61 protein-coding genes (1 of these 61 running past the window's edge) are annotated in these 54460 nt (G+C 62.6%); 32 read left to right on the top strand and 29 right to left on the bottom strand.

Annotated elements, in window-relative coordinates:
- Positions 1 to 561: the 5' end (the start) of an MFS transporter gene (locus CK218_RS10415; RefSeq protein ID WP_095827640.1), read on the bottom strand. Its footprint begins 753 nt before the window's first position; 561 of the gene's 1314 nt are visible here — the first part of the coding sequence; it begins with the start codon at positions 559 to 561; the stop codon falls past the left edge of the window.
- Positions 562 to 780: 219 nt separating this feature from the next.
- Here CK218_RS10415 and CK218_RS10410 point away from each other — a divergent pair, with 219 nt between their 5' ends.
- From CK218_RS10410 to CK218_RS10400, 3 genes are all read left to right on the top strand, one after another.
- A complete protein-coding gene (locus CK218_RS10410) occupies positions 781 to 1794 on the top strand; it encodes a LacI family DNA-binding transcriptional regulator (RefSeq protein ID WP_245434973.1) in 1014 nt (337 codons plus the stop codon).
- On the top strand, positions 1791 to 2456 hold the full coding sequence (locus CK218_RS10405; RefSeq protein WP_095827638.1) for an aldolase: 666 nt from the start codon (positions 1791 to 1793) through the stop codon (positions 2454 to 2456). The genes CK218_RS10410 and CK218_RS10405 overlap by 4 nt, the downstream gene beginning before the upstream one ends.
- 355 nt (positions 2457 to 2811) lie before the next feature.
- On the top strand, positions 2812 to 3006 hold the full coding sequence (locus CK218_RS10400; protein ID WP_066994701.1) for a hypothetical protein: 195 nt from the start codon (positions 2812 to 2814) through the stop codon (positions 3004 to 3006).
- 233 nt (positions 3007 to 3239) lie between these two features.
- Here the strand turns inward: CK218_RS10400 and CK218_RS10395 are convergent, their stop codons facing one another.
- From CK218_RS10395 to CK218_RS10380, 4 genes are read right to left on the bottom strand one after another with little or no spacing between them, the layout of a single operon-like run.
- Positions 3240 to 4061 carry an ABC transporter permease gene (locus CK218_RS10395; RefSeq protein WP_095827637.1) on the bottom strand — a complete coding sequence of 274 codons (822 nt, stop codon included), beginning with the start codon at positions 4059 to 4061 and terminating at the stop codon, positions 3240 to 3242.
- A gap of 2 nt (positions 4062 to 4063) precedes the next feature.
- Positions 4064 to 5344, bottom strand: coding sequence for an ABC transporter permease (locus CK218_RS10390; RefSeq protein ID WP_082980452.1), 1281 nt, complete (start codon positions 5342 to 5344; stop codon positions 4064 to 4066).
- Between the two features lie 9 nt (positions 5345 to 5353).
- Positions 5354 to 6406 (bottom strand): ABC transporter substrate-binding protein, encoded by a 1053-nt coding sequence (locus tag CK218_RS10385; RefSeq protein ID WP_095827636.1) that lies wholly within the window; start codon positions 6404 to 6406, stop codon positions 5354 to 5356.
- Entirely contained in the window at positions 6403 to 7581 is a 1179-nt protein-coding gene (locus CK218_RS10380) for an ABC transporter ATP-binding protein (RefSeq protein ID WP_095827635.1), read from the bottom strand. The genes CK218_RS10385 and CK218_RS10380 overlap by 4 nt, the downstream gene beginning before the upstream one ends.
- A 284-nt stretch (positions 7582 to 7865) precedes the next feature.
- Here CK218_RS10380 and CK218_RS10375 point away from each other — a divergent pair, with 284 nt between their 5' ends.
- Positions 7866 to 9254, top strand: coding sequence for a PLP-dependent aminotransferase family protein (locus CK218_RS10375; protein ID WP_095779533.1), 1389 nt, complete (start codon positions 7866 to 7868; stop codon positions 9252 to 9254).
- A 4-nt stretch (positions 9255 to 9258) separates the two neighbouring features.
- Complete coding sequence (locus CK218_RS10370; protein ID WP_095827634.1) at positions 9259 to 10503, top strand: FAD-dependent oxidoreductase; 1245 nt, start codon at positions 9259 to 9261, stop codon at positions 10501 to 10503.
- A 27-nt stretch (positions 10504 to 10530) separates the two neighbouring features.
- On the opposite strand, the gene CK218_RS10365 is transcribed toward CK218_RS10370, so the two are convergent.
- Positions 10531 to 11049: a MarR family transcriptional regulator gene (locus CK218_RS10365; protein WP_095827633.1), complete on the bottom strand. Its 519-nt coding sequence runs from the start codon at positions 11047 to 11049 to the stop codon at positions 10531 to 10533.
- A gap of 92 nt (positions 11050 to 11141) precedes the next feature.
- On the opposite strand from CK218_RS10365, the gene CK218_RS10360 reads away from it, so the two are divergent.
- Positions 11142 to 12611 carry an MFS transporter gene (locus tag CK218_RS10360; RefSeq protein WP_245434970.1) on the top strand — a complete coding sequence of 490 codons (1470 nt, stop codon included), beginning with the start codon at positions 11142 to 11144 and terminating at the stop codon, positions 12609 to 12611.
- 259 nt (positions 12612 to 12870) lie between these two features.
- Complete coding sequence (locus CK218_RS10355; RefSeq protein ID WP_095827631.1) at positions 12871 to 13902, top strand: MBL fold metallo-hydrolase; 1032 nt, start codon at positions 12871 to 12873, stop codon at positions 13900 to 13902.
- A 69-nt stretch (positions 13903 to 13971) separates the two neighbouring features.
- Here CK218_RS10355 and CK218_RS10350 read toward each other — a convergent pair whose 3' ends face one another.
- Positions 13972 to 14919, bottom strand: coding sequence for a LysR family transcriptional regulator (locus tag CK218_RS10350; RefSeq protein ID WP_245434967.1), 948 nt, complete (start codon positions 14917 to 14919; stop codon positions 13972 to 13974).
- Between the two features lie 94 nt (positions 14920 to 15013).
- Between CK218_RS10350 and CK218_RS10345 the strand changes: the two genes are divergently transcribed.
- The 5 genes from CK218_RS10345 (at position 15014) to CK218_RS10325 (ending at position 19369) form a co-directional block, all read left to right on the top strand.
- Positions 15014 to 15760 carry an RraA family protein gene (locus tag CK218_RS10345; protein WP_095783892.1) on the top strand — a complete coding sequence of 249 codons (747 nt, stop codon included), beginning with the start codon at positions 15014 to 15016 and terminating at the stop codon, positions 15758 to 15760.
- A 16-nt stretch (positions 15761 to 15776) separates the two neighbouring features.
- Positions 15777 to 16763: a D-2-hydroxyacid dehydrogenase family protein gene (locus CK218_RS10340; RefSeq protein ID WP_348628719.1), complete on the top strand. Its 987-nt coding sequence runs from the start codon at positions 15777 to 15779 to the stop codon at positions 16761 to 16763.
- A 1-nt stretch (position 16764) separates the two neighbouring features.
- A complete protein-coding gene (locus CK218_RS10335; protein WP_095779527.1) occupies positions 16765 to 17553 on the top strand; it encodes an SDR family oxidoreductase in 789 nt (262 codons plus the stop codon).
- A gap of 32 nt (positions 17554 to 17585) precedes the next feature.
- A complete protein-coding gene (locus CK218_RS10330) occupies positions 17586 to 18902 on the top strand; it encodes an MFS transporter (protein ID WP_095827629.1) in 1317 nt (438 codons plus the stop codon).
- Positions 18903 to 18988: 86 nt separating this feature from the next.
- Entirely contained in the window at positions 18989 to 19369 is a 381-nt protein-coding gene (locus CK218_RS10325) for a RidA family protein (RefSeq protein WP_095827628.1), read from the top strand.
- A gap of 113 nt (positions 19370 to 19482) precedes the next feature.
- On the opposite strand, the gene nanR is transcribed toward CK218_RS10325, so the two are convergent.
- Positions 19483 to 20196 (bottom strand): transcriptional regulator NanR, encoded by a 714-nt coding sequence (nanR, locus tag CK218_RS10320; protein ID WP_095827627.1) that lies wholly within the window; start codon positions 20194 to 20196, stop codon positions 19483 to 19485.
- A 181-nt stretch (positions 20197 to 20377) separates the two neighbouring features.
- Here nanR and CK218_RS10315 point away from each other — a divergent pair, with 181 nt between their 5' ends.
- From CK218_RS10315 to CK218_RS10265, 11 genes are all read left to right on the top strand, one after another.
- Positions 20378 to 21313, top strand: coding sequence for a 2-dehydropantoate 2-reductase (locus CK218_RS10315; RefSeq protein ID WP_095827626.1), 936 nt, complete (start codon positions 20378 to 20380; stop codon positions 21311 to 21313).
- Positions 21314 to 21349: 36 nt separating this feature from the next.
- Entirely contained in the window at positions 21350 to 22876 is a 1527-nt protein-coding gene (locus CK218_RS10310; protein WP_095827625.1) for a sugar ABC transporter ATP-binding protein, read from the top strand.
- A 2-nt stretch (positions 22877 to 22878) separates the two neighbouring features.
- Positions 22879 to 23892: an ABC transporter permease gene (locus tag CK218_RS10305; protein WP_245418707.1), complete on the top strand. Its 1014-nt coding sequence runs from the start codon at positions 22879 to 22881 to the stop codon at positions 23890 to 23892.
- Positions 23893 to 23974: 82 nt separating this feature from the next.
- Complete coding sequence (locus CK218_RS10300) at positions 23975 to 24994, top strand: substrate-binding domain-containing protein (RefSeq protein ID WP_095779522.1); 1020 nt, start codon at positions 23975 to 23977, stop codon at positions 24992 to 24994.
- A 99-nt stretch (positions 24995 to 25093) separates the two neighbouring features.
- Positions 25094 to 26314 carry a cytochrome P450 gene (locus tag CK218_RS10295; RefSeq protein ID WP_095827624.1) on the top strand — a complete coding sequence of 407 codons (1221 nt, stop codon included), beginning with the start codon at positions 25094 to 25096 and terminating at the stop codon, positions 26312 to 26314.
- The gene (locus CK218_RS10290; protein WP_095827623.1) at positions 26311 to 27126 is read left to right on the top strand and encodes an MBL fold metallo-hydrolase; all 816 of its coding nucleotides are present in this window, start codon (positions 26311 to 26313) and stop codon (positions 27124 to 27126) included. Before CK218_RS10295 ends, CK218_RS10290 begins: the two co-directional genes overlap by 4 nt.
- Positions 27126 to 28145, top strand: a complete 1020-nt coding sequence (locus CK218_RS10285; protein WP_095827967.1) for a zinc-binding alcohol dehydrogenase family protein — start codon at positions 27126 to 27128, stop codon at positions 28143 to 28145. The genes CK218_RS10290 and CK218_RS10285 overlap by 1 nt, the downstream gene beginning before the upstream one ends.
- Positions 28142 to 28996, top strand: a complete 855-nt coding sequence (locus tag CK218_RS10280; protein WP_095783900.1) for a fumarylacetoacetate hydrolase family protein — start codon at positions 28142 to 28144, stop codon at positions 28994 to 28996. Before CK218_RS10285 ends, CK218_RS10280 begins: the two co-directional genes overlap by 4 nt.
- A gap of 5 nt (positions 28997 to 29001) precedes the next feature.
- Complete coding sequence (locus CK218_RS10275; RefSeq protein WP_095827622.1) at positions 29002 to 30069, top strand: Gfo/Idh/MocA family oxidoreductase; 1068 nt, start codon at positions 29002 to 29004, stop codon at positions 30067 to 30069.
- Positions 30066 to 30404 carry an antibiotic biosynthesis monooxygenase gene (locus tag CK218_RS10270; RefSeq protein ID WP_066994764.1) on the top strand — a complete coding sequence of 113 codons (339 nt, stop codon included), beginning with the start codon at positions 30066 to 30068 and terminating at the stop codon, positions 30402 to 30404. The genes CK218_RS10275 and CK218_RS10270 overlap by 4 nt, the downstream gene beginning before the upstream one ends.
- Positions 30401 to 32293, top strand: a complete 1893-nt coding sequence (locus CK218_RS10265; protein WP_179294467.1) for a hypothetical protein — start codon at positions 30401 to 30403, stop codon at positions 32291 to 32293. Before CK218_RS10270 ends, CK218_RS10265 begins: the two co-directional genes overlap by 4 nt.
- Positions 32294 to 32487: 194 nt before the next feature.
- Here CK218_RS10265 and CK218_RS10260 read toward each other — a convergent pair whose 3' ends face one another.
- The 5 genes from CK218_RS10260 to CK218_RS10240 form a co-directional block, all read right to left on the bottom strand.
- Positions 32488 to 33819 carry a TRAP transporter large permease subunit gene (locus CK218_RS10260; protein ID WP_245434964.1) on the bottom strand — a complete coding sequence of 444 codons (1332 nt, stop codon included), beginning with the start codon at positions 33817 to 33819 and terminating at the stop codon, positions 32488 to 32490.
- Positions 33820 to 33861: 42 nt separating this feature from the next.
- Complete coding sequence (locus tag CK218_RS10255; RefSeq protein ID WP_095827620.1) at positions 33862 to 34962, bottom strand: TRAP transporter small permease subunit; 1101 nt, start codon at positions 34960 to 34962, stop codon at positions 33862 to 33864.
- Positions 34963 to 35022: 60 nt separating this feature from the next.
- Entirely contained in the window at positions 35023 to 36141 is a 1119-nt protein-coding gene (gene dctP, locus CK218_RS10250; RefSeq protein WP_067320507.1) for a TRAP transporter substrate-binding protein DctP, read from the bottom strand.
- Positions 36142 to 36192: 51 nt separating this feature from the next.
- The gene (locus CK218_RS30535; protein WP_095827619.1) at positions 36193 to 36567 is read right to left on the bottom strand and encodes a hypothetical protein; all 375 of its coding nucleotides are present in this window, start codon (positions 36565 to 36567) and stop codon (positions 36193 to 36195) included.
- A gap of 213 nt (positions 36568 to 36780) precedes the next feature.
- Positions 36781 to 37353, bottom strand: coding sequence for a DUF1003 domain-containing protein (locus tag CK218_RS10240; RefSeq protein WP_095827618.1), 573 nt, complete (start codon positions 37351 to 37353; stop codon positions 36781 to 36783).
- Positions 37354 to 37535: 182 nt separating this feature from the next.
- Between CK218_RS10240 and CK218_RS10235 the strand changes: the two genes are divergently transcribed.
- Both CK218_RS10235 and CK218_RS10230 read left to right on the top strand, forming a co-directional pair.
- Positions 37536 to 38168 (top strand): hypothetical protein, encoded by a 633-nt coding sequence (locus tag CK218_RS10235; protein WP_095826171.1) that lies wholly within the window; start codon positions 37536 to 37538, stop codon positions 38166 to 38168.
- 256 nt (positions 38169 to 38424) lie between these two features.
- Entirely contained in the window at positions 38425 to 39399 is a 975-nt protein-coding gene (locus tag CK218_RS10230) for a nucleoside hydrolase (protein WP_095827617.1), read from the top strand.
- 160 nt (positions 39400 to 39559) lie between these two features.
- Here CK218_RS10230 and CK218_RS10225 read toward each other — a convergent pair whose 3' ends face one another.
- From CK218_RS10225 to CK218_RS10180, 10 genes are all read right to left on the bottom strand, one after another.
- On the bottom strand, positions 39560 to 40459 hold the full coding sequence (locus tag CK218_RS10225; RefSeq protein ID WP_095827616.1) for a hypothetical protein: 900 nt from the start codon (positions 40457 to 40459) through the stop codon (positions 39560 to 39562).
- A complete protein-coding gene (locus tag CK218_RS10220) occupies positions 40456 to 40848 on the bottom strand; it encodes a phage holin family protein (RefSeq protein ID WP_066994794.1) in 393 nt (130 codons plus the stop codon). The genes CK218_RS10225 and CK218_RS10220 overlap by 4 nt, the downstream gene beginning before the upstream one ends.
- The gene (locus tag CK218_RS10215) at positions 40845 to 41672 is read right to left on the bottom strand and encodes a hypothetical protein (RefSeq protein ID WP_245322510.1); all 828 of its coding nucleotides are present in this window, start codon (positions 41670 to 41672) and stop codon (positions 40845 to 40847) included. Before CK218_RS10215 ends, CK218_RS10220 begins: the two co-directional genes overlap by 4 nt.
- The gene (locus CK218_RS10210; RefSeq protein WP_095827615.1) at positions 41638 to 41967 is read right to left on the bottom strand and encodes a hypothetical protein; all 330 of its coding nucleotides are present in this window, start codon (positions 41965 to 41967) and stop codon (positions 41638 to 41640) included. The genes CK218_RS10215 and CK218_RS10210 overlap by 35 nt, the downstream gene beginning before the upstream one ends.
- A gap of 2 nt (positions 41968 to 41969) precedes the next feature.
- Positions 41970 to 42329, bottom strand: coding sequence for a hypothetical protein (locus CK218_RS10205; RefSeq protein ID WP_067320534.1), 360 nt, complete (start codon positions 42327 to 42329; stop codon positions 41970 to 41972).
- Positions 42329 to 43549, bottom strand: a complete 1221-nt coding sequence (locus tag CK218_RS10200) for a divalent metal cation transporter (protein ID WP_095827614.1) — start codon at positions 43547 to 43549, stop codon at positions 42329 to 42331. Before CK218_RS10200 ends, CK218_RS10205 begins: the two co-directional genes overlap by 1 nt.
- Entirely contained in the window at positions 43546 to 43977 is a 432-nt protein-coding gene (locus CK218_RS10195) for a hypothetical protein (protein WP_143749615.1), read from the bottom strand. Before CK218_RS10195 ends, CK218_RS10200 begins: the two co-directional genes overlap by 4 nt.
- A 93-nt stretch (positions 43978 to 44070) precedes the next feature.
- A complete protein-coding gene (locus CK218_RS10190; RefSeq protein WP_095827612.1) occupies positions 44071 to 45045 on the bottom strand; it encodes an alpha/beta hydrolase in 975 nt (324 codons plus the stop codon).
- Positions 45046 to 45134: 89 nt separating this feature from the next.
- Positions 45135 to 45389 (bottom strand): hypothetical protein, encoded by a 255-nt coding sequence (locus CK218_RS10185; protein ID WP_095827611.1) that lies wholly within the window; start codon positions 45387 to 45389, stop codon positions 45135 to 45137.
- 113 nt (positions 45390 to 45502) lie between these two features.
- Positions 45503 to 45820 (bottom strand): hypothetical protein, encoded by a 318-nt coding sequence (locus CK218_RS10180; protein WP_095827610.1) that lies wholly within the window; start codon positions 45818 to 45820, stop codon positions 45503 to 45505.
- Positions 45821 to 46186: 366 nt separating this feature from the next.
- On the opposite strand from CK218_RS10180, the gene CK218_RS10175 reads away from it, so the two are divergent.
- A complete protein-coding gene (locus CK218_RS10175) occupies positions 46187 to 46429 on the top strand; it encodes a hypothetical protein (protein ID WP_095802614.1) in 243 nt (80 codons plus the stop codon).
- Positions 46430 to 46485: 56 nt separating this feature from the next.
- On the opposite strand, the gene CK218_RS10170 is transcribed toward CK218_RS10175, so the two are convergent.
- Positions 46486 to 46878, bottom strand: a complete 393-nt coding sequence (locus tag CK218_RS10170; protein ID WP_095802613.1) for a low affinity iron permease family protein — start codon at positions 46876 to 46878, stop codon at positions 46486 to 46488.
- 66 nt (positions 46879 to 46944) lie between these two features.
- Between CK218_RS10170 and CK218_RS10165 the strand changes: the two genes are divergently transcribed.
- Positions 46945 to 47151 (top strand): hypothetical protein, encoded by a 207-nt coding sequence (locus CK218_RS10165; protein ID WP_095827609.1) that lies wholly within the window; start codon positions 46945 to 46947, stop codon positions 47149 to 47151.
- 16 nt (positions 47152 to 47167) lie between these two features.
- Here CK218_RS10165 and CK218_RS10160 read toward each other — a convergent pair whose 3' ends face one another.
- Both CK218_RS10160 and CK218_RS10155 read right to left on the bottom strand, forming a co-directional pair.
- The gene (locus CK218_RS10160; RefSeq protein ID WP_066994822.1) at positions 47168 to 47689 is read right to left on the bottom strand and encodes a ferritin-like domain-containing protein; all 522 of its coding nucleotides are present in this window, start codon (positions 47687 to 47689) and stop codon (positions 47168 to 47170) included.
- 109 nt (positions 47690 to 47798) lie between these two features.
- Complete coding sequence (locus CK218_RS10155) at positions 47799 to 48101, bottom strand: DUF982 domain-containing protein (RefSeq protein WP_066994825.1); 303 nt, start codon at positions 48099 to 48101, stop codon at positions 47799 to 47801.
- Positions 48102 to 48503: 402 nt separating this feature from the next.
- Between CK218_RS10155 and CK218_RS10150 the strand changes: the two genes are divergently transcribed.
- The 3 genes from CK218_RS10150 (at position 48504) to CK218_RS10135 (ending at position 50115) form a co-directional block, all read left to right on the top strand.
- Complete coding sequence (locus tag CK218_RS10150) at positions 48504 to 49493, top strand: SDR family oxidoreductase (RefSeq protein ID WP_095827966.1); 990 nt, start codon at positions 48504 to 48506, stop codon at positions 49491 to 49493.
- A gap of 215 nt (positions 49494 to 49708) precedes the next feature.
- On the top strand, positions 49709 to 49891 hold the full coding sequence (locus CK218_RS10140) for a hypothetical protein (RefSeq protein WP_066994838.1): 183 nt from the start codon (positions 49709 to 49711) through the stop codon (positions 49889 to 49891).
- Positions 49888 to 50115 (top strand): DUF768 domain-containing protein, encoded by a 228-nt coding sequence (locus CK218_RS10135; RefSeq protein WP_066994842.1) that lies wholly within the window; start codon positions 49888 to 49890, stop codon positions 50113 to 50115. The genes CK218_RS10140 and CK218_RS10135 overlap by 4 nt, the downstream gene beginning before the upstream one ends.
- Before the next feature lie 40 nt (positions 50116 to 50155).
- Here CK218_RS10135 and CK218_RS30030 read toward each other — a convergent pair whose 3' ends face one another.
- Positions 50156 to 50464 carry a hypothetical protein gene (locus CK218_RS30030; RefSeq protein ID WP_143749614.1) on the bottom strand — a complete coding sequence of 103 codons (309 nt, stop codon included), beginning with the start codon at positions 50462 to 50464 and terminating at the stop codon, positions 50156 to 50158.
- Between the two features lie 632 nt (positions 50465 to 51096).
- Here CK218_RS30030 and CK218_RS10125 point away from each other — a divergent pair.
- Positions 51097 to 51255, top strand: a complete 159-nt coding sequence (locus CK218_RS10125) for a KTSC domain-containing protein (protein WP_348628718.1) — start codon at positions 51097 to 51099, stop codon at positions 51253 to 51255.
- A 93-nt stretch (positions 51256 to 51348) separates the two neighbouring features.
- On the opposite strand, the gene CK218_RS10120 is transcribed toward CK218_RS10125, so the two are convergent.
- A complete protein-coding gene (locus tag CK218_RS10120) occupies positions 51349 to 51534 on the bottom strand; it encodes a DUF3606 domain-containing protein (protein ID WP_095827608.1) in 186 nt (61 codons plus the stop codon).
- Between the two features lie 970 nt (positions 51535 to 52504).
- On the opposite strand from CK218_RS10120, the gene CK218_RS10115 reads away from it, so the two are divergent.
- Entirely contained in the window at positions 52505 to 52732 is a 228-nt protein-coding gene (locus CK218_RS10115; protein ID WP_066994854.1) for a hypothetical protein, read from the top strand.
- A 331-nt stretch (positions 52733 to 53063) separates the two neighbouring features.
- On the opposite strand, the gene CK218_RS10110 is transcribed toward CK218_RS10115, so the two are convergent.
- Positions 53064 to 53387, bottom strand: a complete 324-nt coding sequence (locus tag CK218_RS10110; protein WP_245418710.1) for a hypothetical protein — start codon at positions 53385 to 53387, stop codon at positions 53064 to 53066.
- Positions 53388 to 54460: the final 1073 nt, after the last annotated feature.

The following is a 54460-nucleotide window of genomic DNA, read 5'->3' as shown; positions in this document are numbered from 1 at the left end:
GGCGAGGCCGTGGGCGCCATCGAACGAATCCATGATCCAGCCGGAAAGAGGATTGCCCAATATGCCCGAGACCGGGATCGCGGACATGAACACCGCGATGATCTTGGCCCGGCGATGCGAGGGATACCAGTAGGTGAGGAAAAGGATGATCCCCGGGTAGAACCCGGCTTCGGCGACGCCCAGCAGAAAGCGCAACAGGTAGAATGTCGGCGCGGACGTGACGAACATGAAGCCAGCTGAGATCAAACCCCAGGTGATCATGATGCGCGCGATCCACATGCGCGCGCCGACCTTGTGAAGAATGACGTTGCTTGGCACCTCAAACAGGAAATAGCCGATGAAGAAGATGCCGGCGCCGAGGCCGTAGACGGTCTCGCTGAAGCCGAGGTCGGCCGACATCTGCAGCTTGGCGAAGCCGATATTGACGCGGTCGAGATAGGCAACGACGTAGCACAGCATCAGGAACGGCACGATGCGCCAGAAGACCTTGCTGTAGGCGGTCCTCCTCGTTTCGATTTCGGCTACGGCTTGCGCCGGTAGCGCAGGTGTAAGCACGGTCATTGGTTCCTCCCTTGACTGTGAATGGGGTGTCAGCGCGCCCCGCCGGTGGGTTTTGGCAGCGCTTGCGTAACCGGGTAACATGGATTGGCAGCGCTGCCAACGAAAAAATGGCAGCGCTGCCAACAATTGTTTGAAAAGGTTGCCGCGACATGGCAAAAGAGGATGGACGGAGGCGAGGACGGTCGAGTGCGACGTCGCGCTCCAGCGGGGAGATCGAAAGTGGCCGACGAGCTGGCCGACGGCACGCCGACGGGGACGACGACCCTTACCGATGTCGCACGCGCGGCCGGCGTCGGCGAGAGCACCGCCTCGCGCGTGTTGCGCGGGCACGGTTCATTTTCGGCCAAGACACGCGAGAGCGTCCTCAATGCCGCGAGAAGCCTCGGCTATGTGCCCAATCGCATCGCCGGCACGCTGGCCTCGACCGGCTCCAAGCTGGTCGGGATCGTGATCCCGTCGCTCAGCAACATCGTCTTTCCGGACATGCTGCGCGGCGCCAACACCGTGCTGGTGGCCGCCGGGTTCCAGCCTGTCGTCGCGGTGACGGACTACGAACAGGGCCGCGAGGAAACCCTCATCGAGTCGCTGCTTAGCTGGCGTCCGGCGGGCATGATGGTGGCCGGGCTCGAACACACCGAGCGTACCGTGGCCATGCTCAGGCACGCCCGCATCAGGGTCGCCGAACTGCTCGATTCCGATGGCGATGGCATCGACATCGTCGTCGGCTATTCCAACCGCGAGGCGGGAGGCGCGAGCGCGCGTCACCTGGTCTCGCGCGGCTATCGGCGCATCGGCTATGTGGGCCACGATCTCAGCCGCGATCTGCGCGCCGCCAAACGCTTCGCCGGATTTCGCTCGGCGCTCGCAGAGGCGGGCCTTGAAGTCGCCGCGGAAGAAATCATTCCCTCATCTTCGTCGATCGAGGCCGGGCGCGACGGTCTCGGCCGGCTGCTCGGGCGCGCCCCCGATCTCGATGCCGTCTATTTCTCTAACGACGACATGGCGATTGGCGGTTATTTCCATTGCCTTGCCCGCGGCATCGCCATCCCCGGCCGGTTGGCGATTTTCGGCTATAACGGCCTGGACGTCGCACGCGCGGCGCCACAACCGCTTTCCACCATCCGGACGCCACGCGTCGCGGTCGGAGAGACCGGTGCTCGGCTGGTCTGCTCCGACGGGCCGCCGACGAAGATCGATCTCGGGTTCGAACTGATCGAGGGAGCCACAACATGAGCGAGGCAAAACTTCGCGAAGACATATGCCGCTTTGGCCGTTCCCTATTCGAGCGCGGGCTGACACCGGGATCATCGGGCAATATCAGTCTGCGGCTCGATGACGGCGGCTGGCTTGTGACGCCGACAAACGCATCGCTGGGCTTTCTCGATCCGGCTCGCCTTGCCAGGCTCGACGCGCAAGGGCAACTCGTCGCGGGCGATGCGCCGACCAAGGAAATCCCCCTGCACACCGCCCTTTACGAGACGCGGGCAGCAGCGCGTGCGATTGTGCACCTGCACTCCACCCATGCGGTGGCCGTCACCATGCTTCCCGAGATCGATCCCAAGTCGGTGCTGCCGCCAATGACGCCATACTATCTCATGCGCGCCGGACAGACGGCTTTGGTGCCATATTTCCGTCCCGGAGACCCTGCGGTAGCCGATGCAATAAAAGGGCTCGCCGGACGCTACTCTTCGGTGCTGCTCGCCAACCATGGTCCCGTCGTCGCGGGCGAGACGCTTGAGGCGGCGGTATTCGCTACCGAAGAGCTGGAGGAAACGGCGAAGCTCTATCTGCTTCTGCGCGGCCTCAACCCCCGCTATCTGTCACCGGAGCAGGTCAGCGACCTGGTGCGGACTTTTGGGCTTTCGCTGCAGGAGCATGGTGCGCACGACCACTGAGACCCGATTTCGACCTTCGTGAGGCGCTCCTGGATTGCATAGGTTGGGGGTATTACCTGAGCATGTTGCTAAATTTCAAAAGCTGCAGCTCAGCAGAATTCCTGCCGTCGAGATAGAAATCGGCAGCGTTCCCAAATGGGTCACCACGACGATGCCCACGCCAGCCTGAATGCCCGCTCTTAAGCATTCGCAGCCCGAAGATCTCCCACTTCCCAAGTCCAAAGCATCCCTTACCAGTGCGACAAGGTCGCGGCGGGCGCCTCGCCGTGTCTGCGGCTAGGCCAGCTCAACCCAAGCGCGCTTGAATCCTTAGCCGGACTGCGCGATTGTTGCCCCAGGAAAAGGGGGATGCGCAATGGAAAAGGCATCGCCTTTTGTGCCAGCCGAAATCCATGTCCACACGGTTGCCGATGAGGGGGGCAATCTTGGCATCCTTTCGATCCGCACGACGGAAGGCATCCTGGATATTGCCTTGGACTGCCACGCCGCCGATGCCATCGTAAGCGCAATCAGCTCCATACGACCGAAGCTGGATGCAAGCGAAAAATAAAGCCTGGCGGGAACCGGGCCAGGAGGCCTTCTGGGGGACGATCGGATCAACGTGTTCGGTTGTCCTAACGTGAAGCATGAGCATGACGGCTCGATGAAGCCACGGCAGATCATGTCTGCCATGCGCTGAGCATCAGCAGTAGCGTTGGCCAATAGCGCGTCAGCTCTGTTGAAGATCGCTATTGGTCCAGTCGCATCCGTTCACCCTCATTGCGCTGCGACAGCAACCACGCTTCATGCAATGCGGGCCGTTCGACCGCGCCGCGCCAGGAGATTGGCGATCACCAGAAGCACGATTGACAGTGCCATCATCAGCGTCGCTGCGGCGGTGATCGCCGGGCTCAATTTTTCTCGCAAGCCGATGAACATTTCGAGCGGCATAGTGCGCTGGCTGGCGCTGGCCAGGAACTGCACGACGACAACTTCGTCGAAAGAAGTGACGAAGGCGAAGGCCGCACCCGAAAGCACCCCGGGCAGGATCAGCGGCAGCATGACGCGGAAGAACGATGTCAGGGGTTTTGCGCCGGAGATCGCCGCGGCCCGCATTAGATTGCGGTCGAAACCGGTGAGGCTGGCGCCCACCGTCACCACCACGAAGGGGCTGGCCAGAGCGGTGTGCGCCAGGATGATGCCGGCATAGGTGCTGGCCAGACCGACGCGCGCGTAAAACAGGTATGAGCCGACGGCAGTGATCACAACCGGCACGATCAGCGGCGACAGCAGCAGCGGCATGATAACGCGCCGGCCGGGGAACTTCTCGTCGGACAGCGCAATCGCCGTCAGCGTGCCGAGCGTCGTCGCGATCACTGTCGTGCCCAAGGCGACGATCAGGCTGTTGCCGATTGCCGCCTGCCAGCGCTGCGTGCCAAGCACCACCTCGTACCAGCGCGTCGAAAGGCCTTCGAGCGGGAAGATGAAGAAGGAGCCGCTGTTGAAGGAAAGCGGCACCGGGATCAGGATCGGCACCAGCAGGAAAAGGATTACAAGCCCGCACCACAGCCAGAGCAGGACGATGCGGATGCGTTCGCCGGTCGTGGGGTAGGGGGACAAAAGCATGGCTACACCAGCTTAAGGCGGTCGAGGCCGAGGATACGGGCAAAGATGCCGAACAGCGCCAGCGTGAAGACGAGAAGGATGAAGGACAGCGCCGCCGCCATCTCCCAGTTCAGTTCGACATTGACGTAGTTGGCTATGAAATTGCTGATCAGCTGATCGCTCGCCCCGCCGATCAGCGCCGGAGTTATGTAATAGCCGAGGCACAGGATGAAGGTGAGCATGCATCCGGCCATCACGCCCGGGAACACCTGCGGAATGTAGATGCGGCGGAAGGCGGTGAACGGCCTGGCGCCCAGCGAATAGGCGGCCTTCATCTGCGACGGCGGGATGGTGCGCATGACGCTGTAGATCGGCAGCAACGTGAACGGCAGCTGGATATGGGTCATGGCGATGATCAGGCCGATGCGGCTGTACATCAGGTCGAGCCGGTCGCTGGTGACGCCGATAAAAAGCAGGAAATCATTGACGAGCCCGAATTTCTGCAACAGCACCGTCCAGGCTGCGGTGCGCACCAGGATCGAGGTCCAGAAAGGCAGAAGCACGGCGACGATCAGGATGGCCGCCAATCCCTTCGGCACGTTGGCGATGAGATAGGCGAGCGGAAAGCCGAGGATCAGCGTTGCCAGCGTCACCGACGCCGCGACGAAGAAGGTGCGCAGGAACACCTGGATGAAGATCGCCTGCTCCGGCGGCACCCGTTCGATGCCGCCAGCGGCGTTCCAGCGCAGGTCGAGCGCGCTGAGCAGATAGAACGAAGTGAGGCTGTTTGTGCCGCTCCGGATCGTCGGCCATGTCGACGGCGCCGACCAGAACGGCACCGATTTCATGGCCTCGAGCGCGGCTTGGCCGTCGGCGCTTTCGAGCTTGCGCACCGTCTTCAGCACCTGGCTGCGCGCGCCAGGCAAGCGGGCGTTCAGGCTCTTGGCAAGCTCATAGGCCGTGCCCTTGGCCTGGTTGTCCTTGAGGTCCGCCGCGAGCGCCGCGAACGCATCGTCGCCCGGAAGGCCCTGGCCGCTCCAGCCGGCCAGGGCCACCGTCGTCTTGGGCAAGGCATCCGCGATTGTCGGATCATAGACGGCGCGTGACAGCAGCAGCAGGATCGGGATGCCGAAGCTCAGCGCCAGAAGGACGAGCAGCGGCGTGGCCAGCAGCAGCGAACGCATCCGGTCGCCGAATTCGGCGCGCCGGAGCGCCGCCGACACTGATTTGAGATCCGCGTCGGCGGCTGACCGGTCGCGGGCCAGCGTCGGCCGGTCGAGTTCGCTGGGCTGGAGCGCCGACATCTCGCCTTCCTACTGGGCCAGCCAGGCGTTGAAGCGCTTGACGAGGTCCTCGCCATAGTCGCCCCAGAACTCGGTGTCGGCGACCAGATAGGCGCCTGCTAGATGGTCGGGAGCGTTGGGCAGTTTGGGCAAGGCGTCAGCCGCTACGAAGGATGCCGCGTCGGTGCGCACCGGCCCGTAGGTGATGTAGCTGGCGAGCTTGGCGTTGTTCTCGGGCTGGCTGATGTAGGCGAGATATTTATAAGCGAGCTCCGGATTGCGCGCGCCCTTCGGAATGGCGATCATGTCATATTCGAGGATCTGGTTGTTCCAGACGATCTTGAATGGCTTCTTGTCGGTGTCGATGGCGTTCTGGATGCGGCCGTTCCAGGCGGTGGTCATCACCACTTCCTTGGAGGCGAGAAGCTGCGCCGGCTGCGCGCCGGCATCCCACCAGACGATGTCCTTCTTGATCGTGTCGAGCTTCTTGAAGGCGCGGTCGACGCCTTCCGGCGTTGCCAGCACCTTGTAGACGTCTGCCGGCGCCACGCCGTCGGCCATCAGCGCCCATTCGAGGTTCTGCGCCGGGAACTTGCGCATGGCGCGCTTGCCCGGGAATTTCTTCGTGTCAAAGAGGTCGAGAACCGAGGTCGGCGCTTCCTTGAGCACGGTCGGGTCATAGGCGAGGATGTCGCCGTAAGCGTCGAGACCGACACCGCAATCCAGCGCCGAGCCCTCGATGAACTTGTCGCGCGGCCCGATCTTGGCATAGTCGAGCCGTTCGAGGATGCCGGCGTCGCAACCCTGCAGCACGGTCGCCGTTTCCACCGTCACCAGGTCGATCGGCACGTTGCCCGTCTCGACCATGGCTTTGACCTTGCCGAGATCGCCGAGATATTCCTGCTCGAGGACCTTGGCGCCCGTTTCCTTGGCGAAGGGCTCGAACCAGGCCTTGCGTTGAGCGTCCTGCCAGGCGCCGCCGCTCGCCATGATCGAGAGCTCCTCGGCGAAGGCGGCGCCGGCGATGGTCATGCAGGCCGTGGCGGCCGCGAGGGCGAATAGGCGTGTTCTCAGATGTTTCATGTCGTTTTCCCCTGTTTTGGAATGGCACCACCCGTTCCGGCATCGGCCGGAAAGGCGCGGCAATCGTTGGGCGCGCAGGAGACCGTCACGGTCTCACCATTCGCCATCGTTGCTTCGGGGCCGAGCTTGACGGTCAGCACCTGGTCATTGGCGAGCCTAGCCAGAAGCCGCAGGTGGTCGCCGAGATAGATGCGCCCATCGATAGTTGCCGCCAGTGCGTTGCCGCCATCGGCGGCGGCCGACAGGTTGAGCCGCTCGGGCCGGACGGCGACATGGCAGGGACTGCCTTGCGTCACGCCGACCGCCAGCGCGGTGACCTCGCCGCCGCCGTTCAACTGGACGCGGCATTGCTCCCCCGAAACGCGGTCGACCACGCCTTCCAGCGTGTTGTTCTCGCCAATGAAGCTCGCCACAAATGAGCTTTGCGGGGTGTTGTAGAGATCGTCAGGCGAGCCGAGCTGGGCGATGCCGCCCTGATTGAAGACCGCGACGCGATCGGACATCGTCAGCGCCTCGCTCTGGTCATGCGTAACATAGACGATGGTGACACCGAGCATCGTATGGATCTGCTTGATCTCGAGCTGCATGTGCTCGCGCAACTTCTTGTCGAGCGCGCCGAGCGGCTCGTCCATCAGCACCAAGCTCGGCTGGAACACCAGCGCCCGGGCCAGCGCCACGCGCTGCTGCTGGCCGCCGGAAAGCTGCGCCGGGCGGCGGTCGCCGAATTGCTTCAGCCGCACCATGTCGAGCACGCGGCCGACGCGGGCCGCGATGTCCGCCTTGCTCACCTGGCGGACGGACAGCGGAAAGCCGACATTCTCCTCGACCGTCATATGCGGGAACAATGCATAGTTCTGGAACACCATGCCGATGTTGCGCTGATAGGGCGGCAATCGGTCCACCGGCTGGCCCTCCAGCGTGATCGTGCCATGCGTCGGCCGCTCGAAGCCGGCGAGCATGTTGAGCGTAGTCGTCTTGCCGGAACCGGACGGCCCGAGCAGCGTCAAGAACTCGCCGCGCGCGACGCTGAGGTTCATCCGCGTCACCGCGAAGGTCCGCCCGTCATAGGATTTCTCGACCTCGGCGAATTCGACGAAGCCTGGCCCGGCGCTCGCCAGCACGGGACGCGCAGTGGCAACTCCGTGGGCCGGCGCAACGGCTTGGCTGGCGCTCATCGCCTTCAACCCCGGCTGCCAGCGGGCGATTGATTAAATGGCTTGCGGTCCATGCCTCGTCTCCCGGTACCGGCCCGCCGAACTACGCGCGCCGTCCGACTTGTATGGTCACACAATTAGGCTGGAACTGACCATAGATGCGGACAAGTTTGCCCGTCAAGCCGTAAAATGCTGCATTGTGTGATAATTTTCCGAAGTTGAGTGTAGGACAACTTCTATTGTCGGGATCGTTGTCTTATGCTAAATGCCCGACAACTCAGTATCAGCCGCAGTTCGAAATCCGCATGCTCGAAAATCTTCGCCTCACCGAGGATGAAAGCCCTGTCTATCGCCGCCTTGCCGACGCGATCGCCGAACGCATCGCAACCGGCACGCTTGCCGTCGGCGACCGGCTGCCGCCGCAACGCGAGATCGCGCGCGCCCTGGGCATCAATGTCACGACCGTGACACGGGCGTTGTCCACCCTGCAGGAGCAAGGCCTTCTTGAGGCGCGTCCCGGACGCGGCACAACGGTTGCCGCCCGCGACATCGCCGAGCGGCCGGGCTTCGTGTCAGCGCCGAGCGACCAGAGCGGCGTCATCGACCTCTCGGTCAACCGGCCGCCTACGTCAGCCTATCTCGACGCCGTTGCGGCGCTGATGCCGCGTCTTTCCAAGGATCGCCACTACGCCTCGTTGCAGGATTATCATCCGCCGGAGGGACCGCTTTGGGGCCGTGTCGCGGTCGCCGATTGGTTCAAAACCGTCGCCGGTGAAGGGGACCCGGGCCGCGTCGTGCTCGCCGCCGGCGCCCAGCATGGCCTGGACTGCGTTCTTGGCGCCGTCACCCGGCAGGGCGAGGTGGTGCTGGCCGACGAGGTGACCTACCAGGGCATCAATGCGCTCTGCCGCGTGCACGGGCTTGATCTCAGGGGCGTTGCCATGGATCGCGGTGGGATGCGGCCGGACGCCTTCGAGGCAGCTTGCGCGCAGCTTCGCCCGCGCGCGGTATTCCTCGTGCCGACGCTGCACAATCCGACGACAATCACGTTGAGCCAGGAGCGTCGGCGCGAACTCGCCGCGGTCGCCCGGAGCCACAACGTGCTGATCATCGAGGACGACGTCTACCGGCCGCTGGCCGACGATCCGCCGCCGTCCTTCGCCAGCCTCGAGCCGGAGCTGACGATCCATCTCGGCGCGCTGTCAAAATGCGTCGCGCCCGGCCTGCGCCTCGGCTTCGTCATCGCCCCGCGCCCGATCGCCGGCCAGGTCGCCGCGGCGCTGCGCATCAACTGCTGGAGCATCAGCCCTTTAACCGCGCTGATCGGCGCCAGGCTGCTCGAGGAAGGCGCAGCCGCCCGCATCATCGACATCCAAAAACAGGAACTGCGCCAGCGTCAGGCTATCCTGAGCGACATCCTAGGCCGCTTCGACATCCAGAGCCACCCGACCTCGACCCATGCCTGGCTGCGCCTGCCCGAGCCGTGGCGCGGCGCGGGCTTTGCCCGCACCTGCCTGGAGCGCGGTGTCGCCGTCCTGCCAGGCGATGCCTTCGCCGTCGGCCGCGAGCCGGTCCAGCACGGCGTGCGTATCAATGTCGGCGCGGCGCGATCGCAAGAGGATCTGCGCTCGGCGCTCACCACCATGGCCGAGCTGCTCGCCGCCGGTCATCTGCAACTGCCTGGCTTTGTCTAAGACCATGGCCTCCGCGCCGAAATCAGTCGACATCGCCATCATCGGCGCCGGCGTCGTCGGCCTGGCGACCGCTTTGCGCCTTGCCGGCGAGGGTCGCGAGGTCCTGCTCATCGACCCGCACGAGCCCGGCTCGGGCGCTTCGTTCGGCAATGCCGGCACGATCGCCGAATATGCCTGCATGCCGGTCGGCAATCCCGGCGTGCTGCGCGCGTTGCCGAAGCTGCTGCTCGATCCCGAAAGCCCGTTCTCGCTGCGCTGGGCAGCGCTTTTCCAGCTCGCGCCATGGCTCATCCGCTTTGTCCGCCAGTCGCTGCCGGCGGCAACCCGCGCCAATGCACTGGCGCTTGCCGGCTTGCTCGCCGAAGCGCTGCCGGCCTGGGGCGAAATGGTGCAGGAGGCCGGACTTCAGGATCTTATCCGCCGCAATGGCTGCCTCTATGTCTATCGCCGCGACAGCGATTTTGCCGCCTCCGAGAGTGGACGGGCTTTGCGCGCCGAGCTCGGCGTTCATCAGCAGGTTCTGACCGCCGATCAGGTGGGCGCGCTGGAGCCGCGGCTGGCGGCGTTCGAGACCCAGGGGCTCTATTTCCCGGATTCGATCAATGTCAGCGATCCCAAGGCGGTGATGGCGCGGCTGGCGGCAGCCGCTACCGCCAGGGGTGCTCAACTCATGCGCGCGAGCGTCACCGGCCTCGCAACGGGGGCAGGCGGCGTGCGGCTGAGCGGCCCGGGCCTCGCCGTCACGGCGCAAAAAGTAGTGATTGCGGCGGGCGCGCGGTCACGGCCGCTCGCTGCCCAGGCCGGCGACCGGATCCCGTTGGAGACCGAGCGCGGCTATCATCTCGAGTTTCCGACCACGACACCTTTGCTCAACCGCCCGGTCTGCCCGGTCGATCTCGGTTTCTACATGACGCCGATGGACGGCAGGCTGAGAGTTGCCGGCACCGTCGAGCTGGGTGGGCTCGAAGCACCGGCCAATCCGCGCCGGCTGGCGCTGCTCGATCGCGGCGTGCGGCAGTTCTTCCCCGATCTCGGCCAGCCATCGTCGCAATGGCTAGGCTTCCGGCCGTCCCTGCCGGACTCGCGCCCTGTGATCGGACCCTCGAGGAAATCGCCGGACGTGATCTACGCCTTCGGCCACGGTCACCTCGGACTCACCCTCGCACCAATTACTGCCCGACTAGTCGCCGACGTGATTCACGGAAAGGACAGCACATTGCTGTCCGCCTTCAGCTCGGCCCGGTTCTGAACAGGCGAATCCCACGTTTGACCGCGACTAGAGGTTCCGGCGGCGGGCGGAATCTCGCCCCGGACCGTCACCGTCTATCGGTCGCGTTGCGGTCAGGCCGGCTTCGATGGATCTGAGAAGCTCAAGTGCGGCATTGAGCTTGCGTGTGTCGCCGCCGGCGGCCTCGGATACGGCAGTTGCCCACTCCTTGCGCACCAGGGCGTAATTGTGGGCTCCCCGCCGGGTGCGGTGGACGGTGACGCCCCGGCGATCTTGCGGGTCGACATGGCGCTCGATCAGCCCCTTGCCTTCCAGGTCGCGCAGCACGGTGGAAACATTGGTGCGCTGCAGCCCGGTCGCCGTCGCGATCTGGCTGGGCGTTGCGGAAGCGTGCGCAACCAGGTGGCGCATCACCATGCCCTCCGATTGCGACAGCGACAGCGCTTTTTCGTCCCGGTAACCGCGAAACTGAATCTCACGGGCAATGATGAGGATGAGGTCGGCCAGGTCCGCCCAGCGAACAGCCGGGGGAGCTTTGCATGCGGATGATTCCGGGTCGATTTCCATAGGGCGCAGTTTACAGACTTCAAGCGTCTATGTATATGGACATAATCATTATGACAACATAACTATGGCTGCATACACATCTGGAGGTTCGGATGACAAACTCGACAACCGCCGCCGGGCACGCTTGGCACACACCTCGTTCCATGGCCCGCGCCGGCGGGCTGCACGGGATTGGCGTGTACGTTCTGCTCGCCGGCGCCTTCCTGCCGATCGCCGACTTTTTCATCGTCAACGTGGCGCTGCCGACCATCGCCACCTCGCTGCAGGCGACGCCGGCCGCACTTGAGCTGGTGGTTTCAGTCTACGGTGTGGCTTACGCCGCCATGCTCGTTCTCGGCGGCAGGCTGGGCGATCGTTTTGGACGCCATAGCCTGTTCTTGGTCGGGCTCTCCGGGTTTATCCTCGCCTCTCTCGCCTGTGGTCTGGCACCCACCATCGATCTCCTTATCGCCGCGCGCCTGGTCCAGGGCGCAATGGCGGCGATGCTCGTGCCGCAGGTGCTTGCGACCTTCCAGGCCACCCTGGAAGGCGAACGCAAGACCCGGGCCATCGCGCTTTACGGCGCCACCTCGGGCATCGCCGCGGTTGTCGGCCAACTGGCCGGCGGACTGCTGGTCAGCGCCAATCTGTTCGGCACGTCCTGGCGGCCGATCTTCCTGATCAACATCCCGCTCGGCGTCATCGTGTTCTTCGCCTCGCGGGCGGTCGTGCCAGCCAACCGCTCGCCGCACCCCTCGGGCATCGACGTCGCCGGCACTATACTTTTCGCCGCCACGCTGACGGCTCTGCTGGTGCCGCTGACCGAAGGTCACTCGCTCGGCTGGCCGGTATGGACGTGGACAATGCTGGCTGCAGCCGTCTTGCTTGCCGTCGCGACGGTGGTCGTCGAAAGGGCCGCCGAAGCGCGCGGCGAGATGCCGTTGCTGCCGCCGTCGCTGCTCAAGCTGCCCTCGATGTCGCGCGGCCTGGCCATGATCACGCTGTTCAGCGTCGGCTTCGGCGCCTTCATGTTCGTCTTCGCGCTCACCGTCCAGAACGGACTCGGCGCCAACCCGCTCGAAAGCGGCCTCGCCATCCTGCCGATGGCGGCGATGTTCTTCATCGGTTCAGTGGTCAGCCCGCGCATCATCGGCCGCTTCGGCCGCGGGGCGCTCGCGACCGGCGGTCTCCTGCAGGCGCTTGGACTGGTCACGTTGATCGCAATCACCGTGTCCAGTTGGCCAAGAGTGAGCCTCCTCGAATTTGCCGTGCCGCTGGTCGTGATCGGGGCCGGGCAATCAATGTTGTTTTCGGGCTTGTTCCGGGCCGTGCTCGCCGATGTCCCCAAGCATCTGGCGGGCGTCGGCAGCGGCGTCCTCATCACTCTACAGCAGTCGGGCCTGGCGCTCGGGGTCGCAACCCTGGGCACGCTCTACCTGGCACTGGAGCCGGCGAGCATTTCGCACGCCTTCGGCACAGTCATCGCATGTCAGTTCGTCATTGTCGTCATGCTGGTCCTGTGCACCGGGCTGCTGCCGCGGTTCAACAAGGATCAGACCGACGCCCAGCCCGTGGAGATGTGATTTCAGATGCCGGAACAGCGCGACCGCTCCGAGCCGCGAGGCTGAAGGAAGAGGCCGATCGCGAGCTTTAGGTGGATGATGATCATCGGTCGTTATTCAACTGGGTGATGATGCTGACGGCGAACTCTGAATTGGACGGCGTAACCCGTCTCGGGAACGCTATGCGCGCAAACCGGCCTCGGCGCAAACGTTCTCCGCGACGAGAACGAGCGTACGGACGCCGGTCGCGGCCTCGACGAAAAGCACATGGAGCTCTGGGATGACCGCCCCTCGCAAGATTCTCGATTACCTGTTCGACGGCACCGGAGGTGCGGAGCCCCGGCTGACCAGCGGCGACATCGTCAATCCGAGCCGCCGCGCATTTTTGGCCGCCGGCTGCTTTTGTCTGGCCTGCGGCCTGGCGACGCCGTTGTTCGCTGGCGCGCCCATGGCCAAAAGCCAGGCGCCCCGGTTCCATCGTTTGACGCTCGGCGATTTTGAGGTAACGGCGCTGTCCGATGGCAGCAATATGCTCCCCGCGACGAAGTTGCTGCAGGGCGACCCGGCGCGGATCGAGGAAGCACTCAAACGCAACTATCTCACCGATGTCGTCGAGACGTCGCACAATTCCTTTCTCGTCAATACCGGAGCCAGGCTGGTGCTGATCGACGCTGGTGCCGGGTCCCTGTTAGGCCCAGGCACCGGCCACCTGCTAAGCAATCTCAGCGCATCAGGCTATCGGCCGGAGCAGATCGATGAGATCTACCTCACGCACCTGCACACCGACCACGTCGGCGGTCTCATGGTCGACGGCCAGAGAGCCTTCCCCAACGCCGTCGTGCGTGTCGAAAAGCGCGACACCGACTACTGGCTGAGCGAGGCAAGCATGCACGCGGCTCCCGCTGAAGCGAAGCGGTTTTTTCAGGCCGCCATGGCATCGATCGGGCCATATCTGCAAGCCGGCAAGCTCGCCGTATTCGATGGCAACACCGATCTTGTGCCTGGCGTGCGCGCACAAACCGCCTATGGCCACACACCCGGACATACAATGTATGTGGTCGAGAGCAAGGGCGAGAAGATCGTCCTGTGGGGCGACGTCGTGCATGTCGCCGCGGTACAATTCAAGGACCCGTCCGTCACGATCCAGTATGACGCCGACGCATCGGAAGCCGAGCGCGTGCACGAGCGCGCCTTCGCCGATGCGGCTGACAGCGGCTATATCGTAGGCGGCGCCCACATATCGTTTCCTGGGCTTGGCCGTGTCCGGCGCGACGCCGCGAACGTCTACTCATATGTGCCCCTGAACGGTTAGAACTGGTGCCGCGAGGAAGCCGGATCCATCTGCGCCAGTGACATCCTGGATGTCGCTTCCGCCGTAAGATCATGTCGTTCCCACGAGCGGCGCTTCTCCAACCAGCTGGCCATCGAAGGACGAACCGCAGGCGTCCGTCACGAGCGCGCGAAACCATTGGTGGGCGGGGTGCTGCTGCAGTCGTTCGTGCCAGATCAGCTTGTAGAGCAGCTTCTCGGTTTCGAACGGCAACTCGCACACCACCAGGTCACGTCCATCCGCAATCGTTCGCCACGGTCCATTGAAGAAGCCGAGCGGCACGCAGGTGAGGAGGTCGCTACGCGAGACAATCTTCAGCGCGTCGGCAAAGTGATTGACCACAACGGCGATCGTCCTTGTCCGTCCCGTCAGGCTGAGCCAGCCATCCACCAAGCCGCGTTCCAGACCGGACGGGGTCGCCAAGACGTGTGCCGCGGCGGTGAATCGATCGAGCGTCAGGCAATCAGCCAGGTCATGTCCGCCGCGCATGACGCAGACATAGCGATCCGTCCGCAGGCTCCGTACATGCATTTCTCTTGGCAGCGAGGCAAACATGCCCACGGCGCAGTCAAGGGTGCCGCGATCGATTCCTTCCAGGGAGCCTTCATGGGTATGCACCGCGAAGGAAACGCGGGCGCGCGGCGCCGCGGCCTGCAATTTCAGCGTAATTTCGCTGACGCCTTCCATCGCGAGACTGTCGGTGACGGCAATGCGAAAACTGGTCGCATCCGACGCGGGATCGAACTCGTCGGGCGCGAAAGAAGCGCGAATTGCCGTGAGCGAGCGATGAAGGTCGGGCCACATCGCGACCATGCGAGCGGTGGGCTGGACCCCCGTTGCCGTCTTGAGGAAAAGTTGATCTTTAGTGAGGCGGCGGGCTCGACGCAACGCATTGCTGACCGCCGGCTGGCTCATCGCCAGGCTCGAGGCCGCACGTGTCACATTCCTCTCCAGCATGATGGCCTCAAGGACGGCAATCAGGTTCAGATCAAGGCGCACGTTATTCACCCAGCAAATGATGCATTGGTCGATTCTAAATTGGACGCATTGATGGCGGCAAGCCATCCTGATGCCGCTGATCGGAGGATAAGGCATGAATGATACAGCTCTCGCGGATGTGCTGCCGAAGCTCACCGGCAAGATCAGTCGCGACCGCATTCGACTGATGCGGGTACCGCGCCCGCCGAAGGATCTGATCGACGGCTTCAAGCGGATCGGCGACGCCACCAGCGTCATCTCGGACATCATGGATGAGCTCGGTATCACCGGCGCGGTTGGCGCATCGGTTCTGAAGCCGACCCTGCCTTCGGTGTCGATCGTCGGTCCGGCGCTTACGGTGCGCAACATCCTGCAACGCGAGCATGTCTACGAAACGGCGAAAAACCACGTCAACCGGATGGCGGAGTTCGAGGCCCACAACCTGGCGCTGCCGGGCGACGTTGTGGTGATCGAGGGCGTTGCCGGCGTTTCGAACATGGGCGGAATTTCGGCCCAGACCGGAAAACGGCAGGGCGAGGCCGGAGCAATCGTGGACGGAGGCGTTCGCGACCTTGGGCATTCGCGGCGGGTCGGATATCCGCTTTGGGCCAGCGAGATAACGCCTGTCACAGGCAAATGGCGCATCGAGACCGTGGAGATCAACGGCGAAATCCAAGTCGCCGGCGTGCGCGTTGCTCCAGGCGATATCGTCGTTGCAGACGAAACCGGCGTCTGCTTCATCCCGATTGCCCGGGCCGCCGAAGTTCTGGCAAAGGCGCTGAGGAAGTCGGCGCTTGAAGAGGCCAAGTGCGAAGCAATCGACGCCGGTACCTCCGTTGCGGATCTGCCGGGCAATGCATGAGGCGATAGGTCACCCCGTGAGAAAGCTTCGCGTCGCCATCATCAACGACTACCAGGACGTGGTCCGCACGCTGGACTGCTTCTCCAGGCTGGACGGCCACGACGTCACGATCTGGACCGATATCGTCGAGGATGTCGACATTCTGGCAGATCGCCTGGCGGAGGCGGACGTCCTGGTGCTGATGCGCGAGCGCACCAAGATCGACGAAGCTTTGCTGAGCCGCCTTCCCAAGCTGAAGCTCATAAGCCAGAACGGCCACATTCCCCACATCGATCTGGCGGCCTGCGACAGGCACGGTGTCGTCGTTTCGTCCGCTCTGACGTCGCGTCCGTCCTATTCGACCGTCGAACTCACCTGGGGGCTGATTCTTGCGGCGATGCGCAACATTCCTTTCGAGAGCGCGTCGCTGCGGCAAGGCCGTTGGCAGACCACCATAGGCCTCGGCCTGCGCGGCCGCGTCCTCGGCATCTATGGTTTCGGCCGCTTGGGCTCGATGGTGGCGCGGATCGGCAAGGCCTTCGGCATGGAAGTGCTGGTCTGGGGACGCCAAGGTTCGTTGGATCGCGCTAAGGCCGAGGGTTTCAGAGTGGCACAAGACAAGCCGTCCCTGTTCAGGCTGTCGGATGTTCTCAGCTTGCATCTGCGGCTGAATGCCGAGACCGCCGGCGCGATTGGGCCTGACGACCTGGCCTTGATGAAGCCGACGGCTTTGCTTGTGAACACCAGCCGTGCCGAGCTGATCCAGCCGGGCGCTTTGGTCGCGGCGCTGAAGAGCGGTCGCCCCGGCAAGGCGGCAGTCGACGTGTTCGAACGCGAGCCGCTCACCAATCCGGACGACGCCCTGCTCAGGCTTCCAAACGCCCTGTGCACGCCGCATCTCGGCTATGTCGAGCGCGACAACTATGAGTTCGCGTACGGCAATGCGTTCGACCAGATCGTAGCCTTCGCGGGCGGAACCCCGATCAATGTCCACTCCGCTGGCGGCCAGAAACAGGATCACTGAAATGAACCTCGAGCTCGACGGGAAAATTGTCCTCATAACCGGGGGCAGCAAGGGAATAGGGCTGGCCTGCGCACGCGCCTTTGCCAGGGAAGGGGCCCGCGTGGTGATTGTGTCACGCAGCCAGGAGAACCTCGACAACGCCAAGAAAAAGCTGGCCGCCGAGGGGCTGTCGGCAACGAGTTTCGCCGCTGATCTGTCGGACGGGCTTGCGGCAAAGCAAATGGTCGCCGCGCTCGAGGAGCAGGTGGGGCCGATCGCGTCCCTGGTCAATTCGGCCGGTGGCGCCAGGAGAGTTGCCCCCGACGAACTGACGCCGGACAAATGGCGTGTCGCGATGGACGCGAAGTTCTTCACCTACATGAACGTCACCGACTACGTCCTGCCGCTGATGGTGGCGCGGGGCGCCGGCACGATCGTCAACATAGTCGGCACCGGCGGCAAGATCGCGTCACCCATGCATTTGCCGGGAGGCGCCGCCAACGCGGCGCTGATGCTCGCCTCGGCGGGGCTGGCAGCGGCGTGGGGGCATGCAGGCGTCAGGGTGAACGTGATCAACCCGGCCGCCACCATGACCGAGCGCTTGCAATTGTCGCTTGAAGTCGAATCCAGGGTGACTGGCAAGACGCCGGAAGAATTGCTGCGGCTGAACGAGCAGCGGATTCCGCTGCGGCGCTACGCAAATCCTGAAGAGGTGGCCGATGCCGCGCTTTTCCTCGCCAGCGCAAGATCCTCCTACGTGACGGGCGCTTCGCTGACCATGGATGGAGGACTTACGCCACTGGTTGTCTAGCCGGCGTCGCATCGAAAAACGGGAGGAAAAAGATGTTCACTTGGTACAGGGAGTTGACGTCGCGCGAGCGGAACACCTTCTGGGGCTGTTTCGCCGGCTGGGCCGTCGATGCGATGGATGCGCAGCTCTTCAGCTTCGTGCTGCCGATCCTCATCGCGGCCTGGGGAATGACGACGGCGCAGGCCGGCTATCTGGCAACCGCGACGCTGCTCTCCGCGGCGATCGGAGGGTGGCTCTGCGGCTATCTCGCCGACCGTTTCGGCCGTGCCCGCATCATGCAGTTCACGATCCTTTGGTTCTGCGCCTTCACTTTCCTTGCCGGGTTCGCCCAGGACTTCCAGCAACTGATGGTCTTGCGCATCATGCAGGGGCTGGGCTTCGGCGGCGAGTGGGCGGCCGGTGCGGTCCTCATGGGCGAGATCATCCGCGCCGAACATCGCGGCAAGGCCGTAGGCACCGTCCAGAGCGGATTCGGCATCGGCTGGAGCGCTGCCGCCATATTGGCGGGCCTGGTGCTGGCGCATTTGCCCCAGGATTACGGATGGCGCGTGCTGCTGATGATCGGTGTGCTCCCCGGCGTGCTGGTGCTCTATCTGCGCCGCAAGATCGAGGAGCCGGAGATCTTCGTCAAAACGCGCGAGCTCGTCGAGAAGAGCGGCGTTCGGCCCGGGCTGGGTGCGATATTTCAGCCTGACGCCCTGCGCGTGACGATCCTTTCTTCATTGCTGGCATTCGGCGTGATCGGAGTCGGCGGTGCGATCGTCAACTGGCTGCCGACCTTCATGAAGACGGTGCGCGAACTGTCGCCGAGCGCATCTGGATATTACCTGTTCGTGGTGACCGGCGGCTCGTTTTTCGGATTTCTGGCCAGCGCATACCTGGCCGATCGTCTCGGGCGGCGGCGGACGTTTCAGCTTTTTCTGGTATGTTCATGGCTGATCACCATCGCCTATATGTTCCTGCCGCTCTCCGGCTGGTCGCTGATTATCCTGGGTGCACCGTTCGGCTTCTTCACCATCGGAAACTATGCCGCGCTCGGCCCGTTCTTCACCGAGCTTTTCCCCTCCGCCATCCGCGCCAGCGGTCAGAGCTTCGCCTACAATTTCGGTAAGGCGGCCGGTGCGGCCGCCGTATCCAGCATCGGAATACTGGCGCAACATATCAGCCTGGCTGAGGCGATCGGCCTTGTCGCGCTGTTGGGCTACAGCATCGCATTCGCCGCGACCCTGATGCTGCCCGAGACGCGGGGAATTCAGCTGACGTCCGGCTATGAACCGCCCGCGCCGCATCTCGACACCGGCGCTTCCTCGCCACCCGCGCAAGCCTCGGTTTTGCGCGCGAGACGATAGGTCCTTCCAGCCGCACTCGTGCGCCAGGCATTCAGACCAGCCGTTCACGAATTTCCCGCTACGGATCGCGAAGGATCAGCAGAACCATGCGCAAAAGTATTTCGGTGAAAGGACTGAGCCACAGGCATCCAGTTCCCAATGCCTGCCGGATCGGCAACATGGTGTTCTCGGGGGCGATTCATGGCGTCAGTCCGACGACGCAGGAATTGCCGGCCGGAATGGCGGCTCAGTCGGCCAATGTGTTCGCCAACATGCGCGCCGTCATCGAGGCCGCCGGCGGCAGCGCGGAGGACATCATCAAGGTGGATATCTATCTCCGCGACAGCAGCGACAGGGTCGCCGTCAATGAAGAATGGCTGCGGATGTTTCCAGATTCCGAGTCGCGTCCGGCCAGGCACGTTAGGCCGTTGACACCAGACAGCGCTTCCCTGGTGCAATGCGAATTCGTCGCAGTTATCGAGCTCTAGATTTGCATCTGCTGTACTCAGCGCTCGCAATTTCTGCGTGACATCAGTTCAGGTCGATGCATGCCGGCGCCTGCCGGTGAAGTGGTCACCTAAGACGCCGATCCACACAGCTTTCAATCGTGCGTGCGCTGCTGCCAGAAGGTGACGGCAAGCTGCTCGAGATGCGTGCGCATGGCCTGCTCGGCGCGATCGGGATCACGGGCCGCGATGCCGTCATAGATCGCCTTGTGCGCCTCGAACGCCGTCCTTTCCTGCCCCTTTGCCGCAAGGGTCACCGTGCGCTGTTCCTTCAGCCACTCCGAGATCTGGTCGTGCAGCGCGATGAAGACTGGATTGCGCGCCATCTTCGCCAGTTCGAAGTGGAAGGCGATGTCGGTTGAGGTGAAACGTTCGCGGTCGCCGATCGCCTTCCGGTTGGCTTCGAGCGCAGTCGCCAGCGCCTCGAGGTCCGTGGCCGTCGCGTGCCGGGCGGCCTCGCGCGCCAGCCCAACTTCGAAGAACAGGCGCGCTCCCTGGAAGTAGCGATGTCCCTCCTCGGTCGAAAGCATCTGGCGCACGGCCGGAGCCATGCCGGTGAAGATATGTGAAGCCGTCGGCATCAGCACCTTGGCCCGCGCGCCATTGGTGAGTTCGACCAGCCCAGCCTTCTGCAGCGAGATCAGCGCCTCGCGAATGGCGGGCCGGCCGACGCCGAAGCGCGTCTGCAGGTCGCGCTCCGGCGGCAGCTGGTCTCCGGGCTTCAGCTTGCCGGACAGGATCTGCGCCTCGAGATGCGAGGCCACATGCTCGAAGAGCTTCTTGCGTTCTATAACGAGAGGATCGACCATAGACCTTTCATACCATCATACTTGACAACCATGCAACTGCTTGCAAGGATGACCGCAACATAACCAGACAAGGCCGGATCGGCTAGCGGTGCGCTCGCCGAAAGCGCGTTTCCACAAGATCCTGGAAGCGGCGCCCCGGCTTTGCCGAAAACAACCCGTGGTGGGACAGGGAGCGAAAGACATGCGGATCGCCATTCTGGGCGGCGGCGGTGCCATGGGCGGCATTTTCGGCGGCTATCTTGCCCGAGCAGGCAACGACGTGACGCTGATCGACGTCTCGAAGCCGGCCGTGCAAGCGATCAACGACAACGGCCTCACGATCGAGGAGAGGGACGGCTCCCAACCGGTTATCCGCGTTCCGGCAACCACGGAGCCGTCGAAGGTCGGACCGGTCGACCTGATCATCAATTTCGTCAAATGCTATCACACCGATGCGGCGGTCCGCGCGGCGGCCCCGATGATCGCGGGGGACACGGCGGTGCTCAGCCTGCAGAACGGCTGGGGCAACGCGCCGCGCATCGCCGGCATTGTCGGCGAAGACAAGGTCCTGGTCGGCCTGACTTACCACGGCGGCACGTTGCTCGGCCCCGGCAAGGTGAAGCATCCCGGCGTCGGGATGACCTATATCGGCGAACTGAGCGGCAAGGCGACACCTCGCCTGGACAAGGTGGTCGAGACCTTCCGTGCCGCGCAGATCGAAACCACCAGGTCCGAGCGCATCCTGGACGAGGTATGGAAGAAGCTGGCGCTGAACGCCTGCACGCTGCCGGTCGCCGGCCTATTGCATCTCATGTCGCACGAACTGGTCGCCTTCGACGGCGCCAAGTCGCTGATGGCGGCAATCCTGAAGGAAGTCGTGGCGGTTGCCAAAGCGCAGGGCATTTCGCTCGATTATGACGAGCGCTGGGCCGCCATAACGGGGTTGCTGGAGAAGGCCGTGGGCGGCAAGGCCTCCATGCTCCAGGACGTCGAGGCGCGGCGCCAGACGGAGATCGAGGTCATCAACGGCGCCATCGTCGGCGCCGGCAAGCGCACCGGCGTGGCCACGCCGGTGAATGAAACCATGGTCTGGATGATCCAGGCCAAGCAAGCTCACTACCTTCAGGCCAAGGCATAGCCATGCCGGCCGCACTTGTCAGCGCTTGAGGTCGACATGGCGCCGCGCCTCCACATCTCGCAGCTTTGCAAGACGTTCCCCGGCGTTCGGGCACTCGACGACGTGTCGATATCGGTCGAGCCCGGTGAAATCCGGGCGCTGCTTGGCGAGAACGGTGCCGGCAAGTCCACGCTGGGAAAAATCGTTGCCGGCGTCTACAGCCGCACCGGCGGCGAGGTGCGGCTCGACGACGCCGTACTCGGCGACCTCGACGAGAAGGCCGCGGGCGAGCTGGGCATCGGCATCGTCCATCAGGAAGGCTCGCTGGTGCCGCAGCTGTCGGTCGCGGAAAACATCTTTGCCGGCCGTCAGCCGACAAAATGGTTCGGCCAGGTCGATATCCGGCTGATGCGCGAAAGAGCGCACGCTCTCATCGCCCAGCTCGGCGTCGCCATCGATCCGGCAATGAAAGTGGCATTCCTGTCGCCAGCCCAGGCGCAGATCGTCGAGATCGCCAAGGCATTGTCGCGCGAACTGAGGCTGCTGATCCTCGACGAGCCGACGGCGGCGCTGACGCTGACCGAAACCGAAAAGCTCTTCGAGATCGTGCGCCGGCTGGCCAGGGACGGCGTTTCGGTCATCTATGTCTCCCACCGCCTAGCCGAGATCTTCGCGCTCTGCGATTCCGTCACGGTGCTCAAGGACGGGCGGCTCGCCGGTACGCGCAAGGTCGCCGAGACGACGACGGACGAGTTGATACGGCTGATGGTCGGGCGCGAGGTTCATCTCACCCGCGCGGCTTCGGCGCGGCAAGCGGGACCGATCGTTTTTGAAGCCGACGGGGTCTCCGCGCCGCCGCTTGTGCGCTCGGCTTCGATCACCGTGCGCGCCGGTGAGGTTGTCTGTCTTGCCGGGTTGATCGGTTCCGGGCGGAGCGAATTCTGCGAGGCCATTTTTGGCGCCAGGCGCCACACGGCCGGCGACATCCGGATCGGAGGCGCACCGGTCGACCCTCAGGGCCCGTGGGACGCCAAGCACGCCGGCATCGGCATGGTTCCGGAGGATCGCAAGACGTCGGGTCTCTTCCTCGGGATGGACCTCGTCAACAACATCGCCGCCACTGTGCTTTCGAAGGTCTCGTCCGGCGCCAACTTCTCCAACAGCAAGGCCGAACGGCTCGCAGGCGATTTCGTCAAAGAGCTGCGCATCGCCACCCCCAGCGTGCGCAAGATCGTCGGCGAGCTTTCGGGGGGCAACCAGCAGAAGGTCCTGCTCGCGAAATGGCTGGCCATGGAGCCGCGCCTGCTCATCGTCGACGAGCCGACGCGCGGCGTCGATGTCGGCGCTCGTTCCGAAATTTATCGCCTGCTGCGCGGACTGGCGGAGAAGGGCGTGGCGCTGCTCGTCGTCTCGTCCGAGCTGCCCGAGGTGCTGGCGCTTGCGGACCGGATCGTCGTGATGGCCGAGGGCCGCACGGTCGGGGAACTGCCGGGCGAGGGGGCGACCGAAGAGCAGGTGTTGCGGCTGGCGACCCGGTTCACGTCGTCGGTCGCGAACGTACGCGAGGAAGCGGTTGGAGCATGAGCGTGGCACAGATATCCGAGAACGAAGCGCAGGCCCCGGTCGAACAGCGCGAGGCCCTGCCGCTGCGCATTGTGCGCCGCCTGGCCAACTCGCGTGAGCTGACATTGTTCGTGCTCGTCGTGCTGCTCGCGCTGGCGATGACCATCGTCTATCCGCACAACTTTCCTACCGGGCCCAACATGCGCGCCGTGCTGCTCAATCTGGCACCCGTCGGCATTCTCGTCTGCGGCATGATGCTGCTGATGATCGCCGGCACATTCGACCTGTCCGTCGGATCGACGCTCGCGCTTTCCGGGGTCTGGGCAGGTGTAGTTGCCGGCTGGTGGGGCTGGCCGGCAGAGGCAGCTCTTCTCGTCGGCGTTCTGGTTGGTGCGGTTGCCGGCTTGATCAACGGGCTGATCGTCACGCGCATCGGCATCAACGCGCTGATCGCGACGCTCGGCACGCTCACCATCTATCGCAGCCTGACCTATGTGACGGCCGGAACGGGCGTCACGCCGATCTCCGACAGCTTCGCCGAATATGGCCGCGCCGCCGATCCGATCCTGCGCATCCAGTCGCCGTTCTGGGCGATGCTGATCCTCGTGCTGGTCGGCGGCTGGCTGGTCGCGCGCACCCGCTTCTTCCGCCAGTTCTATTTCGTCGGCGGCAACCCGCGCGCGGCCCAACTGTCCGGCATCCGCGTCGACAGGCTGATCCTCATCGGCTTCATCACAATGGGTGCGCTGGCAGGCATCGCCGGTGTGCTCGGGGCGGCGCGGCTCAACAGCGCTGTTGTCAATGCCGGCGTCGGCATCGAACTCAAGGTCATCACCGCAACGGTCCTTGGCGGCGCCAGCCTCAAGGGCGGCGAGGGCACCGTTCTGGGCGGCATTCTCGGCGTGCTTTTCATAGCGCTGATCGAGAACGCCATGATCATCAACGCGGTTGGCGTTTTCTGGCAGGGACTGGTCGTGGGGCTTGTCCTGCTGTTCGCCGTTTCGCTCGACCGCTTCAAGACCGCGGGCCGCGGCTAGGCCGGCGGGAACCGAGGGGAATCCGGCAAGGCCGGTGGACTGCAAAAAACTGGGAACAGAACCCAATCAGGAGGAAACGGGAATGCGCTTTATGATGAAATCGACATTGGTCGCCTTGGGGATAACGGCGCTCGCGGCAGCCGTGACGGCACCGGCGCGCGCGCAGGAATCGTCTTTCGGCCCAGCCGACGCGAAGGAAACCTATTACTGGATCTCCAACAAGGCCAACCTGCCGCTCTTCGTGCAATACGACTATGTCGGCATGAAGAAGATCGCCGAGGAGCTCGGCGTCAAGGTGGTTGTGGCCGGCCCGACCGATTTCGACCTGCCAGGCTTCATCGCCGCGGTCGATCAGGTCTGCGCCCAGAAGCCGAACGGCGTGTCCGTGGTGGGCGGCTGGGATCCGTCGCTGACGGAATCGGTCAAGAAGTGCCTGGAGCAGGGCGTCCCCACCGTCGTCGATGACGGCGACCTGCCGGACTCCGGACGTCTCGCCTACATCGGCACGAACTGGACGCAGGTCGGTGTCGCTCAGGCCAAGAAGATGATGGAGAAGCTGCCCAATGGTGGCAAGCTGGCCATGATGTCGATCATCAACGCCGGTAACATGCGGGAGGCAGTCGCCGGCTTCAAGGCCTATATCGAGGCCAATGGCGGCGGCAAATACAACATCGTCTCCAACGAGGACGACGGCGGCGATGCGCAGAAGGCGGCGCAGGTGACGGCCGCGATCCTCGCTGCCCATCCCGACATCGCCGGCTTAGCGGGCTTCGATTCGGAGTCGGGCGCCGGCATCGTGACCGCGTTGCGTGAGGCCGGCAAGAATCCGGGCGACATCAAGGTGACGGCGATGGAGCAGACGCCGGACTTCTTCAAGACCGCCAAGGAAGGCTGGGTCGACGGCATAGTGGTGCAGAACCGCGAACTGTTCATCTACTACGCGGTCAAGATCCTGCACGACTACAACCACAACGGACTGAAGTCCGCCGGCCTCGGCGCCAGCGACGGTGGCCGCCCGGTTCCGGACACGCTCGACACCGGCGTGCTGCTCGTCACCAAGGACAATGTCGACAAGGTGACGGCCGCGCTCGGCGTCAAGTAATCGACCACCACCCTGAGGGCTCTGCCCTCTCGCCTCCGGCGTTTCATTCCTTGGCCGCCGGAGGCAGCATCGAAGCCAGCCAACCCAGAAGTCGCGCCCATGGCCGCAATGGTGACAACGGACGAACCGAGCATCCCGGACGAGGTGGACATCCACGATCCGGCGTTCGTTGCCGATCCATTCGCGGCTTTCGAGCATTTGCGCCGAGAATGTCCGGTAGCACGCTCGAACAAATACGGGGGCTTTTGGTTGCTGAGCCGCTACGACGATGTACGGAGCGCCGCAATCAATTGGCGCGACTACACGTCCAGCGTTCCCGGCGTGACGGCCATTCCCGTGATCACGCCGCGGACCGAACCTCAACTGCCGATCGAAATCGATCCGCCCCGGCATTCGCGTTATCGCGCCCTGGTCAACCCGGTCTTCGCGCCGCAGCGAATTGCCGCGATCACACCTCGCGTAAAAATGCTGGCCCGGTCGCTCTTCGAAAAGATGACCGCTGCGGGAAAGGCCGAAGCCGTTGCCGAATTCTGCGTGCCGGTTGCGATCACGTCGCTCGCGGCCTTCACCGACGTGCCGCTGCAAGACTCGGACAAGTGGGTCGGCTGGATCACCAGCATGTTCAACGTGAAGGACCCGAGCGCTGGAGCGACGGCAAGCCGCGAACTCAACACCTATATCGAGACTCTCATTGCCGCGCGACGCGCCAAGCCGACGGGCGATTTCGTCAGCATGCTGATAGCGGCCGAGATTGACGGCGAAAGGCTCGACGACATTCAGATCCGCTCGTTCATGACGGTCGTGTTCGGCGCGGGTTTCGAGACCACGGCGGACGCCCTTTCGGTCATGCTGCAATGGCTGGCCGAGCATCCGGAGGCGCTGGATCGGCTTGCCAGCGAACCGGAGCTTGTTCCGACCGCGGTGGAGGAGTTCCTGCGCTATTCCTCGCCGATCGAGATTTTCGGCCGCAATGCCTCGCATGATTTGTGCCTGCACGGTCGCGACATAAGGCGGGGCGACATTGTGGCCCTTGGTTTCGGCGCGGCGAACCGGGACCCGTCGGTATTCGATGCGCCGGACGAGATGCGCCTCGATCGCAGTCCCAACAAGCATCTCACCTTCGGAGCCGGCCCGCATCTGTGCGCCGGCGCCGGCGTGGCGCGCATGGAAATGGCGGTGACGCTCGAAACGCTGATCGAGACCGGCGCAAGGCTCGCACCGGGATCGGAGCAAGAGCTTCGCTGGAAGACACGCGGCGACCGGCGCGGGCTCGCTCGACTGCCGCTCACAATCGACACGAGAAAGACGAACCGAAGATGACGCTTCAACCCACCACCCGCATCCGCTTCCACGGCGTGGCCGCCTACGAGATCGTGACGAGCAACGGGCTGCGCATCCTTTGCGACCCGTTCCTCGACCAGAATCCTGGAGCCGCGACCAAATCCACCGACTTCGACCATGTCGATCTGGTGATCGTCAGCCATGCGGCGTTCGATCATCTCGGCGACACCGACAAGATCGCCGCCGCGTACGGCTGTCCGGTTGTCTGCGGCGGCGAGGTGAAGGCCTGGCTGATGGATCGCGGCATCCCGGCCAGCCAGATCCGCGCGACGACCTGGGGCATTCGGGTCAAGGTGGCCGGCATTGAGATCCAGCCGCTGGAGTGCCATCACTGGTCGCAGATCAGGCTGATGGACAACTCCTTCATCTCCGGCGTGCCGATGGCCTTCATCGTCTATGCCGACGGGCTGCGCTTCTATCACTATGGCGATACCGCCATTTTCTCCGACCTGAAACTGCAGGGCGAACTCTATAAACCCAATGTCGGCTGCATCGGCATCGCCAATCCGCAGGAGATCCTGCATCTCAATCCGATGCCGGGAGAAATGCTGACGGGCGAGATGAGTCCCTATGAAGGTGTGCTGGCGACCCAGTGGCTCGGACTCGAGACTGTCCTGCCATGCCACTACATCACGCTCGATGGCGACAAGGACGTCGCCGACTACATGGAACATCACGGCGCGGCCAGGGCTCGCGGCGAGGCCATTGCCGATCCCTATCTGCTGCGGGCCCGCGACTGGATCGAATTCGATGCCGATGGCAGGGTCGTGCGCCCCGCGAAGGCGGCATGATGCGGGCCGCCATTTTCGACCAACCGCAGTCGATCCGCATCACCGATGCGCCGAAGCCCGTTCCTGGGCCGGGCGAAGTGCTGGTACGCGTCAGGGCCGCGGGCCTTTGCGCCGGTGATCTCTATATCTATACCGGCAAGAACCCCTATGTGACCTATCCTCGGATCGGCTGTCACGAAATCGCCGGCAGGGTCGAGGCTTACGGGCCAGGAGCGGCCGGTCCGAAGGTCGGGACGCGGGTCGTCGTCGACCCCTTCATCGGTTGCGGCCATTGCTATCCCTGTCGGATCGGCAAACGCAATTGCTGCGCCAATCTCACCATCATCGGGGTGCATCGCGAAGGCGGCTTCGCTGAATTCGTCACCGCGCCCGCGGGCAATCTGAACGTCGTGCCGGAAGGGCTCTCCGACTTCGAGGCGGCGTTCGCCGAGCCCGTCGCCATCGGCGTGCAGGGCTGCCGGCGCGGCATGGTCACGGACGAGGACACGGTCCTCGTCCTTGGCGCGGGTCCGATCGGGCTGGCGATCGTCGAGGTCGCGCGGGCCCATGGCGCGAAGGTCTATGCCACGGATCTGTCGGCGGAGCGGCTGTCCACCGCCGCCGATCTGGGCGCAATCCCTGTGGCCGGCGGTGAAGGGCTGCTTGAACGGGTGACGGAGATCACGAAAGGCGAAGGCATGCCCGTGGTGATGGAGGCTACGGGGGCGGCGCCGGCGATGGAGCAGACCATCGATCTGGTTGCCGCCGGCGGCCGCGTCGTCATTCTCGGTCTCGTCAAGAAAGGACAAGGCGTCACGCTGCCCGGGCTGGATTTCACCCGCAAGGAGGTCACCATCCTCGGTTCGCGCGCCTCCGTCGATTGCTTTCCCGAGGCGCTCGACCTGCTTGCGTCGGGCAAGATTCATTACCCCAAAATCGCCAGCAGCTTTGCGCTGTCCGAGACGCCCACCGTCTTCAAAACACTCGCTGACAATCCGATGGCCCTGCACAAGGCCGTCTTCATCCCGGAGGCCGCATGAAATTCGTCACTTTCTCTCACAGGCAGGCCGGGCATCGCCAGCACGCCGGCATTCTGGACGGCGAGCAGGTCGCCTGCCTGACCGAAGCAGGACTGGCAGCGTCGGTGCTCGAGGTCGTGCAAGGCGGCGGGGCGGCGCTGGAGAAAGTCCGCGCGGGACTTGCCAAGGCGCCGCGCTATGCGCTTGCCGATACTATCCTCGAAGCGCCCATTCGCCCCGGCAAAGTGCTCTGCTCCGGCATCAACTACAAAGGTCATGCCGAGGAAAACCCGAATGCCAAAATGCCGACCGAGCCGTTCTTCTTCGCCAAGCTGCCGTCATCGGTGGTCGGGCCCGATGTGCGGGTCGAAAAGCCGGTCCGGACGGAGCAGATGGATTATGAGGTCGAATTCACGGCCGTGATCGGCAAACATCTGCACAAGGCTTCCGAAGCCGACGTGATGCCGGCGATCTTCGGCTATACGCTGCTCAACGACATCTCGGCCCGCGACGTCCAATTCAAGGACAACCAGATCACCATCGGCAAGAATTTCGCGGGCTTCGCACCGATCGGCCCATGCATCGTCACCGCTGATGAACTGACCAGGCCGGACGACGTGGCGCTCAAGACAAGGCTGAACGGCAAGCTTTTGCAGAACGGCAGCACGTCGGACTGGCTGTTCTCGCTGCCGCGGCTGATATCCTTCCTTTCGCACTACGTGCCGCTGGAACCAGGCGACCTCGTCTCGACCGGAACGCCGGCGGGCGTCGGCGCCTTCCAGAAGCCGCAGATATTCATGAAGGCTGGCGACGTCGTGGAAATCGAGGCCGCCGGCATCGGTGTGCTTAGAACCCCCATTGTGGCCGGATAGAGGACATGGACCGGTCCCTGCGCATCGGCGTGATCGGCTGCGGCTTCTTCGCGCAGAACCATTTGCATTCCTGGAGCGACCTCGCCGAACAGGGCGCCCAGCTTGCCGCCGTCTGCGACGTGGATGCCGCCAAGGCGCGCGCGGCCGGCGAGACATTCCGTGTGCCGTATTATTCGGACGCCGCAAAGATGCTCGAGGCCGAGCGCCTCGACGTGGCCGATATCGTGACACGCCGCGACACGCACAGGCCGTTGGCGGAAATGGCGCTCGCGCGCGGCCTGGCCACAATCGTGCAGAAGCCCTTCGCATCGACATGGGAAGATTGCATCGCGATCGTCGAAGCTGCGCACAAGGCAAATGCGTGGCTTGCCGTGCATGAGAACTTTCGGTTTCAGGCGCCGATGCGCGCCATCCGCAAGGTAATCGACAGCGGCGCGATCGGAACACCGAGCTGGGCAAGGATACGCTTCAGGACCGGCTTCGACGTCTACAAGACCCAGCCCTATTTCTATGACGAGGAGCAGCTCGCGATTGCCGATGTCGGTATCCACATGCTGGACCTGTCCCGCTTCTTCCTCGGCGAGGTCGAGCACATCTCCTGCGAAACACAGAAGCGCAATCCACGCATCCGCGCCGAGGACACGGCGACCATGCTGCTCAGGCATCAAAGTGGCGCGGTGTCGGTCGTGGAATGCACCTACGAGTCGCGCCGATTGCCGGATCATTTCCCTGAAACGCTGCTCGTCATCGAAGGTCCGAGGGGAGCCATTTCGCTCGAAACCGGTTGCAGCATGACGGTGACCAGCGACGGCGCGACGTGGACCGAAGACGCAAGCTCGCCGCTCCTGTCCTGGACCGCTTATCCCTGGCATGTCGCCCAGCAAGGCGTGATCGGTGCATGCGGCCATTTCCTCGACAGCCTGCAGCGCGGCGTTCCGCCCGAAACCAGCGGTGAGGACAATCTCAAGACATACGCGTTGGTCGATGCCGCCTATCGCGCCGCCAGCGAACGGCGCGCGGTCGAACCTAAGCGTTGGAACCCTGGCTTAGCCAATGGCGGAGAGCGGCCATGAGCATTTCGCCTGCCGAAGCGGCCTTTGCCCTCACCGTCGTTTTCGATCTTGTCGAAGGGACCTTTCCCGAATTCTACCGGCTCGTTTCGCAGAACGCGTCTCTGTCGGTGGAACTCGAGCCGGGATGTCTGCGCTTCGATGTGCTGACGCCGTTAGGCACGCAAAAGCCGTCCCAGATATTCCTGTACGAGATCTATCGCGATCGGGCTGCCTTCGACCTGCACCTCGCTTCGGCTCACTATCTGAGCTTCGATGCCAGCACGCGTGACATGGTGAGCCGCAAGACTGTCGTCACCTACAGGGTGGACGAGAATTCCAAGCAGGCGGTGGCATGACCGCCAATGCCGATCTCCTTGCGCTTTACGGCACCGACGAGCCGCTTCCGCAACGGAAGCTTCTTGCCGCCGGACCGCTGACCGCCGTTCTCGAGGACGGCAATCTGCGGACGATCTGTTTTGCCGGCGTGGAGGTGGTTCGGGCGATCAACTATCTTGCGCGCGATGCGTCCTGGGGGACTTACAAGGCCGAGCTTTCCAACATGCGCATTTCCGAGGACGGCACGTCGTTCGAGCTTCGCTATGACGGACTCTGCGCCGGCCCGCAGGGACGTTTCGCCTATCGCATGAAGATTCGTGGCGACGCTTCGGGCGAGCTGACCTTGCAAGCGGATGGCGTGGCGCTCACCGATTTCCCCACCAACCGCACCGGTTTCGCGGTGCTTCATCCTTCAGAGGCGGCGGGCAAAAGGCTGACCATCCGGCATAGCGACGGAAGCATCGAGGAGACGACATTTCCCAAATTGATCAGCCCGGACCAGCCTGCCTTCGACATTTCAGCGCTGACGCACGAGCCAGCACCCGGCTTGGTCTGCGCCGTCGCCATGGAAGGCGATGCCTTCGAGATGGAGGACCAGCGCAACTGGACGGACGCCTCGTTCAAGACTTATGTGCGGCCGCTCTCAAAGCCCCGACCTTATGTCATCGGCAAAGGTGTGAAGGACATACAGCGCGTCACGGTTTCCGTGCACGCCGAAACATCGGCGCCTGGACCGGCTTTCAGCAATACAGCAACCCTGACCCTTGGCGGACCTGCCGGGCGGATGCCGTCGATAGCGCTGTTCGTCGATCCCGACCAACTGCCGGCAGCCATCGCCGGCGCGGCTTCGCTTGGCCCGGTGCCGGAGATCATACTGCGCTTCGACAGCGCGCGCGGGCATGATCGGCGCGTGCTGGAAAAGGCAGCCGAGCTTGCGAGCGCGCTTGGCGCCCGGCTGGCGGTCGAGGCGATCTTTGATGCGATCCACCCCGGGGCCGAGGCCCAGGCCCTTGCAGCTATGGTTCGCTTGGCGGGCGTCGAACCGAGCGCCATTCTGGTTTCACCACGGCGCGAATTCAAGACACGCCCCTCACACCATTTGCCCAACGGTGAGCGACCGATTGACGAGATCGTGCAGGCATTGCGGGCTGTCGGTCTCGCCTGTCCGATTGGGGCTGGTACGCCCTCCCTATTCACCGAATTCAACCGCAACCCGCCGACCGGCAATGCGGATTTCGTCTTCTTCGGCAACAGCGCCATTGTGCATGCCGCCGATGAGCAGTCGGTCATGGAAACCCTGACCGTTTATCCTGCAGTCATGGAGACAGCACGGCAATTGTGTCCCGGAAAGCCGATCTGGCTTGGGCCTTGCACGATCGGCTTGCGGCACAATCCCTATGGTGAGGCGGTCGCAGCCAATCCCCGAAATAACCGGGTGCCAGCCGCCGGCACCGACCCGCGTCAGCGGGCATTGTTCGGTGCCGCCTTTGCCGTCGGCATCGCGGCCCGGGCCGCTGAGACAGCCGCCGAGCGGTTGATATTGGCAGCACCGACTGGCCCCTTCGGTCTCTTGAACGAGGACGGCTCCCGACGACCTTTGCAAGCCGTCCATGCCCAAATCGCTGAGGCCGCCGGCGTCGAACGCTATCGGATTTCGAGTGATTGGCCAGGCGTGGCAGCAATTGCCTTTCGTCGCGGCAACACGATCCGCGTGCTGGCGGCCAACCTGACCCCCGTGCCGATCGACATAGCGCTATCCTCGGATGCTAAACTGCTTTGCGTTGCAGGTGAGGACACGAAGCCGGCGAAGTCCCCGCTGACCGCCCATACATTGGGGCCGTACAACTCTGTCGCTCTTCAGTTTGTCCAAACACCAAGTCGACCAGACGGCAGGCCCAGGAAAAGCTGAACGTCAAGATACGCAATCCAAAGCGGGATGTCTCGTCTCCCAGCTATTTGCGTGGGCGGGATGATGGCGCCCGGCAGGAGCATGGAGTGCGCGGACAGGCCTCAAGATCAGCAGCTTCTGCAGGCGAGCGGCGCCTCTGAAGCGCTGAACCTTCGATTGTTGAGTCGGCGTCGAACCGCCAAAGACGTGTGCGGTCAACCGCCTCCGTACATGAGCTTCGGCAGCCAAATGACGATCGAGGGGAACACGATGCACAACCCTACTCCGATTGCCTGCAGGAATAAGAAGGGAACGGCGGATCGGAAGATCGTCGCCATCGATATCTCCGGTGGCGCGACACTCTTCAAGTAAAACAGTGAATAGCCGAACGGTGGGCTCAGGAACGCCATCTGCATGTTGACCATGAAAATGACGCCATACCACAGCGGCACGTCTTCAGGAGCCACACCGGCTAAGCCGAACGTACCGCCGAATTCGAGGGACTTAAGGATGGGCAGAAATATCGGTACGGTGAGAAGGAGAATGCCCACCCAGTCCAGAAACATGCCCAGGACGAACAGGATGATCATCATCAGAACAAGAATGCCGTAAGGCGCGAATCCAGTTCCGAGAATGGATTCGGCGACGAAGTTCTGCCCGCCCTTCAGGATGAAGAAGCCGACGAACATGGTGGCTCCGAAGAATATCCACATCACCATCGCAGTCGCCTTGAGGGTCGCCTCGCCGGCTTCCCGGATCGTGTCCCAAGTCAGGCGGCGATGGGCGGCGCAGACGATGAAAGCACCGAATGTGCCGATGCCGGCGGCTTCAACAGGCGTTGCTATGCCAAGGAAGATGACTCCGAGCACAAGCAGGATGAGCAGAATGGGCATGAACGTGCGGCGCAGAAGCCTCAGCTTCTCCCCAAAGCCGATGCGCTCGCTCGGCGGCAAAGCCGGGCCGAGCTTGGGGTTGATGTAGCAGCGCGCCGTGACATAGACGACATACATCCCAGACAGCAGCAGCCCTGGGAATACCGACCCGATCAAAAGCTCGCCTAACGACTGTTGCGCGACGACGGCGTAGACGATCGCCATCACCGAAGGCGGTATGAGGATGCCAAGCGTTCCTCCGGCGAGCAGCGAACCGCAGGCGAGCTTTGCGTCGTAGTTGCGGCGGAGCATCGCTGGCAGAGCGATCATGCCCATTGTCACTTCCGTCGCACCGACGACCCCAACCATTGCTGCGAGCAGGGTGCACGAGATTATGGTGGCCGAGGCAAGTCCGCCTTTCAGCCCACCCAGCCATTTATAGACGACGTCAAACAGCTCCTCGATGATCCCCGCTTTCTGAAGGATCGCGGCCATGAAGATAAAAAGCGGCACCGCCGAGAGCTGATAATCCGTCATGAAGGGAAAAATCCGCGACGGCAGCATGTTCAGCATGGCCGCATTACCGAATAAGAAGAGGAAGAGAACGGCGAGGCTGCCCGTGCAGAAGGCCATTGGCAGCCCGAGCAATAAAAGAACGCCCAGTCCGCCGAACATGAGGATGCTCAGCCACAGGATTGGAAGCTCGAGACCCATGGCTTAGCGGAGCCTTCTTGTTGCGGTCGCGATGTCACGCATCAGGCGAGACACGCCTTGAAGCAGCAGCAGCGCGGCGCCAACAGGAATCGCCAGCTTCACCGGCCAATATTGAATACCCCACTCGGTGAAAGAACTCTCGCCCACCGCCATCGCGTCGCTGGCAAAACGCCAGCCGGCAACGAGCATTGTACCCACGAACAGGAAAAAGAATGCCGAGGTGATGATATCGCAGATCGCCCGGCCACGCTCGGAGAGGTGGCTGTACACGATGTCGACCCTGACATGGGTCTCATCGCGATAGGCATAGGCCCCAGCCAGCATGTATTGCATGCCGAACATCAGAAACATGCTCTCGTGCACCCAGTTGGTAGGGGAGTTGAAAACGAAGCGGGCGACCACCTCGTAATAGTACGCCATGACCGCGAGGACCGACCAATAGGCGACGAACTCGCCTGTCACTCTTACAAGCCAGTCGACCGGCCTAAATGGCGCAAGAGGCTGTTTGACGGGCGTCGCGGGCACATCGACGACGATCTCATGGTGGGTTGCGGCGCGCCCAGTCTCACGGGCGCGGGCGCGCCGCACAAGACCGGGTATGAGAAGGGCGTCGCCGACAATAATGAGACCGAGCAGAAGTCCCGCAATCCGGCTGATGCTGCTGTCCCACTCGAGCCCGTGAACGGCCGCCGTCAGATTGTTGCGCGCCGCCGCGGCCTCAGCCTCAGCTTTTGCAAGTCGATCGGCAGCCCCCTGCTTGTTGGCTGCCGTATCTGCCTTGGCACGCGGCAACAGTCTCTCGGCGTGCTCGCTCTGGGATCGCGCGAGTGAAACTGCCTCGCGTCCATCGCGCACCTGGGTGCTTGTCCAAAGTACCGCGATGAAGAACGGGATAAAAAAGAATCCCCACCTGCTCTTCAGATAGAAGCGGTGCATGCCGAGGAAGCCGGCTGTGACCAGGAACAGATAGGCAAGAAACAGGTTTGGACGGCCGGGATCACGCTGTGCCCGTTCTCGATGGACAAAATGCACGGCGGCCAGCGGAAAGACCGCGAGGGTTAACCAGTAGAGCCAGTGCGGCAGCACAAATGTTAGGGAAGGCATCGGCGAACGCCTGCTGCAGGAGCGAGCGCCCGTCCGGCTCAGGACGGGCGAGAAGAGGGTTCACAGGTTGATGGTCAGCCCCTGGTACATGTCCGGAGTGACGTAACCGACTGTCGGGTTCTCCATGACCTCGAGCTGCAACTTAAAGATGCGCGCTGCGTCCTTGTCCTTGTTGGCCCACTCGAACCATATGGGCACCGCGATTTCCTGGAACTTCTGGAGGTCCTCCGGTCCAAGCCGATTGATTTCAATGCCGGCATCCAGGAATTTTTGCCAAGCCTCCATGTCGGCCTTCTGGATCGAGCCGAAATGGGCATTGGAATAGACTTGGATCTCGTCTTCCACGAACTTCTTGAGGTTGTCCGGGAGTTGGTTCCAGACATTCATGTTGACGGCAAAGTCCATCAGGTCGACGGGCTGGTATACGGACATCAGACCGGCTGGACCCATGGAGATGTACTTGGTCACCTGCTGGAAACCGAGGGCCCAGTTTACGGCCGGACCGGTGTAGTCGGCGGCATCGATCGTGCCCTTTTCCAGCGCGGAGAACACCTCGCCGCCCGGCAGCAACGTAGTCTTGGCACCGGCTTTCGCGAAGGTTTCGGCGATCATGCCGCCCGGTACGCGCAGTTTCAGATCCCTAAAATCCTCGATTGAGCGGATCGGTGTCTTTGAGTGGATGATGTTCGGGCCGTGATGAATGCGGTTGACGTAGTAAAGGCCTTGTTTCGCATAAAGGTCGCGCGCGGCCTGCAGACCACCTTTTGAATAGAAAAAGATATCCCATTCGTGCGGATAGCGTAGCCCCAACGTGTAAGAGGACAGGAACGCCGTAGCGGGAAGCTTGCCGGCCCAATAAAGTGAAAACGAGTTCATCGCTTCCAGAACGCCGTTCTTCACCCCGTCGAGGAGTTCGAAGTCACCAACGATATCCTTTGCCTTGAACGGCTGAAATTCGAGTTGGCCTCCGGTTTTTTCCTTGATGGTGCCACACCAGTTTTGGAAGGTTTCAAGTCCGACACCCGCCGGCCACGAGGTTTGGATTTTCCAGGTGATTGCGTCTGCGGCTCCGGCCCTTCGAACCCAGGGCGCGGTGACCGCCGTCGCCGTTAGCCCAGCGACAAGTCCACTCGTCTTCAGAAACTTTCGCCTTGATTGGGAACGCGATTCTCCGTCCATTGCTTTCCTCCCTGTTCGGCAAGCGGGCAAATGATGGGCCCGTCGCCGGTCTCAAATCGCAAAATCAATGACGCAAAGGATGTCCCGTTCTTGTGGGACCAGAGCTGCCTCCTTTTTCGCAGTCGTTTCCAGCCGGATGCCAACGCCACAAACGATAGCGACAGGGACCGGCGCAGCCTGTAAATAACATAACGCGGCGCAATCATTTTCAACCACTGCGCGCCCGATCCATAGTATGCCTGTGCGGCTGTAATAAATCCATTGGTGAGTCACGCCGAATGACGCGCTCGGGGCGTCGATCTGATGCTTCAGAATTGGGATTGGGGTAAGAGCCATCGGCTCGTACTGAGCGAGTCCTTGCAGGCCCGCGAGGTCAGTCAGATGTAGGACGCGCGAGTTGCTGGTGATGAGCTGTTCGACACGCAATGCTGAATTGCGCGATTGAGATGGGGCACACTCAGTCCGAGCGCGTCCGCCATGACTTCCCCATGCGGTATAAACCAGCTCTGGCAAATGGCGTTCGGGCGTCTCCCAGCTATTTGCGCAGGCGGGATGATGGCGGCGCCCGGCGGGAGCATGGAGTGCGCGACAGGCCTCAAGATCAGCAGCTTCTGCTGGCGTCCGGTGGATACGGATCGGTCAGTCGACCGTCGCTTGACCCGTTGCCTCCTTAATCTTGTCCAAGACCGCTTCAGGCGCCACGTCGCGCTTCAGCTCCTTCAACTCATTGTCTGCTTCCGTCGGAACATCCAGGCGCTTCGCGATCTCCTCGACCAGTTTGATGAGCTTGGTCGTCTCATGCTCGTTGAGCAGGCTCACCTGCAGATCGAGGTCTGCCCGCGCATCATCCTGGGCGGCCATGCGGTTCTGGTTGATCAGTACGAACGTTGAGAGAAAGATCGCCTCGACCGAGGCGAACATGGCCAGAATAACCAGAGAAGGATCCCAGGGTTTGATAAAGTTCACGATCCCGAAATTTAGGCCGATCCAGGCGCCAAAGAAGACGAGGTGGATGTAGACGAACATCATGCTGCCGGCAAACCTGCTGATTGCCGCCGCCGCGCGCTGCTCCAGCGATGCTGCCTTGGCATCGCGCTTCCGCCTCTCGACCAGTGCCTCGATGTTCCGCGCCAGGGCAGGGGCGAGCCCTTCCGCTGCCGGCGTGGTCGGAGTGGCGTAGCCCTGGTCCTCTGGAGCGGCTTTGGGATTCATTGTTGTCTCTCCCGTCTAGGCAGCCTAACTCGCTATTTGGCAATTCGCTCCATTTCACCGCTGTCCAGAGTGCCGAACGAGCGTCTTGTCCGGCGATCCTGCCCGATGCAACAGCGGTTGCTGCAGACCGGTGCAGGCTCGCTTCGCGTTGAGTTCGCAGGGCAGGACTCCTACTTAAAGGGATGCCCGCGAGCAGAAAAATCGATTCGACTGCACGGCTGGTTGCAGAGTGGCCGCTATCCCCGGCGGCGACGCTTGGATCGTCGGTGCGGGCGAGGGGCATTTTTCTTGAAATGCGCGCTCGCCTTCCGACGGACTTGAGAAGCCTGCTCCATAGCGAGTCCCGGGTGCTTACCTTGCGTCTGCCGGAGGGCTCCCATGCCAATGTTGAGGCCGCATCGGCGATCGTGTCCAAAGCCATGCAGGACATCGAAGACCTGCCCGTCATGCCTCGCGAGGTCGAGGACATTCTGACGATCTCGGCGGGCGAGCGTCACCGCTGGCTCAAGGCCGGCCGCTTGCAGAGCGCCGGGACGCGGACGGTGAAACTGCGTGGCCGCGCGAGGAAGATCACCTTCCACGTTTTTGATCCGCGCCTGATTGAGGATGTGCTCGACCGTGACCTTGTAGCGGTCTGGCGCGAGGAAGACGCTGCGAGAGCCGCCGAGAACCGACGCCGAGCCGCTGCAAAGGCGGCGCTCAAGCGCTCGCAAAAGAGCCGCGGCGCGGCCGCAACCGACGACAGCCAAAGCGAGGCAGTCCACTCCAACCTGCGCGGCTGGGAAGACTTCGAGCGCAACGGGCTCCTCCGCTGAGGTAGGGAGCGCCGTGTCATCTTTTGGGCGGACCGCAGCGCCCTTTGAGGACAGCGATGTCGGCCTCGCGGTCCCCACCGGGCGGCGAGGAGACCGGCGCGCCGACGAGAAACGCGCCAAGCGCGTCACCCGGCGACATATTCACGATACCCTTCGGTGGTGACACTCGGAGCCACGATTCTGTCGGCCTCGCCTCTCGAAGAAGGCTGGCTAAGATAATTGGCGGCAGTGTGGGAAAGAGCGTGACCATAGAGACATGACAAAGCAGAGAATTCTTTTCGATACCGATCCTGGCGTAGATGATGCCCTCGCGCTGCTTTACCTGCACCGTCATCCGAACATCGAACTGCTCGGCATCACAACTGTCTTCGGCAACGCATCGATATCGGTTACAACGCGCAATGCCAGATTCCTCGCCGAGGCTTGGGGGATCAAAGCGCCCGTTCACGCCGGTGCTTCCGTTCCGCTAAACTGGTCCGGGGCGCCGCACCCCTATCCTGTCCATGTTCATGGCGCGAACGGGCTGGGGGATTATCCTATTGCCCAGGAAGCGCGGGAGGAGAAGGACACTGCCGCGCGATTCATCGTCGATACCGTCCGGCAGAATCCGCGTCAGGTGCGGTTGCTTGCTGTCGGAGGCCTGACCAACTTGGCGCGGGCACTGGAGGCCGATCCGGCGATAGCAGATCTGGTGCAGGACGTCGTCGTCATGGGTGGCGCGTTCGAAGTCCCTGGCAATGTGTCGCCCGTTGCCGAGGCCAATATCTATGCAGATCCGAAGGCAGCCGATCGAGTGTTTGCAGCCTCGTGGAAAGTGACCGCGGTTCCGCTCAATCTCACAAATCGAACGGTGATGACGCGACAGGATCTCGCCGCGGCCTCGGAAGGTGCCGATGCCGCCATGCAAATGGTAGCCGCACTGTCCCAAGGCTACATCGACTTCTACCTGCAATGGGGCGAAGCGGGTATGCTTGTGCACGACTGCAGCGCCGCAGTCTACCTGACCGACCCGCACTTATTCGCCACCCGATCCGGTTCGATCGTCGTATTGGAGGACGGCCCGGCGGCAGGTATGACCGTGCAGAGACTGGGCGCCGCCAGTTATTCACCGAACAAATGGGATCAACGTCCAACGCAGTCGGTGTGCGTTGGTGGCGATGCTGCAGGAATCTTGGCGAGGATTTACGCTGTCTGCAGGGGAAGTTTCGCGGAGCCATCCCCAAAAAGCTAAAAAGGCTCGCTCCGGCGAGAGAGCCGCGATGGCGCGCCCGAGCCTGTGGCGCGGCTTCTACCCACAGCCATCCAACGGGTCGGGCTCGAATGGTTCACCAGACGTGCCCGACCCGAAATGGTCCTCGAACGCGATTGCAAACCGATCCGGTCTGTTCAGATCAGGACTTGTTCGTTGTCGACGGTTCGGTATCGGACAGCCTCCGGTGCACCGCCTGATCGGCTTTGTCGGCAGCGGACTTGACGACATCGCTGACCTTGTCAGCGAGCGTGCCTTCACTCGACGCCTGCCGTCCTGCTTCCTCGCTGGCCGCCTGGTAGGCTTCGGCTGCAACCTGCTTCACCTGGTCGACGCCCTTCTCGAGCGCGTCCTCGGCCCTTTCGCGAAGCTGTTCGCGATAGCCGCCGAGCCGCTCGTCTTCGAGTTGCGTGTGGGGCAGCATCGCGCCGATCGCCGCTCCGATCGCGAGACCGACAGCAGCAACTGCCAGAGGCTGATCCTCCATCAACTGCTGCGCGGAACGAGTGGCCCTCGTCGCCATGTCGGCGGTGGCTGTCGCCGAGTTCGTCAGCGTCTCCGCCGCGCCGCTTGCCATGCCAGATACGCTGCCGGCTGCGCTGCTGGCCATGTCAGACATGGTGCCGGCCGCACTGCTGGCCATTCCCGAGACAGTGCCGGCCGCACCGCTGGCCATGTCGCCGACAGAGGCATAGGTGTCCGAAGTCATGGCTCCGGTTCCCGCCGTGGGTGTGCCGTCATGCCCGTCGGAACCGCGACGGGTCGCGTAGCCGGGCGCGGCGGTTGCGGCGGAAGTGCCGCTGCCCAGCATCAGCCAGGCCAGACCGGCGCCGATTACAGTCAGTGGCAGAGGATTGTCTCGCACCTGAGCCTTCAGGTTGTGGAGCATGTCGGAGCCTGCACCGCCGCTGAAAATACCGGTGAACTCATCGAAGAGCTGGCCGGGCGTCATCTTGCCTCGAATGGACTCGGCGGTCGCTACCACCCTTGCTCGCGTGGCCTCGGCTTCGTGTTCGAGTTCGGCTGCGGATTTGTCGCTCATCTCGCTTGTTCCTTGATTACGTTCGCGTCACGCTTCAGTTGCTCCTGCGTACGGTCCGGCGCGAGCTCGGAGGGCGACATGCTCGCCATGCCGGTCCGCAGGAGGATGACACCCAGCACGGCAACGACCACTCCGACGAGCAAGGCGGACCAGCCGGCGCCCAGGCCGAGGCGGGTCAGGGCAATGACGAGCGCTTGCAGCAGCACTATCAGCGCGGCGAGAAGACATACCGCGCCGCCCAGAACCCCGACGGCGCCGGCCTCCGCTTTAGTCACGCTCTCGGATAGCTCCGCCCGCAGGAGTCTGGCCTCCGTTTGCACCAGCGTGCTCACCTGCTGTGCCAGATCGGCGACCAGAGTGCCGAGGCTTTGGTTGTCTTGAGTGTTCATTTCTTTAGCTCCGCTGCCTTCCTGGGAGCGCCGCCGTCGACGCCCCAATTGGTCGTCGCGTCATCCCATGGCTCGCTCGCCTGCGCACCAGTCTGCCTGCTCGTTTCCCTACCAGTCTTCCGTGGCGTCGCTGCGCTCTGCCCCGCGCGGCGTGTTTCCGGGGGAGAAGCCTTTATGAACCGTCCGAGCGCCAGTCCTGCCAGCACCGAACCAGCGATCAGAGTGCCGGGATTTTGGCGGCCGAAGTTCTGAATTTCCTCAAGCACCTCGCCGAAGGGCTTCTGCTTCAACGAGGAGGACAGCCTCTCCAGTCCGCCTGCCGCATCCCGCATGAAATTCGACGCCGAGCTCTGGTCGCTGTTTGCCAGATGGTCGCTTGCCGCACGCAGAGCGCCGCCGAATGCCGCCAGGCTCGATCCGATGTCGCGCTGCGTTTCCTCGGCCCTCTCCGACAGGACCTCCTGTGCTTCCGACGCATAGTCGACTGCCCTGCGAGCGACCTCGTCGCGGGCATCGTGGAGCGCTTCGCCGGCGCTTTGGGTTTCTTTCTTAACTCGATCGGAAACTTCGGTCTTCGCCTTGGCGAAGTCGGCCGGCTCGCGGCCCTGATTATTTTCGCGCTGCATGACGCCTCCTAGTGAAAGCCGAGAAAGGAGAGTATCGCGAGCACAACCACGATGAGACCGATAAGATAGATGACACTGTTCATGGCGCAGGCTCCTCCTTGCCTGTTCCAACTTCGCGCTGGCCGCGATGTTCCCTTTCGCGACCAGGATTTTTTGTAAGTAGCTACTTACCCCGATCGGCGCCTCCGAAGCCGGCAAGCTCGTCATCCGAACAGAGCAGCCGCGGCTGCGCCGGATCGGAGATATCGAGCTTGTCCCAAGGTATGCGGTAGAGGCCCTCGCGGCAGCGCAGCGCGAAAAAGTCGAGCAATGCGGTGCCGATGGCCGAGGCCGACAGGCGTTCAAAAGCTGCGAAGATGCCGACATGGAATTCGGTGACGACGAGGTCGTCGCCGTCCTGCTCGGCGATGACCTCCTCGATATGGCCGATGCTCCTGCCGCCCTGCGTGAGAACGCGCCGGCCAGCCAGATGCTCGAGATTCACATTTGCCATCCTCAGGCTCCCGGGATTCGGCCGACGATGCGATCGCGCAGCCAGCTCTGCCAGGCCAAGATCTTGGTCCTGCGCACGTCGATATCGAATTCGATGTCGACGCCGATGTCGCGCACCTTGGTCCAAGCGATGCGATGCGGCCGTGCCTGCTGCTTCCCGCTCAGCCTTGCGGCCAGCCGCGCCGTTAATCGCCCAGGCCGAGCGCCAAGCCGTCGGGCCAGCGCAATCGCGCCAAGCTCGACCGCAACGACCCTCGGCGGCTTGCCCTGCCTCAGCTCGGCGACCAGTCCATCCACCTTGCCGATCTTGACCTGCTCGCGGTCGACGACCTGCTTGTCCAGGATATCGCGCAGCAGCTGCATCAGGTGCCTCCGAATATCTGCAGGGGAATAGTCACCACCGCCAGCACGAAGCCGAGCGCGATGACGAAGATCACGGCGGCATTGGAGATGACGCCGTTGCGGTGCTGGCCGACATAGCGCTCGTCATTCAGCAGGAAGAGGAACGGCACGACCGTCAGCGGCAGACTGGCGGCGGTCAACGCCATTGAGAAGATGGTGAGCCTCAGCGGGTCGAGACCAAGCGCTATCGGAACGGCTGCAAGAAAAAGCGTGAGCGTGTAGACGAGACTGAAGCCGGGATCGTCGCGCGGCTTGAGATCCTCGCCCCAGATCCAGCCGAACCCTTGCGCGACGAGATAAGCCTGCTGCAGCGCCACTTCCAGAGCGGCTCCGAAACAGGCGATGCCGAGCGATGCGACGAAAAGGACGAAGCCCCAGAAGCCGAACACCGAGATCAGCATCAGCGGGAGCTGGTTGTAGTCGTCCACATGGTTCACGCCATGGGCGCCGAGCACAAGCGCGGCCACGATCAGCACGGCCACGGAGATCGTTCCTCCGAAGCTCATGCCGAGACCGGCAATCGCCCGATTGGTGCCGAGATAGCTCTTGTCCCATTGATCCTCGACCGCGCCCGAGGAATAGAACATGAAAAGGTAGGGCGAGATGGAAGCACCGAGGATGCTGACGGCCATGAACCAGTAGTTCGCCGTATCGTGTTGCGGCAGGCTGGGCACGGCACCGGCAGCCACCTGTTTCCATTCGGGCTTCAGCATCACCGCGGCGACGACGAAGCAGAGCGTGATCAGGCCAAGCATCGACACGCCTTTCTCGATGAGGCCGAACGTGCCTTTCCACAGCAGCAGCCACGCGAGGAAAGCCGCTGGCAATGCCCACCATTGAAAGCTGATCCCGGTGGCAAGCTCGGCAGCGATGGCAACCCCGCCTATTTCTGCCGAGAGGACCAGGAAATTGACCAGCACGACTGCAAGCAGCGGCCAAAGGAAAGCATTGAAGCCGAAGCGTTCGCGGATACCGTCGGCGATGGTGTGATGGCTCACGGCGGCGAAGCGACCGGCCATCTCGACCAGGAAGATTATGCAGATGGTGCCGAGCACGATCGCCCAGATAAGTTGGAAGCCGAACAGGGCGCCTGCCTGCGCCGCTGTCGCCATCGAACCGACCTCCAGGAAGCCACCGACGCTGGTCACGACGCCAAGCGAAATTTCCAGCAGCTTCTTCATCGTTGCGGCGCGAAATAGCCGCGATAGGCCGTGGCGAGATCCGCCTGCGCGGCGCGAAGCTCGTTGCGTGCCCGGCTGGCCTGCGCCTGCTGTCCGGCCTCGACCGCGCACTCGGCCCCGCTTGCCGCGGTGGACAGCCGGCTGACCGCCGCCTTCAGCGTGTCTCGCGTCGCAGGATCGGACGGCGAGGCCGATTCGACTTGCCGGCCGGCATCGGCGAGCGTCTCGGCGAAGGATTGTAGGGCAGAGGACGCGTAGTGGGACGGCGCGGCGCCGGAGAGCCAGGCATCGGTGACCAGCACCGCCGCCTGCGCGGTCGAGGCGGCACGCTTCGATTGCTGTTCGACGGTTTCAGACGAGGAGCAGGAAGCAAGTGTCAGCGCAAGCACCTGCAGTAAAGGCAGTTTCCGCCGAGCAATGCTGCGCAATGCTTCCTCTCACTGCTGCCGCTTCGAACATGGAGATAAAGCGGCGCCGATCGGAAGGTTCCCCGTCGAAGGCCGGTTGCACGGCACTGCCGCTCATCGGTCGCTCCGCTGCGCGTCCTCGGTGGTCGAAAGAGCGGCGATCTTGTCGATCATGGCGAGCACCGCCTGCGGGGCTGTCAGGTGCACCATATGCCCGGCATCGGAGACGATATCGACTACCGAGTTTGCGAGATCCGCGTGCAGCCGAAACGCCTCGGCCGGCGCGTCGAAAAGCTGATCGCCGGCGCCGGCGATTATCCCAACAGGAACGGAAATGTCGTTGTGCCGAGGCGTCACAAACGCCGCTGCGATCCACATCAGGAAGGACTCCGCCGCGATCGACCGCAGTTGCGAGGGGCGGCTCGCCAACTCCCTCGTCGTTGCGGTGAATGCCGCCGAGATCGCCGCCGGGCCAAATATCTTTCGCATTGACCAAGCCCAGCCAAGCCTGACCAGCGGCGGCAGCAAGGTGTGGCGGAAGGCCGTTCCGATCAAAGGCAAGATCGGCAACCCCGACAGGGCGAGTTCGAACCTTGGCGATGGATAGTGGTAGCCGGAGACAAGCACGACCCCGGCAACGCGCCCAGGGCGCCGTCGCGCCATCTCGAGCGCAACGGCGGCACCCCAAGAGTGGCCAAGAACAATATAGCGTCCAATTCCGAGTTTGGCGGCCGCGGCATCGATCAGATCGGCCTGCGCGGCGGCCGACCAGATCCTGCCGATCGGGCGCGAGCTCCTGCCGAAGCCTGGTCTGTCGAAAGCCAGAACACGATAGTCTGCGGCCGCTTTGTCGACGATGCCGCTTGTCGTGAAATCCTCGGCCGAAGAGCCGTTGCCATGCAGCAACAACAGCGGCATGCCCTGGCCATCCTCGATCAGGTGCAGCCGCGCTCCGTCGACTTCGACGAAGCGTCCAAAACGTCGGCCGCGTAACGCCCGCCGCGCCCGCAGGCCATTGTAGAGGGCAAGCCCGGCCGCTGCCGCGGCAAGGAGGAGGACCACGTCGTTGAACGTGGCGATGTCAGGCATGATCCCGTGCTGCTACGGAGCCATGGCACAAGCCGCTGTTGAGAGAAGCGGCGGATGTACCCAGGCGCTGGCTTCCAAAGAAGGAGCTTTCAGGCCGAGCCCTTCTGAGGCAGCTTCGTCTCCTCATCGACCTGTTCCTGGAGAGCCCTGCGTTCGCGCTCTCTTCCCTGAGCGTCGACCGGTCGATCTTGCCGTTCAAGCTCGCGTTCCACCGTGTCACGCGCGCCCTCGACAGGATCTTCCTGCGGCAGACGCTTATCTGTTCGCTTTGTGCCTTGCTCGCTCGCCCGGTCACTGTCCGATCCCAGTTTGGACGGATCGTCCTTTGCAGAATGCTTCGTCATTGGCTTACTTACCTATCTGGCCTGCCACGTCGGCGGATCACGTGCCGATCTGTTCACAAGCAGCCCAACAGGCGAGCTGTTTCTTTGTTCCGGCTATCCCGTGCGGCAGTTGGTCAGTCCCGATCCTCATGGTCTTCCGCCTGTGCCGGTTCCGACTCCTCGGGAGCTTCAATGACCGGGGCAAGCGAGGTCTCTTTCCGATGATTTGATTCTGTCGGGTCCTCCTGCTCGGCCGTCATGTCGAGCGCCCGTTCGATTGCATCTTCGATATTGCCGATTTCCTCCTCGCGAACCTCGTGCCCGTAGCCCGCGGCGTCGGCGTCCTGCTCGAACTGTCGCACAAGCACCGGAACGCTGACTTGTGTGTCGGCAGGCAAGTTCCCGACGTTCTCCTCGAGCCAGCTTCGAAAGAACTCCTTGGTTGCACTCATGAGCCGCCTCCTTCGAGCTGAGAACGGCCGCCGTCTGCCAATGTTCCTCTGGCGGGGCTTGCGTTGCCGCGTCTTTCGTCTGAGCGGTTACAACGAGGATCTTCGCGGCAGACGGGATCGCTCATCCACGGCCCGACGGGAAGCTGCGCCCTCCAGTCGATCTGGAACGCTTAGCGCAGGAATGGCGGCTCCGCAGCAGCGTTCCTCGATCGACCGGATCACCTCCTCGACACCTCGCAGTCGGTTTCGATTTCCCGCGTGATTAGGTCATCTGGCGCCCTGACTTTCAGGCACCCGAAACGCCTTGCGCATGTTCGGAACGATCGAGTCCAACTGCCGTTACCGACGAAAGAACAGGAGGAACCGATGAGCGGACGCAGAACCCATGACCAGCAAGTGCGCATCCTGGAAGAACGTGAGAACACGAAGAACGCGCCCAAGGAATTCGACGCCAAGGCGGAGCTGAAGCAGCCGGCCGCGGAGCGCGAAGCGCGGCGGAAAGGTTCGGACCTCAGGAGCGACACGCCCGACCTCGTCGACCCCGATGATCGCAACATCCTTCGCGGCAAGAATCAGGAAAGCGGCCACAACAAGCATCGTGGCGACTAAAGCCTGTCACGCACGTCTTGGTCCCGAAGCCGGTTTCGACTTTCGGTGGATATGTTTTAGGCAGGGCGGCTTTCGACATGAGATGCGATCGTCCCCTTGCTGGCGGTCTTGGTTTGGGCACACCTGGTTATGAATTCTTGGGCCTCCGCTTCCGTGAGATGCTCGATGCCGATGAAGTCGTTTTTTGCGCGGCCTGAGCGAATGAGCTCATCGAGCTTCGCCTGAATGGCCACGCCGTCGCGATTCTGGGTATTTTGAATCAGGAAAACCATCAGGAAAGTAACGATCGTCGTCGCGGTGTTGATGATCAGCTGCCAAGTCTCGGAATAATGAAAGGCCGGGCCGGCAATGGCCCAGAGGACCACCGAAACCACGCACAAGACGAAGGCCCATGCACGACCCGCGGCATGGGCGACATTCTCCGCGAGCCGATTGAATGCTTTTTCCAATGTTGAACTCCGGACTTTCACCCTGACGAAATTTCCCGCCAAGCCAGCCTGAGGATAGTGTGCCGGATGAACTGCACCGAAATGCAGCCGTTTATCCTGTCCTTGGCGCTGGGCACCGGCAAGAAATCAACTGAAGGCGGGCGCGACGCCAAGAAGGCGACCGCTCCGCTGCAAAAACTTGCAGCGTTTCGCGAGGAGGCGGGCCCCGTAATCGCGGCCCCGGTCAAAGAGACCGGGGCCGCGTCGCCAAGTCGACTTTTGGCATGCGAATAAGCGTTTATCGGGCGCCTTACGCGGCCGCCTGCATGGCCCGCTTGTTCGCACCGCTTTCGCCGAGCTTGCTAAGTGTCTCGTCGGTAGCGGATTCTTCCTTGAGGGTGTCGCGCAGCAAGGGGAGGGCGTCTTTCAGGCCCAGTTGCTCCGCCCAGGCAATCAGCGTGCCGTAGCGCGCTATTTCATAATGCTCGACCGCCTGGGCGGCAGCCACAAGGCCCGCGTCGAGCGCCGGCTCGTCCTTGTATTCCTCGAGGATCTCCGAACCCTCTTCAATGATGCCATCGATCGCGGGACACGTCTTGCCGCGCGCCGGCTTGCCCAGCATTTCGAAAACCTGCTCGAGCCGGTCGACCTGAGCTTCAGTCTCGGTGCGATGCTTTTCGAAGGCCGCGCCCACTTCCTGTGACTGCGCCGCCTTGGCCATCTTAGGCAGCGTCTTCAGGATCTTTTTCTCTGCATAATAAAGGTCTTTCAGGCCATCCACGAACAGGCTTTCCAAGCCGTTCGCCGCGCCGGACGAACTTTTCTTTGCCATCGACGTCTCCTTCGTTCGACTTTCTTGACCAAACAAAACCGGTGGGATCGACCGATGTTCCCGCGAAATATTTTTTGAAGCTGGGACGACGAGCCGAGGTGCGCGAGCGTTACTTCGGCGTGCCCTTGCCGTTGCGAGACGAAAGTTGGTCGAGCATGCTGAGCGCTGCACTGGGACCCGCATGCTCCAGCAGACCCTGCTCGGCGGCCGCCTTCTTGAAGGCGGCAAAGGCGATTGCCGGCCGGCAAATCCCATTGGTCGCGTCTTCCACCAGCCGGACCGCCTTGCGATAGGCTGGTGAGTCCTTGCTCTTCCATTTCCGGCCAAGCGCCTTCTTGGCGTCAGCGATCGACGACACCATCATCGTGCCGCCGTTGACGAAGTGGATGGTGAGGGGCAGGAATCTGCTCAAGGCTCTTTCACCGTCCTAGCCATTCGCACACAGGCCGGGCGGGCCCGACGAAGAGGTCCGCGGTCGGCGCCGCCGCCAAGGGATTATCGGTCCGAAAGGATTTCATGGTGCTACCGCCTGTTTGAGATCGCATAAAACGAAGCTGCTGCCGGGTAGTTGCATTCAGCCGGCCCGTGGCGGTCAAAAAACGTGCTCCTGACTGATCGCCGTCCGGGTGAGCGGCGCCGGAGGTGGTGGCGGCCGTGATTGAGGTCCCGACGGAGGTCGCGACCGATGTCCGGATTGAGAGCCGGCAGCTTCGGAGCGAGGCCAACCTTTTCTGTTCGCGTGCGTTGTCCCTCGAAAGCGAAGGAGACACTGATGCCGACGAAATCCGCCAGGATGACCGACTCCGCCACACCGATGAAATCGGCCCCGCGGATCAAATCCACCTCCGAGCAGGCGGCCAGCAAGCAGCGGAGCGTGCAACGCAAGGTCGACGCGACCGATCGCGCCAAGTCGAATGGCAAATCCAAATCACAAGGCGCCATGCAGGCCGGCGCGCGGGAATACCCAGTGCCGCCTTTCCCGAAGCAGCATCATCCGAAACCCGGCGAGGAATGGGCGATCGAGCCCGCGCCGCTCTACGACGCGCCGTTCTGGCAGGGGTCGAACAAATTGGAAGGCAAGGTGGCGCTGATCACCGGCGGCGATTCCGGCATCGGCCGCGCAGTTGCCGTGTTGTTCGCCCGGGAAGGGGCGGATATCGCCATCGCCTATCTCAGCGAGGATCGCGACGCGAAGGCGACAAAGCAGGCGGTCGAGGCCGAAGGCAGGCGCTGCATCATCATGCGCGGCGACGTGGCCAGGCGGACCTTCTGCCACAAGGCGGTGGAGCGGACGCTGAAGGCCTTCGGCAGGCTCGACGTGCTCGTCAACAACGCTGCCTTCCAGGTGCATTCGACCGATTTCGCCGACCTCACCGAGCAGCACTTCGACACCACGCTGAAGACCAATCTCTACGGCTACTTCCACATGGCCCAGGAAGCCGTTCCGCACATGAAGCCGGGTTCGGCCATCATCAACACCGGGTCGGTCACCGGCATCGAAGGCTCGAAGGAACTCATCGATTATTCGATGACCAAGGGCGGCATTCACGCCTTCACCCGGGCGCTCTCTGGTAACCTGATCAGCAAGGGCATTCGCGTCAATGCCGTGGCGCCGGGGCCGGTTTGGACGCCGCTGAACCCGTCGGAGAAGGAAGCGGACAAGGTCTCGCAGTTTGGGGCAAAGACCCCGATGAAACGGCCAGCCCAGCCGGAAGAGATCGCGCCTGCCTATGTATTTCTCGCTTCGCCGCAATGCTCCAGCTACATCACCGGCGAGATCCTGCCGATCATTGGGGGCTATTGACCGCGGCCGCCTATATGAAGGTCTTGATGAAGAAGGCGGTTCTCGATCCGCCGGCCGTCTTGGTAATCCGGCCTGACGGCTGCCCAGCCAACCTGATTAGCCAAACGGCCGGCCAGGCAGTCGCAGACGCCGGGAAGAGTCCGAAGGAATTCAGGATTTTTCGGTACAGCCTGAACCTGTCGGCCTTTCGACAGTTTCAAGGCTAGGAGGTTTCCATGAACGAGCACACCGACAAAGGCGACTCGCATGACGGTGCCGTTGAGATCCTGGCCGGCCGATTGGCCAGGGAGGCAGACATTACCGAAGAGCAAGCCCGCGAACTGATCGAGTTGATCGGGACCGATTGGAATTCTCTGCTTCGAGAGGCTCATTTTCTGAAGGCGCAGCATCGCCTATGAGCGAACGCGGGGCCGAATTCTTTGGCGAATGGATTACCGACAACGTGATGCGCGGCAGCGTCGGCGCTGACATCATTTCCGTCGCGGAATTGACGACCAAGCTCTTTGCAGATGCGAAGGCCGCAGGTGTTTCCGAGCATGAGATTGAAGAGGAGATCGGGAGCGCTTACGATGCCATACTGGCTGCAATCGTCGGACTTGAAGACTCGAGCAAATCCGATTGAAAGCCAAGGCAGCCAGCAATTAACCCGGATAGGGGCGCGTTCAGCCCGCCTTGCGCGGAACGATGTAGCCCGTCCCTTTCGCGCCGCGGGATCGGCCGACAGACCGATGCTGCCTATGGGCTGCAGGCTCGATCGCCGGCGCTGTTTCCATCTGCGATCGCTCAGCGTCATCCGACATGACAAAGGAGAGCGCGATCAGATCGTCGGCGTCGATGCCGCCGCGACCGTTGTCCATATGGTCAGCGACCCTTTGAAATGCCTGCATGTCATCCATGCTCACGTTGGCCGCCCGCAGCCTCTCTTGGAGACCCGTCAACTTGGTGGCCAAGACTTTGGATGTTTCGATCATAATTGCCTCCGTTGTTCCAATCTTAAGTGCCAGACCGAGGATAAGAGCCTCGAACAGTGCGGGGCCGATGAACAGACTGATTTGCCATTTACCTGCTATCGCCCAGCCGCTCGGCCTGCCTGGCAACCTTTGCGAACTCTCCGTCTGTTGAGATGACCTCGAGGGTGGCAGGGGCTCATCCTCGCCAGTCGCGACCCAATGAAGTTTCTGGCAAGATGTTTCCTGCCCCCGACCTTTGAGTTGGCCCGTACGACATTTGTCCCGAATTCGCTGGGACCGGTGGCCGAGGTCCAGAATTTTAGGGAACGGTCGCTGTCGGATTTTGTTGATTGGATGCCTGCTGCGCACGTTGCCAGGTTTGCGCACTCAGGTACCAACCTCCAGAATACTCAGCCCGCAGGCTCCGGTCTGCGGGCTTTTTCGATGCCATGGAATGCGGCGCTCGCGCTGCCGCTGCCCGTCCGCATCTGGGACGGCGGCGTCGGCTGCGAGACTTGGCTCTCATTCACTAGCTTCGGAAACAAAAGGCCGGCCGGATCGTTCGCTCTATGCCAGATCACCGGGTGCCGTGCCATGCCATCCACCTCGATCAAGAAAACAGAATATGATCCGGCCAAAGGGATTCTTTCCGTATGGTTTGTGGCCAGCGGGAAACGCTACGAGTTCGAGGGGGGGTGCCGCCGGAGACGTTCGCGGCATTCCGATCAGCCTTTGCCAAGGGACGCTTTTTCAACGCGCACATCCGCAATCGCTTCCGATATCGTCGCGTAACAAGCGATGACAATGATTGACCGGCTATTCAGCGTCCAGTTCAAGCGGCTCGTGCTGCGCTGCTCATGATTTGGCGTGGATCCCGGCGATCGCCGCTGCGTTGGAGCTCTTGGTCATCCGCGAAGCCTTTCGGCCTCGCGTTCCAAGGTCTTCCGGTCGTTGCCGTGCTGTTTGATGAGATCGCGAACCTGTTGCGCCGTCAGCCCGACCTTGTTGGCGAAATGCCGGACTTCGTAGTCATCGTCCGCTGATACCCGGGTGCGGTCACTACCACCACGCTTGCTCTTGTCGTCTGCCATCGCTTGTTCCTCCGGCAGGGAATAACAGCGGCCGCGCAGGAATGTTCCAGGCGTGGCAAGCGGCAATTTTAGCCAGGACTAACAAAAGTTATCGAAAACGGACTGCTGGCTCGTGCAGGATTAACGTCACTCCGCCCGCCACGGCGGAGGATGGGAGGACCGGCCTCAACAAAGCCAAAGGCCGGGTTACTTGGCCCGTTGCGCGGATTCCTTGGGCGCTGCGACGGGCCAAGGTCGCTTGCGTCGGTCTTTCCTCCAGCGGCGCCTTTCTCGTCAAGCCAGTAGTGCACCATTAACATTTGTTACTGCGGACCTGCTAATGAACTGCGTAGATGACTGGGCGGGCTTTGCCCTGGGCTTTGGAGTTGGGTTCGGTTTGCGGCGACAGTGTCACCGACTTGCGAAGCGAACCGATAGCTAGGCCCGTTGTCTTACCTTGGCGGGTCACGGCAACGGGTCTAGCGTTCCTCCGCTTGGGAATGGGATCTCCGGCCGAACATAAATGTGCCGTCTGACGGCGTTCACACTGCACCCGGTACGACCCGAAACACCTTCGCGGCATGAGGAGACAGCCCGCCAGCGCTCACTAGGAACTTTAGCGGCATCTAAAAGTTCTCCTCGGGCAATCCCGCACTCCTTGGGTCGAACGATGGCCGAACTGGCATCAACTTTCGCATATTCATCAGGGCTGACCGGCGATGATATGCTAAGCGCAGTCGTGTCGATACTGGCCGGCCTGCTCCTCTATAATGTCATGCGCGAACCAAGCCGATAGGGCTCCTGCCGAGACGAAATTCACAGACCGCGCAGTGACGCCGGACAAGAGTTCGGTGGGCGGCCGTTGCTCCGTAGCGCAGCATGGAGGCAATCGGCCATTTGCCCGGGACCTCAGTCCGATCCAATTGACTCGTAGCTGACTTTTTTTGGGTGTATCCTTTCCCCGTTGTGGCGTATCGGGGTGAGGTAAACGATGCGTGGAAGCGATCGCAATGCTGTCCCGCCCAAAAGTGCGGGATGCGGTATAGTTGAACCTGCAGAGGTCAACATTCTGGCCAAGGCGGTGAGTGACTACTGCTCCAGTCACAAAATCGAACGCAAGGACGAGCGCGAAAACGTCGCGGTCAAAGTCATGAGCCTTTTTGGACGCGGTGTAACTGACGCTGACCAGCTGCTGGAAGAACTCGAGAAGGTGCGCTAAAGCGAGCCTGGTGCCCTCGGCTGGAACAAGTCAACTAAAGCCGAAGTTCGCGTAGACGGGTTCTGAGCAAAATGAGCGCGTTCGGAAGAGCTTGTGTGAAATGATCCTCAGGCGATGCAGCACTGGGAGAGCGCTCTAGCCGAGAGACGCAACAGATGCCCGTCATTCCAGGAATGGCGGGCATCTATTTCACTGCTGCCGACGAAGAAGGTGACGCATTTCCTCGCCGGCCCTACCAAATGATGCATCGGGCAAGTTGTTTCTAGCATAACGACCAATGCGCCGGCCGCCTAACCTCAGTCGAGCGGAAAGAGGTCGTTCCTCGACGGCACTAGTTGGGATCGCCGGACCTCGAGCCCCCATGGGCTCCGCCGCCATAGCTGTCCCCCCGCGACCCTCCGTTGCCGGATTTAAGAAACTTTGGCTTGGGACCGACGTGACCGTGGTTCTTGTCACCCCATCCATTGCCCGGACGTGTTCCTCCCGATTTGGCAATCGCCTTGGAGTTCAAGCTTGTGCCGAGCAGCAATGTAATGGCCGGAGGCGTCACCGCAGCAAAGCGTCCAGCCTGCTTGAGAAAATCGCGGCGCGCGTTGGCCTCTGATACAAGCTTTTCGGAATTCTTTTCAATAAGCCTTTTGCTCTCATTCGGCATTTTAGCACTCCTTTCCTGCAAGATACTTTAATTGCTGTCTGCAAAGAAAGTAGTTCTCCAAAAGGCGTACACCGCGCCGGTGTCCGGAGCGGCCCGGCTCTCTGGCCGACAAAGGCCAGAATTGAGCCGGGCCTGACCGGCGGGGGCTCGGAATCGCAACACGGCGCCGGCTGACCAATGAGCATATACCCCTGATTGTATAGCCGGAACGCATTCATAAGGATAAAGCCGAGCCGGATCAGTGCAGCCAATATTACGGCTTCAAGCTGGCGCTAATATTCGAGCAGGCTGATGGAACCCGAAAGGTTCGGTCGGGTTGGTAACATGCGACCGCACTCGTTTTCTCCCATTCAGGGTGCGGCCGCTCTACTGCGTAAGCAACAGAAGCCCGTCGCGCTTGCGCCATTGCGCGACGGGCTTTCTGGTCCACTGAACTTGGTCAATACCCGCCACGTGCGAATGCAGCACCACGAAGGCGGCTTGGCGGGTTCAAAACCAAACAGGTACCCGCCACCCGGGGGAGTGTATGGCGGGTACCTGACCTCTCTCCGCCGACGACTGAAGGATTCCGCCGGCCCTACCAAATGTCGGAACGGGCTTAATGTTTCAGTACTGGGACCAATGCGTTTGGATGTCCGACTTCCGTCCGGAGCGACAATGCTTTCAAATCATTGGTTCAAAGAAACCCGCACTAGACGTTGGAAGTGCTCGGCCTGCTCTATGTTTTTCATCAGCGCGATTCGATCGGCGCCTTTGGTCGCCACGCCATCCCAGATGAAGAACGCGGCAAGGCCGCGACGATCAGCAGGATCGGTCGCATGGCTGGAACTCCCTCAAAGCTCCTCGTACGCGCGTGGCCTGATTATCCGCCTGTTCAGCTGTGTCTACAAGCAGTTGCTAATGTATTTGAGAACTCGCCGGGCTCGCCGCCCCATAGCCCAGCCCCAAGCCCGACGAGTGCCGACCCGGGAGGGTACCGGCATCATCCTATTTGCAAGGCTGATGCCAGCATATTCCGTCCTGAAATGAAACAGAGGGTGTGTCAGCGTGCGTAGGCTTGAACGATGGCAAAG

The organism is Mesorhizobium sp. WSM3879 (assembly GCF_002294915.1).
In the GTDB taxonomy this organism is placed as follows: domain Bacteria; phylum Pseudomonadota; class Alphaproteobacteria; order Rhizobiales; family Rhizobiaceae; genus Mesorhizobium.
Note: the sequence above shows the minus strand (reverse complement) of the source record. Positions and strands in the feature narration are given on the sequence as shown.

Excerpts from the sequence above, each read along its gene's own strand:
- CK218_RS10230 (WP_095827617.1), top strand. The coding sequence starts at position 38,425 with ATGACAAAGCAGAGAATTCTTTTCGATACCGATCCTGGCGTAGATGAT.
- CK218_RS10380 (WP_095827635.1), bottom strand. The coding sequence starts at position 7,581 with ATGAGCGCCAGCCAAGCCGTTGCGCCGGCCCACGGAGTTGCCACTGCG.
- CK218_RS10205 (WP_067320534.1), bottom strand. The coding sequence starts at position 42,329 with ATGCAGCTGCTGCGCGATATCCTGGACAAGCAGGTCGTCGACCGCGAG.
- CK218_RS10365 (WP_095827633.1), bottom strand. The coding sequence starts at position 11,049 with ATGGAAATCGACCCGGAATCATCCGCATGCAAAGCTCCCCCGGCTGTT.
- CK218_RS10275 (WP_095827622.1), top strand. The coding sequence starts at position 29,002 with ATGGACCGGTCCCTGCGCATCGGCGTGATCGGCTGCGGCTTCTTCGCG.
- CK218_RS10120 (WP_095827608.1), bottom strand. The coding sequence starts at position 51,534 with ATGGCAGACGACAAGAGCAAGCGTGGTGGTAGTGACCGCACCCGGGTA.
- CK218_RS10325 (WP_095827628.1), top strand. The coding sequence starts at position 18,989 with ATGCGCAAAAGTATTTCGGTGAAAGGACTGAGCCACAGGCATCCAGTT.
- CK218_RS10280 (WP_095783900.1), top strand. The coding sequence starts at position 28,142 with ATGAAATTCGTCACTTTCTCTCACAGGCAGGCCGGGCATCGCCAGCAC.
- CK218_RS10345 (WP_095783892.1), top strand. The coding sequence starts at position 15,014 with ATGAATGATACAGCTCTCGCGGATGTGCTGCCGAAGCTCACCGGCAAG.
- CK218_RS10185 (WP_095827611.1), bottom strand. The coding sequence starts at position 45,389 with ATGACGAAGCATTCTGCAAAGGACGATCCGTCCAAACTGGGATCGGAC.
- CK218_RS10270 (WP_066994764.1), top strand. The coding sequence starts at position 30,066 with ATGAGCATTTCGCCTGCCGAAGCGGCCTTTGCCCTCACCGTCGTTTTC.
- CK218_RS10175 (WP_095802614.1), top strand. The coding sequence starts at position 46,187 with ATGAGCGGACGCAGAACCCATGACCAGCAAGTGCGCATCCTGGAAGAA.
- CK218_RS10240 (WP_095827618.1), bottom strand. The coding sequence starts at position 37,353 with ATGAATCCCAAAGCCGCTCCAGAGGACCAGGGCTACGCCACTCCGACC.
- CK218_RS10375 (WP_095779533.1), top strand. The coding sequence starts at position 7,866 with ATGCTCGAAAATCTTCGCCTCACCGAGGATGAAAGCCCTGTCTATCGC.
- CK218_RS10165 (WP_095827609.1), top strand. The coding sequence starts at position 46,945 with ATGAACTGCACCGAAATGCAGCCGTTTATCCTGTCCTTGGCGCTGGGC.
- CK218_RS10135 (WP_066994842.1), top strand. The coding sequence starts at position 49,888 with ATGAGCGAACGCGGGGCCGAATTCTTTGGCGAATGGATTACCGACAAC.
- CK218_RS10255 (WP_095827620.1), bottom strand. The coding sequence starts at position 34,962 with ATGCCTTCCCTAACATTTGTGCTGCCGCACTGGCTCTACTGGTTAACC.
- CK218_RS10210 (WP_095827615.1), bottom strand. The coding sequence starts at position 41,967 with ATGGCAAATGTGAATCTCGAGCATCTGGCTGGCCGGCGCGTTCTCACG.
- CK218_RS10405 (WP_095827638.1), top strand. The coding sequence starts at position 1,791 with ATGAGCGAGGCAAAACTTCGCGAAGACATATGCCGCTTTGGCCGTTCC.
- CK218_RS10190 (WP_095827612.1), bottom strand. The coding sequence starts at position 45,045 with ATGCCTGACATCGCCACGTTCAACGACGTGGTCCTCCTCCTTGCCGCG.
- CK218_RS10355 (WP_095827631.1), top strand. The coding sequence starts at position 12,871 with ATGACCGCCCCTCGCAAGATTCTCGATTACCTGTTCGACGGCACCGGA.
- CK218_RS10200 (WP_095827614.1), bottom strand. The coding sequence starts at position 43,549 with ATGAAGAAGCTGCTGGAAATTTCGCTTGGCGTCGTGACCAGCGTCGGT.
- dctP (WP_067320507.1), bottom strand. The coding sequence starts at position 36,141 with ATGGACGGAGAATCGCGTTCCCAATCAAGGCGAAAGTTTCTGAAGACG.
- CK218_RS10290 (WP_095827623.1), top strand. The coding sequence starts at position 26,311 with ATGACGCTTCAACCCACCACCCGCATCCGCTTCCACGGCGTGGCCGCC.
- CK218_RS10220 (WP_066994794.1), bottom strand. The coding sequence starts at position 40,848 with ATGAACACTCAAGACAACCAAAGCCTCGGCACTCTGGTCGCCGATCTG.
- CK218_RS10110 (WP_245418710.1), bottom strand. The coding sequence starts at position 53,387 with ATGCCGAATGAGAGCAAAAGGCTTATTGAAAAGAATTCCGAAAAGCTT.
- CK218_RS10295 (WP_095827624.1), top strand. The coding sequence starts at position 25,094 with ATGGCCGCAATGGTGACAACGGACGAACCGAGCATCCCGGACGAGGTG.
- CK218_RS10385 (WP_095827636.1), bottom strand. The coding sequence starts at position 6,406 with ATGAAACATCTGAGAACACGCCTATTCGCCCTCGCGGCCGCCACGGCC.
- CK218_RS10150 (WP_095827966.1), top strand. The coding sequence starts at position 48,504 with ATGAAATCGGCCCCGCGGATCAAATCCACCTCCGAGCAGGCGGCCAGC.
- CK218_RS10285 (WP_095827967.1), top strand. The coding sequence starts at position 27,126 with ATGCGGGCCGCCATTTTCGACCAACCGCAGTCGATCCGCATCACCGAT.
- CK218_RS10315 (WP_095827626.1), top strand. The coding sequence starts at position 20,378 with ATGCGGATCGCCATTCTGGGCGGCGGCGGTGCCATGGGCGGCATTTTC.
- CK218_RS10140 (WP_066994838.1), top strand. The coding sequence starts at position 49,709 with ATGAACGAGCACACCGACAAAGGCGACTCGCATGACGGTGCCGTTGAG.
- CK218_RS10310 (WP_095827625.1), top strand. The coding sequence starts at position 21,350 with ATGGCGCCGCGCCTCCACATCTCGCAGCTTTGCAAGACGTTCCCCGGC.
- CK218_RS10370 (WP_095827634.1), top strand. The coding sequence starts at position 9,259 with ATGGCCTCCGCGCCGAAATCAGTCGACATCGCCATCATCGGCGCCGGC.
- CK218_RS10225 (WP_095827616.1), bottom strand. The coding sequence starts at position 40,459 with ATGAGCGACAAATCCGCAGCCGAACTCGAACACGAAGCCGAGGCCACG.
- CK218_RS10265 (WP_179294467.1), top strand. The coding sequence starts at position 30,401 with ATGACCGCCAATGCCGATCTCCTTGCGCTTTACGGCACCGACGAGCCG.
- CK218_RS10160 (WP_066994822.1), bottom strand. The coding sequence starts at position 47,689 with ATGGCAAAGAAAAGTTCGTCCGGCGCGGCGAACGGCTTGGAAAGCCTG.
- CK218_RS10390 (WP_082980452.1), bottom strand. The coding sequence starts at position 5,344 with ATGTCGGCGCTCCAGCCCAGCGAACTCGACCGGCCGACGCTGGCCCGC.
- CK218_RS30030 (WP_143749614.1), bottom strand. The coding sequence starts at position 50,464 with ATGATCGAAACATCCAAAGTCTTGGCCACCAAGTTGACGGGTCTCCAA.
- CK218_RS10395 (WP_095827637.1), bottom strand. The coding sequence starts at position 4,061 with ATGCTTTTGTCCCCCTACCCCACGACCGGCGAACGCATCCGCATCGTC.
- CK218_RS10235 (WP_095826171.1), top strand. The coding sequence starts at position 37,536 with ATGCCCGCGAGCAGAAAAATCGATTCGACTGCACGGCTGGTTGCAGAG.
- CK218_RS10125 (WP_348628718.1), top strand. The coding sequence starts at position 51,097 with ATGGTTTGTGGCCAGCGGGAAACGCTACGAGTTCGAGGGGGGGTGCCG.
- nanR (WP_095827627.1), bottom strand. The coding sequence starts at position 20,196 with ATGGTCGATCCTCTCGTTATAGAACGCAAGAAGCTCTTCGAGCATGTG.
- CK218_RS10180 (WP_095827610.1), bottom strand. The coding sequence starts at position 45,820 with ATGAGTGCAACCAAGGAGTTCTTTCGAAGCTGGCTCGAGGAGAACGTC.
- CK218_RS10115 (WP_066994854.1), top strand. The coding sequence starts at position 52,505 with ATGCGTGGAAGCGATCGCAATGCTGTCCCGCCCAAAAGTGCGGGATGC.
- CK218_RS10260 (WP_245434964.1), bottom strand. The coding sequence starts at position 33,819 with ATGTTCGGCGGACTGGGCGTTCTTTTATTGCTCGGGCTGCCAATGGCC.
- CK218_RS10330 (WP_095827629.1), top strand. The coding sequence starts at position 17,586 with ATGTTCACTTGGTACAGGGAGTTGACGTCGCGCGAGCGGAACACCTTC.
- CK218_RS10335 (WP_095779527.1), top strand. The coding sequence starts at position 16,765 with ATGAACCTCGAGCTCGACGGGAAAATTGTCCTCATAACCGGGGGCAGC.
- CK218_RS10400 (WP_066994701.1), top strand. The coding sequence starts at position 2,812 with ATGGAAAAGGCATCGCCTTTTGTGCCAGCCGAAATCCATGTCCACACG.
- CK218_RS10360 (WP_245434970.1), top strand. The coding sequence starts at position 11,142 with ATGACAAACTCGACAACCGCCGCCGGGCACGCTTGGCACACACCTCGT.
- CK218_RS10300 (WP_095779522.1), top strand. The coding sequence starts at position 23,975 with ATGCGCTTTATGATGAAATCGACATTGGTCGCCTTGGGGATAACGGCG.